Source organism: Pseudoalteromonas sp. BMB (assembly GCF_001709235.1).
Taxonomy (GTDB): domain Bacteria; phylum Pseudomonadota; class Gammaproteobacteria; order Enterobacterales; family Alteromonadaceae; genus Pseudoalteromonas; species Pseudoalteromonas maricaloris.
In genome coordinates this window covers 1-45,230 of sequence record NZ_MBQA01000208.1, presented here as the reverse complement: position 1 = coordinate 45,230, position 45,230 = coordinate 1, and the positions used below count along the sequence as shown (strand labels likewise).

Annotated in this window: 40 protein-coding genes and 1 pseudogene; 18 read left to right on the top strand and 23 right to left on the bottom strand. The window is 43.0% G+C overall.

The window, feature by feature from the left end; all coding sequences use genetic code 11:
* A pseudogene (locus tag BB427_RS24765) lies at window positions 1-203 on the top strand (hypothetical protein).
* 268 nt (window positions 204-471) lie between these two features.
* Here BB427_RS24765 and BB427_RS21750 read toward each other — a convergent pair.
* On the bottom strand, window positions 472-1,464 hold the full coding sequence (locus tag BB427_RS21750) for an LLM class flavin-dependent oxidoreductase (RefSeq protein WP_069023239.1): 993 nt from the start codon (window positions 1,462-1,464) through the stop codon (window positions 472-474).
* Between the two features lie 286 nt (window positions 1,465-1,750).
* Between BB427_RS21750 and BB427_RS21745 the strand changes: the two genes are divergently transcribed.
* Together BB427_RS21745 and BB427_RS21740 are read left to right on the top strand one after the other, a co-directional pair.
* On the top strand, window positions 1,751-2,215 hold the full coding sequence (locus BB427_RS21745; RefSeq protein WP_069023232.1) for a hypothetical protein: 465 nt from the start codon (window positions 1,751-1,753) through the stop codon (window positions 2,213-2,215).
* A gap of 27 nt (window positions 2,216-2,242) precedes the next feature.
* Window positions 2,243-3,106 carry a LysR family transcriptional regulator gene (locus BB427_RS21740; RefSeq protein ID WP_069023230.1) on the top strand — a complete coding sequence of 288 codons (864 nt, stop codon included), beginning with the start codon at window positions 2,243-2,245 and terminating at the stop codon, window positions 3,104-3,106.
* Window positions 3,107-3,138: 32 nt separating this feature from the next.
* Here the strand turns inward: BB427_RS21740 and BB427_RS21735 are convergent, their stop codons facing one another.
* A complete protein-coding gene (locus BB427_RS21735; RefSeq protein ID WP_069023229.1) occupies window positions 3,139-3,624 on the bottom strand; it encodes a GNAT family N-acetyltransferase in 486 nt (161 codons plus the stop codon).
* Window positions 3,625-3,899: 275 nt separating this feature from the next.
* Here BB427_RS21735 and BB427_RS21730 point away from each other — a divergent pair, with 275 nt between their 5' ends.
* Window positions 3,900-4,964 (top strand): linear amide C-N hydrolase, encoded by a 1,065-nt coding sequence (locus tag BB427_RS21730; protein WP_083229920.1) that lies wholly within the window; start codon window positions 3,900-3,902, stop codon window positions 4,962-4,964.
* A gap of 55 nt (window positions 4,965-5,019) precedes the next feature.
* Here the strand turns inward: BB427_RS21730 and BB427_RS21725 are convergent, their stop codons facing one another.
* Complete coding sequence (locus BB427_RS21725; RefSeq protein ID WP_045963740.1) at window positions 5,020-5,829, bottom strand: sulfite exporter TauE/SafE family protein; 810 nt, start codon at window positions 5,827-5,829, stop codon at window positions 5,020-5,022.
* 465 nt (window positions 5,830-6,294) lie between these two features.
* Between BB427_RS21725 and BB427_RS21720 the strand changes: the two genes are divergently transcribed.
* The 5 genes from BB427_RS21720 to BB427_RS21700 all read left to right on the top strand — a co-directional run bounded on the left by BB427_RS21720 (window position 6,295) and on the right by BB427_RS21700 (window position 13,138).
* On the top strand, window positions 6,295-7,272 hold the full coding sequence (locus tag BB427_RS21720; RefSeq protein ID WP_069023226.1) for a DUF1852 domain-containing protein: 978 nt from the start codon (window positions 6,295-6,297) through the stop codon (window positions 7,270-7,272).
* Window positions 7,273-7,300: 28 nt separating this feature from the next.
* A complete protein-coding gene (locus BB427_RS21715; protein WP_010370114.1) occupies window positions 7,301-8,341 on the top strand; it encodes a methionine synthase in 1,041 nt (346 codons plus the stop codon).
* Window positions 8,342-8,664: 323 nt separating this feature from the next.
* Window positions 8,665-10,698 (top strand): S9 family peptidase, encoded by a 2,034-nt coding sequence (locus BB427_RS21710; protein ID WP_069023224.1) that lies wholly within the window; start codon window positions 8,665-8,667, stop codon window positions 10,696-10,698.
* Window positions 10,699-11,034: 336 nt separating this feature from the next.
* Entirely contained in the window at window positions 11,035-12,129 is a 1,095-nt protein-coding gene (locus tag BB427_RS21705; RefSeq protein ID WP_069023222.1) for a 5-methyltetrahydropteroyltriglutamate--homocysteine methyltransferase, read from the top strand.
* Window positions 12,130-12,148: 19 nt separating this feature from the next.
* Entirely contained in the window at window positions 12,149-13,138 is a 990-nt protein-coding gene (locus BB427_RS21700) for a sensor domain-containing diguanylate cyclase (protein WP_069023221.1), read from the top strand.
* A 38-nt stretch (window positions 13,139-13,176) separates the two neighbouring features.
* On the opposite strand, the gene BB427_RS21695 is transcribed toward BB427_RS21700, so the two are convergent.
* The 3 genes from BB427_RS21695 to BB427_RS21685 form a co-directional block, all read right to left on the bottom strand.
* The gene (locus BB427_RS21695) at window positions 13,177-13,599 is read right to left on the bottom strand and encodes a hypothetical protein (RefSeq protein ID WP_039496426.1); all 423 of its coding nucleotides are present in this window, start codon (window positions 13,597-13,599) and stop codon (window positions 13,177-13,179) included.
* A 304-nt stretch (window positions 13,600-13,903) separates the two neighbouring features.
* Entirely contained in the window at window positions 13,904-15,940 is a 2,037-nt protein-coding gene (locus BB427_RS21690) for a serine hydrolase domain-containing protein (RefSeq protein WP_069023219.1), read from the bottom strand.
* 113 nt (window positions 15,941-16,053) lie between these two features.
* Window positions 16,054-16,599, bottom strand: coding sequence for a DUF4410 domain-containing protein (locus BB427_RS21685; protein WP_069023218.1), 546 nt, complete (start codon window positions 16,597-16,599; stop codon window positions 16,054-16,056).
* Window positions 16,600-17,059: 460 nt separating this feature from the next.
* Between BB427_RS21685 and BB427_RS21680 the strand changes: the two genes are divergently transcribed.
* On the top strand, window positions 17,060-18,259 hold the full coding sequence (locus BB427_RS21680; protein WP_083229919.1) for a POT-type proton-dependent oligopeptide transporter: 1,200 nt from the start codon (window positions 17,060-17,062) through the stop codon (window positions 18,257-18,259).
* 112 nt (window positions 18,260-18,371) lie between these two features.
* Here the strand turns inward: BB427_RS21680 and BB427_RS21675 are convergent, their stop codons facing one another.
* From BB427_RS21675 to BB427_RS21620, 14 genes are all read right to left on the bottom strand, one after another.
* A complete protein-coding gene (locus BB427_RS21675; protein WP_069023214.1) occupies window positions 18,372-19,421 on the bottom strand; it encodes a S41 family peptidase in 1,050 nt (349 codons plus the stop codon).
* 140 nt (window positions 19,422-19,561) lie between these two features.
* Complete coding sequence (locus BB427_RS21670; protein ID WP_069023213.1) at window positions 19,562-20,818, bottom strand: sensor histidine kinase; 1,257 nt, start codon at window positions 20,816-20,818, stop codon at window positions 19,562-19,564.
* Between the two features lie 13 nt (window positions 20,819-20,831).
* On the bottom strand, window positions 20,832-22,214 hold the full coding sequence (locus tag BB427_RS21665; RefSeq protein WP_069023211.1) for a sigma-54-dependent transcriptional regulator: 1,383 nt from the start codon (window positions 22,212-22,214) through the stop codon (window positions 20,832-20,834).
* 4 nt (window positions 22,215-22,218) lie between these two features.
* Complete coding sequence (locus tag BB427_RS21660) at window positions 22,219-24,615, bottom strand: ABC transporter permease (protein WP_069023209.1); 2,397 nt, start codon at window positions 24,613-24,615, stop codon at window positions 22,219-22,221.
* A 1-nt stretch (window position 24,616) separates the two neighbouring features.
* Window positions 24,617-25,333, bottom strand: a complete 717-nt coding sequence (locus tag BB427_RS21655) for an ABC transporter ATP-binding protein (protein WP_045990359.1) — start codon at window positions 25,331-25,333, stop codon at window positions 24,617-24,619.
* 12 nt (window positions 25,334-25,345) lie between these two features.
* The gene (locus tag BB427_RS21650) at window positions 25,346-26,596 is read right to left on the bottom strand and encodes an efflux RND transporter periplasmic adaptor subunit (protein ID WP_069023208.1); all 1,251 of its coding nucleotides are present in this window, start codon (window positions 26,594-26,596) and stop codon (window positions 25,346-25,348) included.
* 137 nt (window positions 26,597-26,733) lie between these two features.
* On the bottom strand, window positions 26,734-27,186 hold the full coding sequence (locus BB427_RS21645; RefSeq protein ID WP_069023206.1) for a hypothetical protein: 453 nt from the start codon (window positions 27,184-27,186) through the stop codon (window positions 26,734-26,736).
* Window positions 27,187-27,212: 26 nt separating this feature from the next.
* Window positions 27,213-27,797, bottom strand: a complete 585-nt coding sequence (locus BB427_RS21640; RefSeq protein WP_069023205.1) for a glutathione S-transferase N-terminal domain-containing protein — start codon at window positions 27,795-27,797, stop codon at window positions 27,213-27,215.
* Window positions 27,798-28,001 (bottom strand): DUF1289 domain-containing protein, encoded by a 204-nt coding sequence (locus tag BB427_RS24005; RefSeq protein ID WP_083229918.1) that lies wholly within the window; start codon window positions 27,999-28,001, stop codon window positions 27,798-27,800. It abuts the gene before it with no gap.
* Window positions 28,002-28,021: 20 nt separating this feature from the next.
* Window positions 28,022-28,306 carry a hypothetical protein gene (locus BB427_RS21635; RefSeq protein WP_069023203.1) on the bottom strand — a complete coding sequence of 95 codons (285 nt, stop codon included), beginning with the start codon at window positions 28,304-28,306 and terminating at the stop codon, window positions 28,022-28,024.
* Between the two features lie 71 nt (window positions 28,307-28,377).
* Window positions 28,378-28,545: an I78 family peptidase inhibitor gene (locus BB427_RS24000; RefSeq protein ID WP_010370159.1), complete on the bottom strand. Its 168-nt coding sequence runs from the start codon at window positions 28,543-28,545 to the stop codon at window positions 28,378-28,380.
* A gap of 24 nt (window positions 28,546-28,569) precedes the next feature.
* A complete protein-coding gene (locus tag BB427_RS21630; RefSeq protein ID WP_069023202.1) occupies window positions 28,570-29,016 on the bottom strand; it encodes a methyltransferase family protein in 447 nt (148 codons plus the stop codon).
* Window positions 29,017-29,086: 70 nt separating this feature from the next.
* On the bottom strand, window positions 29,087-29,686 hold the full coding sequence (locus BB427_RS21625) for a Crp/Fnr family transcriptional regulator (RefSeq protein WP_069023200.1): 600 nt from the start codon (window positions 29,684-29,686) through the stop codon (window positions 29,087-29,089).
* Window positions 29,686-30,129 (bottom strand): GNAT family N-acetyltransferase, encoded by a 444-nt coding sequence (locus BB427_RS21620; protein WP_069023198.1) that lies wholly within the window; start codon window positions 30,127-30,129, stop codon window positions 29,686-29,688. The genes BB427_RS21625 and BB427_RS21620 overlap by 1 nt, the downstream gene beginning before the upstream one ends.
* Window positions 30,130-30,692: 563 nt before the next feature.
* Here BB427_RS21620 and BB427_RS21615 point away from each other — a divergent pair.
* Window positions 30,693-34,196, top strand: coding sequence for a S8 family serine peptidase (locus BB427_RS21615; RefSeq protein WP_069023196.1), 3,504 nt, complete (start codon window positions 30,693-30,695; stop codon window positions 34,194-34,196).
* 304 nt (window positions 34,197-34,500) lie between these two features.
* On the opposite strand, the gene BB427_RS21610 is transcribed toward BB427_RS21615, so the two are convergent.
* Together BB427_RS21610 and BB427_RS21605 are read right to left on the bottom strand one after the other, a co-directional pair.
* Window positions 34,501-35,007: a GspH/FimT family pseudopilin gene (locus BB427_RS21610; protein WP_239652705.1), complete on the bottom strand. Its 507-nt coding sequence runs from the start codon at window positions 35,005-35,007 to the stop codon at window positions 34,501-34,503.
* Between the two features lie 99 nt (window positions 35,008-35,106).
* On the bottom strand, window positions 35,107-35,643 hold the full coding sequence (locus BB427_RS21605) for a GspH/FimT family pseudopilin (RefSeq protein ID WP_254663683.1): 537 nt from the start codon (window positions 35,641-35,643) through the stop codon (window positions 35,107-35,109).
* 137 nt (window positions 35,644-35,780) lie between these two features.
* Here BB427_RS21605 and glnB point away from each other — a divergent pair, with 137 nt between their 5' ends.
* Entirely contained in the window at window positions 35,781-36,119 is a 339-nt protein-coding gene (gene glnB, locus BB427_RS21600; protein ID WP_010371023.1) for a nitrogen regulatory protein P-II, read from the top strand.
* Between the two features lie 218 nt (window positions 36,120-36,337).
* Here the strand turns inward: glnB and BB427_RS21595 are convergent, their stop codons facing one another.
* Entirely contained in the window at window positions 36,338-37,102 is a 765-nt protein-coding gene (locus BB427_RS21595; protein ID WP_010371025.1) for an outer membrane protein assembly factor BamD, read from the bottom strand.
* A gap of 123 nt (window positions 37,103-37,225) precedes the next feature.
* Between BB427_RS21595 and rluD the strand changes: the two genes are divergently transcribed.
* The 6 genes from rluD (at window position 37,226) to BB427_RS21565 (ending at window position 45,093) form a co-directional block, all read left to right on the top strand.
* A complete protein-coding gene (gene rluD / locus BB427_RS21590) occupies window positions 37,226-38,203 on the top strand; it encodes a 23S rRNA pseudouridine(1911/1915/1917) synthase RluD (protein WP_010371027.1) in 978 nt (325 codons plus the stop codon).
* 1 nt (window position 38,204) lies between these two features.
* Window positions 38,205-38,921, top strand: coding sequence for a peptidoglycan editing factor PgeF (gene pgeF, locus BB427_RS21585; protein WP_069023193.1), 717 nt, complete (start codon window positions 38,205-38,207; stop codon window positions 38,919-38,921).
* Window positions 38,922-39,011: 90 nt separating this feature from the next.
* A complete protein-coding gene (clpB, locus tag BB427_RS21580; RefSeq protein ID WP_069023191.1) occupies window positions 39,012-41,585 on the top strand; it encodes an ATP-dependent chaperone ClpB in 2,574 nt (857 codons plus the stop codon).
* A gap of 127 nt (window positions 41,586-41,712) precedes the next feature.
* Complete coding sequence (locus tag BB427_RS21575; RefSeq protein WP_069023190.1) at window positions 41,713-42,648, top strand: NADP-dependent oxidoreductase; 936 nt, start codon at window positions 41,713-41,715, stop codon at window positions 42,646-42,648.
* 128 nt (window positions 42,649-42,776) lie between these two features.
* Entirely contained in the window at window positions 42,777-44,354 is a 1,578-nt protein-coding gene (gshA, locus tag BB427_RS21570; protein WP_069023188.1) for a glutamate--cysteine ligase, read from the top strand.
* A gap of 130 nt (window positions 44,355-44,484) precedes the next feature.
* Window positions 44,485-45,093: a transglycosylase SLT domain-containing protein gene (locus BB427_RS21565; protein ID WP_010606683.1), complete on the top strand. Its 609-nt coding sequence runs from the start codon at window positions 44,485-44,487 to the stop codon at window positions 45,091-45,093.
* Window positions 45,094-45,230: the final 137 nt, after the last annotated feature.

Sequence of the window (45,230 nt, the reverse complement as noted above, 5' to 3'; positions counted from 1 at the left end):
ATGCCAATCAAGCGCTGCCCTTTGGGTTCACCTGAGTGCGCTTTGTTCATTGTTGCTCAACTTTTGCCTAGATTACTAGGCAAAAGTCGAGCGTCGCGACCAAAACCCACTCAGGAGAACAAAAATCAAACAGCAAAGATCAACAGGCCCTAGTTGTTACTGCAAATATTGTCTCGCTGAACTTATTATTCAGGATGATTTAAACACCTCAAGCTCAGCAAGTTTAGCTTCTAGTACCTTAGTGTTTTCATTTTCATGACGGAGCGTCTTTTTTCGTACCTGACATCAACTCACTCCCCGGTAATGGGGCGTCATCAAAGGTCAGCGCTATTTCCTTCGCCCGACATAAAAGGCAGAATAAGTAGAGAAAGGATACACAACCACATCGTTTCCAACTTTCGTTCCTTATCAATTTTTAACTCGCAGTGTACCGCAAACCTTCACTTAAGTACTATCTTCACACTCCGACTTTTACGTTAAGCCCGCCAAGATCTCAAGTGCATGTTTTCTATCACTTAGCTCGTATAAATCGTTGGTAAAAATAAACTCATCGATCGCTAATTCACGTTTAATCATGCTGAGTTTATGGTGGACAGTCGCGTGGCTTCCAACCACAGAAAGGCCTAAAAAGCTGTCGACTTGCATTTGCTCCTGGGCATTCCATAGACCCTCCATCGAGTCAACGGGGGGTTTCAGCCATAACGCCTGACCTCGCATCAACGCTAGGATACGCTGTTTTGACGTGGTAGCTAAATACTGCGCTTGCTCGTCGGTATCGGCTGCAACTACCGGTAAGCCAAGCATTACATAAGGTTTATCTAACACCTTTGATGGTTGGAAATCGCGGCGATAAAGTGCGATAGCATCATGCACGAATCGTGGCGCAAAATGACCCGCAAATGCATAAGGTAAACCTCGCTTCGCGGCGAGCTGGGCACTATAAAGACTCGAGCCAAGCAACCAGATTGGTACCTTGGTGTTTTCACCCGGAATAGCACGCACCGAGGATTTACCATCATAAGGCCCGAGTAAGGTTTGTAATTCCGCGACTTCGTCATCAAATTGCTCCGCACGTCTGTCATCGCGACGCAGTGCTCTGCTGGTAATCGGATCGCTGCCAGGCGCGCGCCCTAATCCCAAATCAATACGCCCCGGATAGAGGCTTTCTAAAGTGCCAAACTGCTCAGCGACGACTAACGGTGGATGGTTTGGCAACATCACACCACCCGCCCCCACCCGAATATTGCGAGTGTGTCCGGCAATATGCCCTATCAATACGGAGGTTGCTGCGCAGACAATGCCACGCATATTATGATGCTCAGCCATCCAAAAGCGTTTAAAACCAAGTTCATCCGCTTTTTGCGCATAAGCCACGCTGTTAGCGAGGGTTTGTGAAACGGTATCTTGCTCTTTCATCGGACTTAATTCGAGCAAAGAAAATGGCATGTTAGCAAGTGAAGTCATAACAATCCTTAACGGTTTGAGTTACACCATAGAGTAAGGGTTGCAGCATCCATTTCAATCCGAAATCCCGCACTACATTGTTGCTGATTTTCGACTATCGTTATGTTGCAGATAACAAGCCTGCTTCATCTGTGATTTGCTGACTCGACAATTAGGCTAATCCTGTATTTGAAAAAATTGTTTAGTTTCGTGGTGCGTAAGCGCAACATAGCAAGCACATAATAATCCACATAAAACAAGCGCTTGCCTGCTAAACTCATAAAAAACTGACTTGGAGCAACATCTTATGAGAGCCGCTATCCTGTTTATTTTATTTACTTTTAGTAGCCAGTTATTGGCAGACACGGACACAGCTAAAATCAATAAACTGTTCGACAGCTACATGAGTAAATACAACCATTATCTGCAAACTGGTGATTTACCAACCAGTCCTCAACTGTACACAGATACGCTTATGTTAATGTCATCAAGTTCAAAGCCGAGCGTGATCACACAAACGCAAATGAATAAACAGGTGCAAGTATTCTTAACACGCCTGAAGGAAGAAGGTGTCAGTCACGTAAAGTGGAGCAAGGTCAGTATTCATTTTCTTGATAAAAATATTGCGTTAGTAAGCAACATTGCTGAGCGATACACCCAATCAGGCGCACTTTTTAATAAAGTAGGCGCAAGCTATTACGTCTATTTAGTTGATGGTGAATGGAAAATATCTGCGTTCGCTGTACATGATGCGAAAAACACTTTACTTTAATTGCATCTAAACTTTGGTGTTGTAGGCATGGAAAACTGGGATGACTTTCAATTACTGCTTGCATTAAAGCGTGCCAATACACTCAGAGGTGCGGCCAAAGTTCTAGGCGTAAACCACACGACGGTATCTCGTAGGCTACATGCTTTAAATCAACGCTTTAGTCTTGATATATGCATGCTTTCGCAAGGCAAAGTCTCGTTTTCTGAATTGGGACTACAGCTGCTCAGTGCCGCTGAAAACATGGAAGCCAGCCTTGCCCCTCACTTAAGCCAAATTAACACTTCGGTTAAGCAGTTAAAACAACAAATAAACTTATCTATCCCCCCAGCGATTTTGCAGTTTGTCTTGTTAGACGAATTACATGAATTTCAGCAAAACAATCCTTACCTCACGCTGTCGATTAATACTACCTATGCACTTTCCGATCTAGAGAAATCAGAAGCCGATGTCGTGATCCGAGCTTCTCACGTTCCGGATGAGCACTTAGTTGGTCACCGGTTATTTCCGATTTCACTTGGCTACTTCATGCATAAAGACTATCTCGATAAACGCACGAGTGAAAGCCTTTCTTGGATAACCGCCAGCGTAACAGAAAGGCCGACTTGGCTACTTGATACGCCCTATCCAACCGCCCCAATTTCTCTATCAATTGAAGATTTGGTGCTGCGTCATCAGGCTGCATCCGAAGGGCTTGGTATGATCAGAGGGGCGCACTATATTGCAAGGCACTTCCCTAATTTAATTGAATTTGCACCAGCGAGTGAACACTATGCAGATTTATGGATCTTGACCCATCCAACAAAAAAATCCATACCCAACGTCAAGCGGCTTATCAGCTTTTTACTTAAGACTATGCGCAGTAAACAAATACTGATCGACTGCGCAAAATAACATTCGCCATGTTAGTTTAGCGCCTGTCCATTTTAATCAGCTAACCATTTATACATAACATAGCTATCAACCAAGCCCAATTTCCCGTGTTTATATGCCTTGGGAATGGTGCCCACAATGGTAAAACCAAGCTTTTGCCATAGTTTAATCGCCAGTTCATTGGTCGATACCACACTATTAAATTGCATAGCTTCGAATCCCAGCGCTAATGCTTGCTGCTGGGAATGTTCGCACATCAACCGTGCAATTCCTCTACCACGAGCCAAACTCGACACCATGTAACCACAGTTACATATGTGGCTACTCGGACCCATCGCATTTTGTCGCAAATAATAGCTGCCAAGTACTTGCCCATTTTCAACATATGCAAAAGCTTTGAGCGGCGTTTCACACCAAAGTAAAAATGCCTGCTCCATACTCATATTTGAGTCAAATGCATACGTTTCTTGTGCTTGGATCACTTCTGAAAATGTTGGCCAAAATGACTCAAAATCATTCCGAGTTATCTCTCTTATCATCCCATTTCCTCTAAACGTCATACCTGATAGCAATTAACCCAATTCTTGAAAATATACTCATTCTACTAACCTCACACCACTTTTGTTTTAGGGAGCCTGAGACGAATACTTGTCGAATCGTTAGTTTTTCACGCTAATAGCTACTGACTTACCACTCCTGTAATGCACTGTAACTTTCTGTAATGTATTTAGCCTTTTTCAAAGCCTAGTATGAAACAGTATATTGATGAGAAACCACTCATCAAAAGGATATTTATCTTTCTTGTGAGGTTGTTATGTGTACTAGAGCTTTTAATAACTGGAATAGAGCATATTTAGCTACTGCCAGAAATATGGACTGGATGTTTATATTACCTACCAGCTTGTTTGTACTTGAAAAAGGACTAAAAAAATCGGGGCTTGAGCCTGTTTCGGAGCTAGAGGCAATAGCAAGTGAAAAAACTCGCAACCCACTTACGTGGACATCTTCCTATAGTAGTGTTGTCGCTATGGTTGGAGATGATTGCAGCGGCTGGGCAGCCTCCGATGGCATGAACTCTATGGGGCTTGTCGCAAATGTATTGTACGACTCAGGCGCGACGTACGGTAAATCAGCATGCAAAAGTAAAAAGCAGCTGAGCGTCCTGAGATGGTTGCAATATGTGTTAGACAAATTTGTACTCGTCAAGGAAGTCGTTGACGTATTCAGCAAACAAGAAATTCAGATCGTTGGTGCAGAAGTACCTAACAGCGAAGGTAAAACCGCAGCATTGCATTTAATAGTGTCGGATATCAGTGGCGATTCAGCCATTATCGAAGTTGAGAATGGGGTTTTTAAGATCCATCACAGCGCTGACTATCGCGTTGTTACCAATGAACCAAGTTATAAAGATCAGCTAAGGATTAATGATTATTGGCTGTGGCAATGGAGTGATAAAAACAGTCAGCCGAGCCATACGATCCCTGGCGGTCCATACTCAACCGATAGATTCGAGCGCGCTGCGTTTTATCTTAATCACTTAGATTTACCAAACGATGAGCATGATGCCCTTGCACAGGCTCGCTCGGTTGCTGCAAGTGCATCAGTACCCCTTGGCTATAATTTTACAAGCAGTGCCAGCCCAAATATATCTAATACCTTGTGGACAACCGTTGCAGCGCATAGGAGCCAAACCTATTACTTTTGCAATGCTCGCACGCCTCATGTTGCTTGGGTGGAATTGGCAAACTTTAACTTTGAATCGCCAGTCAGTGCCTTCACACTGATAAGCGAAGATCCATCTGGGGAGTACATCAATAGCACCAGAAATGGCAAGTTAAACAAACATTTTGAACCAACCGAAGATCCGTTCAAAAAGTAAGATTAGCAGAGCTTCTGAGCCAAACACGCTATAGTTCGTTTTGGCTCAAAAGCACTTAATTCACCGCCATATTCACAGCCATCACTAACAGCAGCACCGCAAATACCTTTTTAATCGTGGCAACAGGCAAGTGATGGGTGGCTTTAGCCCCCATTGGAGCGGTGAACCAAGACGTGCACACAATTCCTAACAGGGCTGGCAAATAAACAAATCCGGCGAAACCATCCGAAAGTGCAAAGTGCGCACTGCCCGAGCTAATGTAGCCAACGGAACCAAAGAGCGCGATAACAATGCCACATGCAGAAGCACATCCTATGGCCTTTTTCATATCAACAGAGAAAAACGTCAACAGCGGTACCAAAAGCGCTCCACCGCCAATGCCTATCATGGCAGATAAACCACCGGTGATCGTCGTTAATACCGTAAGTATGCCTTTATTTGGCAGCTGCCTTTGGGTTGTGCTCTCATTTTTGCTGCTATAAAACATTTTTATTGCTATCAATACCACACTTACTGCAAATACAATGCGCACTGCGTTTTCGGGTAATAGCGCTGCCAAAAAACCACTGATAAGCGCGCCTAGTGCAACGCCCGTCATTATCCACGGCGCTAAATCCCACGGTACATTGCCATTTTTATGATGCGCGATTGCCGATGAGGTAGAAGTAAATAAAATGGATGCCAGCGATGTCGCTACAGCGGCTATCACCACTTGCTCCGGTGGTAACACGTTAAAATACAGTAAAATACTGCTAAGCACCGGAACAATAACCAGCCCACCGCCAATACCTAACAACCCGGCTAAAAAGCCGACAACACTACCGAGTAGTGCACAATACACAAACAACAATATCAACTCACTCATTCCACTTATCTCTTCTTTTAATTGAGGCGCAATCACCTAAGTGAGCAATATGGCCGTTGCTTTTAGCCTTTGTGCCACCTAAGCGCTGGCGAGTATAACAACATAACGCTTTGCCATTGGTGCTTTTGACTTAGATAAGCCTTGAATATTCCTCACGTTTTACTTGAAACAAATGCAACTTAGACACTTAGCAGTCTAGACTTTCGGACCCCCAAAGAGTTTCGCTCTACAATTGCTCATATTTCCTGCACATGTGACTCAATAAGCGGCATCTATTTTTGTAACTCATGAATCAGACTCATGTTTTATGTGAAATAAAACCGTTTTTCTTCATCTTGTGATCCACGTATAAATCTCACATCACTTAATGTTCGGCACTCTCACTGCGTCCCCGTGGATATCTGTTTATCGCAGTGAAACGTAATTGCCGAGCGCGTCAGCATTAGAATTGGATACCTGAAGAACATGAATAACGAGTTTACTTTCACTATTAAGAGCATTCGTCTTGACGAGAATTACCATCCGTCAAACAGCACGCGGATCACCACTAACTTTGCTAACTTGGCAAGAGGCGAAAGCCGCCAGCAAAACTTACGCAATGCCTTAAAGATGATTGATAATCGCTTTAACGCATTGGCTAACTGGGATAACCCAAAAGGCGACCGTTATTCTGTTGAGCTTGAGATAGTCTCAGTTGATATGGATATTGCAGGCAGTGGACAAACTTTCCCGTCAATTGAGGTGTTAAAAACCAATATTGTTGACCACAAAACCAATGAACGCATTGAGGGAATTGTTGGTAACAACTTCTCATCTTACGTACGTGACTATGATTTTAGCGTGCTATTGCTTGATCATAATAAAGATCAACCTAAATTCAGCATCCCAGCTAACTTTGGCGACTTACACGGTAAGCTATTTAAATACTTTGTCGATTCAGAAGCTTACAAGAGTCACTTTAGTAAGCCACCGGTGATTTGCCTAAGTGTATCGGATAACAAAACCTATCACCGCACTGAAAATCAGCACCCGGTGCTTGGCTTTGAATATCAGCCAAATGAGTCATCATTAACTGAGCAATATTTTAAAAAGATGGGCTTACAGGTGCGCTACTTTATGCCACCAAATAGCGTTGCACCTTTGGCTTTTTACTTCTTTGGTGACTTACTGAATGACTACACCAATCTGGAGTTGATCAGCACCATCAGCACCATGGAAACATTCCAAAAGATCTACCGCCCTGAGATTTACAACGCCAATGCGGTTGCAGGCAAGTGCTATCAGCCAAACTTAAAAAACCTAGATCACTCATTAACACAGATTGTTTATGACCGCGAAGAGCGCAGCCTGTTGGCGATTGCACAAGGTCGATTTGCCGAAGAGCATTTTATCAAGCCTTACCAAAACGTGCTTGAACAGTGGTCTGCAAATTACGCTTTATAATCAACGGGAATATGGAACAGCATTTATTATGAAAACACTATTACCAACGTCTACTGCTGGCAGTTTACCTAAGCCCGCTTGGCTTGCTCAACCAGAAACCCTGTGGTCACCTTGGAAACTAGAGGGCGACGAGCTTATTGATGGCAAAAACGATGCGCTACGTATTGCTTTGCAAGAACAACAACTTGCAGGGATTGATATCGTGAGTGACGGTGAGCAAACCCGTCAACACTTTGTAACCACTTTTATTGAACACTTAAGCGGTGTGGACTTTGAGAAGCGTCAAACGGTAAAAATTCGCGACCGCTACGATGCCAGTGTTCCGACCGTGGTTGGCCCAGTATCTCGCCAAAAGCCAGTTTTTGTTGAAGATGCCAAATTTTTACGCAGCCAAACAGACAAACCTATCAAATGGGCATTGCCAGGTCCTATGACGATGATAGATACGCTGTATGATGACCACTACAAAAGCCGTGAAAAGCTAGCGTGGGAATTTGCGAAGATCCTTAACCAAGAAGCCAAAGAGCTTGAGGCAGCTGGAGTCGATATCATTCAATTCGACGAACCGGCGTTTAATGTCTTTTTTGATGAGGTCAACGATTGGGGCATTGCGGCGCTTGAACGTGCTATTGAAGGACTCAAATGCGAAACCGCTGTGCATATCTGCTACGGCTACGGTATTAAAGCCAACACCGATTGGAAAAAGACCTTAGGATCAGAATGGCGTCAATATGAAGAGGCGTTTCCTAAGCTACAAAAATCCAATATCGATATCATCTCTTTGGAGTGCCATAACTCTCACGTGCCAATCGACTTGTTAGCATTGATCCGTGGTAAAAAAGTGATGGTTGGTGCGATTGATGTTGCAACCAACACCATAGAAACGCCAGAAGAAGTTGCCAACACACTACGCAAAGCGCTTGAGTTTGTTGACGCCGACAAACTCTACCCATGCACTAACTGCGGTATGGCACCACTTTCTCGTGAAGTGGCAAGAGGTAAGCTTGCTGCATTGAGCGCAGGGGCAGAACTCGTGCGCCAAGAGCTATTAGCCAAAAAATCAGCTTAATCAAATTTGGTTAATCATAACGCTAGCAGCTAAATAAAACTTAAATTATGTGCCGCCTTCAAGGAATGATAGCGGCGCAGCTTTAGCGGCTTGCCATTATTGATGAACACTCATTTTTTCAGATAACTTACGCGCAGATAACTTACGGACACTCACTTCAAACATCCGCAACTTTCATCCGATTTCACACAAAAAACAGCCACTCATTCCCATTCTATTTGACACATCGAGTTTTTATTTCGTTCTATCGCGTATTAGGTGACATTGAATTGCACCTGAATAACTATGTAGCCCTGAATAAAAATTATATAGAGGGTGGCATTATGCCTTTTGGATTGAAACGGACGCTCATTTGCACTTTACTGGCTTGCGCTGCATTGCCAACAGTCGCACAGACTGAGGTGGGATTACAGGCTAAAGACATTTTTGAGCTGGAATATGCAAACGACCCGCAAATATCACCAGATGGTACTCAGGTGGTATATGTGCGTAACAGCAATGATGTAATGAAGGATGCTAAGCGACAAAACCTGTGGCTGGTCGATACTAAGTCAGGTGCACAATCGCCACTCTTCTCTGATGAAAACAATTACAGTCAACCTCGTTGGTCGCCAGATGGTAGCAAAATCGCCTTTGTGAGCAATGTATCCGGTAGCACACAAATTCATGTGCATTATCTTGCTCAAAACCGTACGGCACTACTTACACAGTTACAATCTGGGATCAGTGGCTTAACTTGGTCACCAGATGGCAAATGGCTGGCTTTTAGCCAAAAGGTTGCCGAAAAGCCAGCGGTCATTGCCAAAATGCCAGAAAAACCAAAAGGCGCGAAGTGGTCCGACTCTGCCATTGTTATCGACAAAGCTTACTACCAAGCAGATGGCCGAGGTCTTATCAAACCCGGCTATCGCCAGATCTTCGTGTTACCGAGTGAAGGCGGCACGCCACGCCAATTAACCTCAGGTAATTACCACCATAGTGGGAAACTCGCGTGGCGAGCAGACGCACAGGCGATTGTGTTTTCAGCAAACCGCATTGCAGACTGGGAATACAAGCGCCTAGAAGGCGACTTATTCGAAGTTGATTTTAACCGTAATATCACCCAGCTTACATCTGCTCCTGGTCGTGAGTACGCACCTAGCTTATCCGAAAATGGTAAACAGCTGGCTTACCTTAGTGCATCAAACGCACTAAACCCTTACCGTAATAGCAAACTGAATATTATGGATTGGCAGGACAAAACCTCCCACATGATTGCCAAAGACTTCGACCGCTCAATCCAAGACCCAACTTGGATTGGCAGTGATAGACTGGCGATGACTTACGATGACCACGGCAAGCGAAAGCTCGCGAGCATCACCACAAAAGGCAAAATTACCGACATCACAGATACACTCTCAGGCACAACCCTTGGTCGCCCTTATCTAAGCGGTGAATTTAGTGCTAACTTTGATGGGGAAATTGCCTTTACTCAAGGTTCGAGTGAGCGCCCTGCAGACATCGCTATCACAACAAGAAAAGGCAAAGTAACGCAATTAACTCGCCTTAACGAAGACCTACTTGCACATAAAACCCTTGGTAAAGTGCATGAGATAACGTATAGCTCGTCGTTCGACGGGGAGAAAATTCAGGGCTGGTATATTACGCCACCAAATTTTGACCCGAAAAAACAATATCCATTACTACTAGAAATTCACGGTGGCCCACACTTAGCCTACGGCCCCCATTTCTCAGCAGAATTACAGCGTTATGCCGCTGAAGGTTACGTGGTATTTTACGACAACCACAGAGGCAGCAGCTCTTACGGCGAGCGCTTTGCGATGTTGCTCAAGTACAAATACAGCTCGAAAGAAGACTTTGCCGATCATAACTCAGGGGTAGACGCTATGCTTGAGAAAGGCTTTATCGACAAAGATAATCTGTTTATTGCTGGCGGTTCTGCAGGTGGTATCGCAACAGCCTACGCGATTGGCTTAACGAACCGTTTTAACGCTGCTGTTGTCGTAAAGCCTGTGATCAACTGGCTGAGTAAAGTGCTTACCGCTGACAGTGGCCTTGGTCAAATTCCAACGCAATTCCCGGGTATGCCATGGGAGCATATGGAACACTATTGGCAGCGTTCACCGCTTTCGCTCGTTGGCAACGTAACCACACCAACCATGCTAATGACGGGTGAAGAAGACTTGCGCACGCCAATGGCCGAAACCGAACAGTTCTACCAAGCACTTAAGCTACGTAAAATTGACTCTGTACTGGTAAAGATTCCAGGTGCACCACATGGAATTGCAGGCCGTCCTTCTCGGATGATCAGCAAAATCGAGCACTCGCTCGCTTGGTTTGAAAAGTACAAGAAGTAAGGAAAAAGCCGCGTAAAGCGGCTTTTTTCATAAATCGACTCGTTTTTAATCTAAAATTTAGAAAAGTAGCGAACTCACTACTTTTAAAATTAGCATTTAAAGCTAGCTTTAAAACACCACCTCGCCTCGCTTGAAGCTTCCGCTAACGGTTATCTCACCGACTAAAATCCCATACAATCAAGGCGATTATATCTATTTGATCCTATACTCACATTGGCGCTTGTGCGGTTGTAAAACAGACAAAGTAACTGTGTTGGTATAAGCGCACATTTGTTTGATTATTTATGGCTTTTTATCGTTTTACTTAGAATAAGCAACTCGAGAAGGTAGACTACGATGGCGCGGTTCCAGATCCCCAGCGAACAAATCGGATCAATTCCTCGAAATCCCTGTTTAATAAGCGCTTACAGGGAGTATAAGCAAGGAAAGATAAGTTACGCGGTTTTAAACGAAATTGCAGAGCGCGAAACACAACAAGTGATAAAAGAGCTCGAAGCGATTGGCTGTCAGGTCGTCAGTGATGGCGAGCAAAGAAAGTTTGATGGTTTTGCTCACTATTGCTTACACGATTCACCTTGCTACTCAGATCAGGGCTTGCTCGTTGATTTTAACGATGGTCACTCTCGGGTCTTTGCGCCACACCTTAAAGTTCCGCCATTTCGCTATCAACATACGGCGGATGAATTTCTCGCTTTCGCACTCAAACACGCAACTGTGCCCGTCAAACAAGCCGTTATTTCTCCTTCAATGTTGAGCTTAGTTTATCCATCTCACGGGATTGAAAATTACGATCACGAAAGTTTTATCAGTGATTTGATAACTGAGCATGTTGGCGAAGTAAAACGCTGCTTAGCACTGGGTGCACACAAAGTACAAATTGACTTTACAGAAGCGAGGCTGTCTTTAAAACTAGACCCGTCAGGTCAGACCCTCAAGTCCTTTGTTGAGCTAATCAATAAATGTCTCGCCCAATTTAGTGATAGCGAAAGGCAACGAATTGGTATTCATACCTGTCCGGGTGCTGATATTGATGCAACCCATAGCGCCGACATTGACTATAAATATCTGCTGCCTACGCTTTTCGACATAAATGCAGGAAGCTTCTACGTTGCACTTAGAGGTGAAGAGAACCCCAAGAAAACCCTGAAGCTGATAGGCAGCATCCTCAAACCCTTCCAACGTGTATTTATTGGTGTGATTAACCCGAACAGTCGCGAAATTGAGAGCCCTGGATCCGTACGAGATCTCGTGTTACTGGCGAGTGAGTTTATTCCTATTCCACAGCTAGGCACTTGTGATGATTGCGGTTTTTCGCCATTCGCCGATGATAGTTCAACAACCAGAGAAATAGTATATGAAAAAATAAAATCGCGCCTAGTCGGCACACAAATGGCCGAAGAAGCACTCAATACACGTGCGCAGAAAAATTGAATTAGCCAATGGGTTATGCATGAGCGAAGTATTTCCACCTAAATCAGATGACGCAGATCTAATTGCTAAACTTGAAGATGAAATGCTGGCATTAGAAATAGAAAACCACAAGCTGCAACAAAGGTTACGTGAGAACGAATACGACAGAAAAGCTCTGCTGGATATTCAAAAGCTTGCTAATGTCGGTACGTGGCGGCTTAACCACCTAACCTACAGCGTCAAAATGAGCGATAAACTTGCTGCAATGCTCGGTATTGATGGCGAAGCCATTACACAGTGGGACGACTTTATCAATGCACTAGATCCAAGCGCCGAACTAGCAATAAAACAGCAGCTCCACAATGTTTTTGTTCACGGTGGAAGCACCACATTTGAACATGTTGTAACTAGAGCTAACGGCTCCACACTTTATGTAAGACACCACTGTGAAACGCTACTAAACGGCATTGGCCAGCCACTTAATTCAATTGGCCTGATGCTGGATGTCACACAAGATAAAGTCAAGGCCGCGCAATTGGAAGTGCTATCGAATAAGGATGAACTCACCAATTTATACAATCGTCGGAAAATGAATCAGGCACTACACAAGGAAACGACCGAGTGTTTAACTAACGGGCTCCCCCTCAGCACGATTATTCTAGACTTAGATCTGTTTAAGCAAGTGAATGATAGGTTTGGCCACCATATCGGCGATGAAGTGCTGGTGCGTGTGTCGCAGGAAATTCAAAATAGTCTAAGGTCAACGGACATCGCATCTCGTTGGGGCGGTGAAGAGTTTCTTATCCTATGCCCCAACACCAGTCTTAATGATGCACAGAAAGTAGCTGAGCGGATCCGTAAAGCGATTGAAGCCATTCAATTGTCCTGCCCACACAAGATCACTGCCAGTTTTGGCGTAGGCAGTTTACAAGATGGTCAAGACTTATCAGAGATGCTAAAGCGAGTTGACTCTGCCCTATACCAAGCGAAAAAAGCTGGTAGAAACTGCATACGCGTGGAGCCTGAATAACGCAAATACAGACTTAACATGCTATATATAGCATCATGTTATCGTTTTCTGTTAAAAACTTCCTTTGAACCCTTAACAGATGGAAGCAAGAGCTTATCGTTGATTACGCACACTTCATGCGTTTGGATATCTAAAGGTATTCTTGGATCCTCAAGTTGAAGTTTGTAGCATTGGCCACTGTCAGAAACAGAAATAATTGAATATGGAGTATGAGTTGGCGCTCTGCCGCGAATAAACCCTGAATATATATTTTCGGTTATGATTATTTCTGCTGGTTGTAATATTGATGAGAACTTGTTGACTTCGGCTTCTGTCATTGCTGAATTTTTAAAACTCTCAATCGTTTCATGTTTACTAAATATCCAATGCCCAATAAAGGCGTAATTCATATTTTGCTCTTGAGCGATGCATCCTAACGATGAAAAAGTGTAAGCTATGATCCCTAGAAAGAATCTTTTCATTAACTTTTACCTTAAATTATGATGAGCTGTAGAATTGCTCTTTTTTATATATTTTTCATTACATTACCGACCTTAGCCGAGTTCATGATTTGATTCAATTCTTGACTCTAAACATTACGGTCATTATTTTGCAGTGTTTTGTAAAACTATAAACTTGGTTTCTCTGGTTTTTTGTGTTTTGCAGCTTGCTCTACACAACTAAATCAGGCTATACACTGTCGCTTTTTATTCACAGATAATTGGTAATGCATTGTCTCCTAATTTGGCATTCGTTCAAGAAGAACATAAACACAAAAGCTGAAATCTAGCCAAAATAGTTAAATCCAACCGCATTCCAAATCCAAAATGCATAAATAAAACTCAAGCAACTCAGTGTAAAAATCAAATAGTGTATTTTATAAAACCAATGCAAATCACTCATGCGCAACATGACTGGAAGACTTAGCACTTTCAAAAAGGTCGTGAGAACGATTGCTATCACCAAAGACAGTAGCAGCTTTACCTCTATGGTGGGAAAGCTTGCGTGAAATTGATATTCATCGGACACAATATCGGCATTCATTAAAACAAAGCCCAGCACTGCTGCAAGTATCATACTTGAACTAAAAAATGCCAGCTTTTCAACTACGCCAAGCCTTTTGCTTTTACGAGCTCGAACAAAACTGAACAGCAAAGTGGATAGCGATAACAACGAAGATATCGCCAACGCCAAGTTGAAGAAAAGTGGGCTTTGTAAGAAGCTTACTCGTTCATAATCGCCAGACCACATACTCGCAGAAAAACGATTTACCTTCCCTGTCCCATCGCGATAAAAGTAAAAAATAGGCGCGTCTCGAGCTCCGGCTTGAAAGACGTCCGCTTCAAGGTGCTTCAGTTTTATTTTATTCCCTGCAACCATCATAACTAACCTATTTTGGTCATCAATGGCTATCTCAGCCGCCGCATCTAATGCGGCCAGTTTTTCCAGTTGAGTATACGAACGACGAGTACTCAGAAATGTTCCCGTATAATCTTCAAGGTTTGCTTGGCTAACTTGCTGTTTTAAAACCTGCGTGTAGATGTTTGCTTGGGAAGATGTGCTGAGCTGCGACGGCTTTACAAGACTTATCGGCTTGTTTCGATAAAATTTATTAAATATCGCAGTCGGTAAAGCCTCAACAAAGTGTGCCCCGCTTCCCATAACGTTAGTTGAAACAAAAATACCTAATTGAACTTCAGGAAAGATCCTCATGTTGGCGGCAAACGTATGTGTGGCACCAGAGTGATGACGCAGCTCATAACCCTTAAGCTTGCCATTAAACATGCCATGAGCAATCCCTGTCGCCAGCGGTCTATCGTCGTAAAGTCGATGTATCATTGTTTTTTGGGTAGTTGGCTGCACGAACAGGTTGTTATCACCCATCAGAGCTGACATATAAAGCGCCATGTCATGTGCAGTTGCAGAAATGGCCCCCGCACCACCTACATGCCCAATAAATTCAAAAGGTTTGGCGATATTATTGCCTTGTCTATCCCTAAAATACCCCGTTGCAAGCTGTTGTTGTAGCTCAGGTTTCATCGCAATTAAGGCTGCACTGGTTTTTACTGGCTCTCGTAATGTCGTGTTTTGCATACCCAGTACAGAAAAAATATGTTGCTCCATATAAGTCGCTAAATCCATACCCGACTGCAACTCGATGAGATAACCAAGCAAAGCAAAACCATAGTTAGAATAGGATACATTAACACCCGGTGGCCAAATTCTCTTGGGCATATGTGTTACGAGATATCGCTCTGTACTGAGCATTTCTGAGGCATTTTCAACGAACAAGTTACCGGCATCCGCTTCTTCAAAACCCGCCCGATGACTTAATAGGGCACGGATTGTAATAGGCGCTTCAAAGGTGTCAGGTATTTTAAATTCGCTCAGATATTCATTTATATCAGTATCTATAGATAGCTTACCTTGCTCCACCAGCTGCATCACTGCAAGTGCAGTCATTGTTTTGGTGATAGAACCGATGCGAAATAGTGTTTTATTCGGTTTAACCATAGCTTGGCTGTATACATCAGCAAATCCATAGCCTTTGAGTAATACAATTTCACCGTCTTTGACGATGGTAACCGCAACTCCTGGCAGATTATATTGCCCCCTTGCTTTTTTGACCCAGTCATCAACATAAGTCCGTAGTCCTTTTAAATCTGGATTTTCCAAGGGCGCTTGTACATCGCTAACTGCACTATCACGCAACAGCTGTGGGCTGTTATCACCCCACGCTTTCGCGTTAAAAAATATGCCGATCGCGACAGTTAACATCAAGGCTTTTAGAACAAGTGTAATATCAACAAACTTCGTTTTCATATTAGCTTCACGTCCCTTTGTTTGTAATGCGTATCAGTGGGGCTCAAAAAGGTATACAGGAGCCCCATCGTCAAAAACTAGGTTTCTTTGAGTATTTGGAATTTCAATATCGACTAAGAGTTAGCGGTATTATCAGTTTTACCTTCGCGCTTCACCGTGCCAATCATACTCACCACTTTCTTAGATACTGCTTCAAGCTGCCTAGAAGTAGTTGCACCAAAAATGCCTTCGATAAACTCAGATCGAGTATCTAGTATTGACTCACCAACCACCTCGTTAGTGTCGGTGTTTATTAGCTTTACATTGAGCTTCAGCTCGGCATCACCCGCCATTACACCTACCATAAAGCGGCCAAATCCAGACACATAACGAAAGTGCTCGATGGTGATCTCGACTGATAAAGGTGCTTGATCTGCACTTCCAGACTCAACAATACTGCCATTAAAGTCTTTGGCTATTAGCGCTTTTAGCTCATTAATGCTGTTAGAAAGTGACTTACTTTTAGAAACTGAGTGCGATGAAGTAATATCCAAAAATACATTTTGTGGCGTGTCCCCTACAGCTCTATTCGCTGTTTTACTTGTCTCTTGAATGTGGGCGGCGCAGCCACTGAAAATAAGCACTGCGATTATTACGGCAAATATTTTAAAATGTTTCATTAGGGGCAAATTTCCGACCTTCAATATATATTCGGTTAACGACATGCTAACCTTCGTTGGCAGCTATGGTATCAAATATTTTCCCGTAATGGGTAAGTAGTTGAATCACCTCTGCTCTTTGGCTTTGCATCTATTGTGATTTATTTGATAGGTTTAATAACCAAAGCCCGGGTTAACTAAGTTTCCTTGTGAAGAGTATGAAGCAAACTCCGAAGTGGATACATCAGCAATTTCGTTCAAGTTTTTTATTGATAGTTTGAATATATTGACTTGGTAGTTTTGCAAAAGTGCTCAAACAGAAGGAGGGAGGGGGGAGTGGCGCACGAACTTTAAAATCATTTTAATTATAAAAAAGCATATTAAAATTTATAGCAATTCTGGCCCAAGCCTCACAACTGGCAGGGGTTTGATTTACATACAAATAAAAGAAAAAAATTAAAAAGGATTAATATTGAAAGTCATGAAAAACGCTCCAATTAGTAAATCTGTTGAGTGGATACTATTAGCTAATTTTCTTGAACGGATAGCTTATTATGGAGTGAGAGCCTTCATTGTTCTATTTTTAATGGACCAAAATGGTGGAGCTGGCTGGGACCAATCTAAAACGCTTGATTTTTACGGTCAGTTCACTATGTACGTTTATCTGGCAACATTTATTGGAGGTCTTTTCTCAGATTTTTTGTTAGGAGCATTTAAATCTACCTTGCTAGGCATTTTATTAATGTTTTTTGGGTATTTAAGTTTAGGATTCGTAGACAACCAACACCTTTTATATTCGGCTGGATTAATTGCGTTAGGCTCTGGATTTTTCAATCCCAACATTCCAACATTAATAGCGCATCAGTTGAAAAAAATACCGAGCAAACTCGATAGCATTTTTACAGGACAATATCTAGTGATAAATCTGGGCGCATTTATAGGGCCCATGACAATAGGTATTTTGGTTGAAAACGTGAGTTGGTCAGCAGCCTTCGTAATGGCTGCGGCAGTTAGCGCGCTTGTATTTATCATCATGTATAGTCAGCGTTCAGTGGTGCCACAGCAAAGCCATAAAGCCAATGTGGCCACCCAAAATCATGACAGTAACTTTTTTAGTGGAGTTGGCTTAGTAGTTGTCATTTTCTTATTGTCGACTTTATTTTGGTCTTATTTTGAAATCGGTGGTGGAAATCTATATCAAGCATTTCCTCAGATAATGAGCGAGTTAGATTTTTCGATAAATGCTAAGACAGTTATTGCTACTTGTGTTTTATGTTTTACTTTGTGGTGGTTTTTTACAGTCAGCTCTTGGTATAAGGTCGCGATTGGTTTCCTTATATTTTCATTAAGTTGGTATCTACTTAATTACAGCATTAAAAAAAATTCAAATGTAAAAGACTTCATCATTTTTGTGATGATACTTCAAGCTATTGCGGAGGTATTTTGCTCGGCAATATTTATGTCAATTATTGCTAAACGTGGATTCAAGCCATTACTAAGTACAAGCTATGCCATGTTTTTCTTTGCTACTTCGCTAGCTAGTTACTTTGCAGGTCAATATAGTGATTCATACTCTACTTTTGCACCGTTTGGTTGGGTATGTTTGATTGTTGGAGGTATTTTGGTAACACTTCAATTATCATATAACAAATATGTGACTACACAGTCCCAAGTAGAATAATGAGCAGATAAAGACTGACACCCACGACAAACTTCAACCGTTTTTGGCTGTATCTTTGAGATGGGTGTCTTAATCTTCCCTCTATTCGTAATGATTATAACGGTCGCTATTATTACATGGTGCTTTGTGGCGTCTCTTTGAATGGTGTGGCATTCGATAACTCTTCAAGCTTGTCGTTAATTTCCTTGATTTGATGTTCATTGCTTACTGACTTTTTAACTTCATTAAGCGCTATTTTATACGCCACATCTAAGGCGTTAGTCTGCGATGTTTCAATATGAGGTTTAACGCCAATCGATTCCCAATTTGTTTTCGTTTTCGGATTAATAGCCTTCGCTATTGGAATACCAGCTCTAAAACCACTTCCTAGCTCATAAAACTGCCAAGGATTTGCTCCACCTTTCGTTGTTTCCCCCACTAAAGTAGCCCGTTCAAGGTGCTTTAAGTTATAAGCAAACTCCTCTGCCGCAGAGAACGTATCATTGCTCGTGAGTATGTATATGGGAGTGTCCAGATGAATTGAATCGCTAACATTATCAAAAGTACGGAATTCACGAGTAGAGTCAGTCGCTCGCCAATAAATGCTGTTTAAATGGGTGTTTGGCTTTAAAAAATAACTACTAATAAACTGCACCATTTCAGCACTGCCGCCCCCGTTATTACGAAGGTCAAATATAAGAGCATCTACATTAGATACAAATCCCATTACACTTTCTGCTATGTTTTTTGAGTTTTTCGATAATTCATCAAACCCCCAAAAGTCAACATAACCTATATTGCCATCAAGTACTTCAACACGATTAAAGCCTGAATTTTTCCGACTTAATTTGGTAAACCAAGATTCACGCTTTGTTTTATTATTCTGGCTTTCATTTGGGTTTCGCCATTGCACAGTAAAGTGCTTGTCAAACTTTTGCAATTCTGCGGTTAGTAGCGAGGCAAATTGTTCTTGTGACTGACTATTAGTAAATGCAGGACTTGCTTTGAGCTCTGTAAGAACGTCTGAAATTTTATCTATCTTTTTTACTTCAACATATTGTTGCTCAATGTTATTTGTAAGCGTATTCAATATATGAGTTTTATCAATATAACTGATATCAGCATGTGCCAACGGGGACAAAATAACAAAGCCCCACGTTATAATGCCATTCCTAAGTTTCATTTTTCTTCCTTTATTTACATGGTGATGTAAGCTTGCCTCAGCAGACTAAAGTTAACGACAAGAAACACAAGTCTATTTATACCAATTGAATTAATTCTCTAATCAATATACCTGTTGATAACACAAGGCAGGCACGGTACTCAACTCCCACCCCGCTCTACGCTAAAACTGACTTTTGCGCCACTGTCTGGGTTATTGCCTAGTTTGAGTTGTCCACCGTGGTTTTCAATAATGATGCGAGAGAGCATCAGGCCTATGCCGTTGCCATCAGCTTTGGTGGTGTAAAATGCTTCAGCGGCTTCGTTTAGGTTAGAGAAACCGGGGCCAGTGTCTGTGACCGAAAACACTAATTTGTCAGCATCTGGGGTGATGTTGAGTGTAACTTCTGGCGAAGGTGTGCACGCTTCTTGAGCATTATTAATGAGGTGGCAAAGCACCTGTTTGATTTGGCTCGTATCAAAAAAGCCGAGCAGATCGGCTGTGCTTACTATCTTTAGTTGCGGGTAGATACTTTGTAGCTGAGCGCAAAACTCATTGAGCGCGACAATTTGCTTGTGCGCAGGAGGCAGTTTGGCAAGGGAGGCATAGTTGCCCATAAAAGATTTAAGGTAATTGGCGCGCTCGTTGATGAGTGACAGTCCACTGTTAAACCTTTCTATATCTAACTCACCGTTTAGGCGCTTGGTAAGGCTGCGCGCTACTGTGCCGATCGGCGCTAAAGTGTTATTGATCTCGTGACTTAAAATACGAACAAAACGCTGTAAGGCGTCTTTTTCTTGTTGATATAAAATGCTATCGAGCTGTTTTAAAACCAGTAAAGTGTGAGGTTTATTGGCAATGTAGCAGCTGTCGTGTTCAAGCAAAAAAGCATGCTCAGTCCCCTCTAGCATCACCGAAACCTTTCTTTGTTTTTGCTGAGCTTGTAATGACTGAAACCAGCACCAAGCATCGTCTTTGTAACAGTCAAAAAAGGTGCGCTCAGCGTAGCTGTTGGCAAATGCAACGCTTTGGCTGTCAAACACGATAAGTGCACAATCAAGCTTTTCAATGATTTGCTTTAGCAGATCGCTTTGCTCGGCCAGCGCTCGCTGATCGGCTTGCATGGTTTGCGCAAGCGCATTTAAGTGCTCCACCGTTGAACGTAATTGTGCGTCTTTGCCGTGTACCGCTCTTAGGGCATAATCGCCTTGGCGAAGTGATATCAACAAGGTATCAATGAGATTAATGGTGTTTTGTCTAGTCGAACCATATTTATAAGCGAGCAAAGCAAAACATAGTGCAAATACTAAGTCTATCAACATAATAAGTGTTGCTGGATAGTCGTGCACAAGGAGTAAAACATTAGTAATTACAAGTAGTAATGCACTTAACAGCCAGTGTCCAAATCGATAAAACAAGTTTGCTTATCTCCTACTCATATTTGTCCATTTTGCGATACCACGCACTGCGCGATAGTCCCAAGCTCTTCGCCGCTTTTGATACGTTACCACCGTGAAATTCCAATCTTTTAAAGAGTGCTTGCTCAATAATTTCATCCAGCGTTAAATCATGATTTTCTGATGCACTCGCAGTAGCAGTATTCATCGATTGCAACGCTGAGTACGGTGTAGTATTGAGCGCCAAATCACTGGCAAATACCTGAGCATTTGAACAAGTAAACACCGCGCGCTCCATCATATGCTTAAGCTCTCTCACATTACCTGGAAAATCGTATACACTCAGTGCCTTAACAGCACAAGGCATAATGCTCGGTGTTGGCTTTTTGTAATCTTGACTAAAGCGCATTAAAAAGCGCTCAGCTAATGGCAAGATATCCTCTGAACACGCTCTTAAAGGCGGTATTTCTACTTCTACCGTATTTAATCGATAATATAAGTCTTGGCGAAACTGATTATTGGCAATCGCTTCATTGAGTTGGCAGTTAGTAGCAGAAATAATCCTCGCAGTATTGTCCAAGACTTTGTGACTGCCAACCGCCACGTACTTTCGCTCTTCTAACACTTGAAGCAATTTTGCTTGAGACTGCAAAGATAAATTGGCAATTTCATCTAAAAACAACGAGCCATCACTGGCGAGTGTAAATGCACCCACTCGATCTGCTTTCGCATCAGTAAATGCCCCCTTTTTATGGCCAAATAACTCAGAGTTAAATAGCTCGTCACTCACCGCCCCCATGTTAATTGAGATAAAACTGCCACGAGCACGGCTAGAGTGCTCGTGTACATACTGAGCGTAATAGCTCTTTCCTGTGCCATTTTCACCGGTCAGCAAGATGTTCATATCGCTTTGTGCCAGCTGGGTGAGCTGTGTCAGCACACGCTGCTTTTTCTCACTTTGCGTAACAAAATCTACCGTTTGATGGGGCTTTTTAAGGTGTTCGTTTTCAGCAGATAGCCGCGCTAAATGTTGTCTGTCAGCTCGCTTCTCGATTTGTACTTTGATGCTATGAGCAAGACGCTCATCATCCCATGGCTTTGCAATGAAATCGGCCGCTCCTTGCTTTAGGGCAGCTACGGCAAGGTCTAGCGTCGCCCAGCCTGTCATTACCACAATGGGTAGGAGCGGATCGATTTGAATGAGCTTAGCAATCGCCATCAGCCCTTCTTTGCCACTGGTAGTGTCTTGGGTAAAGTTCATATCCAATAGCACCAAGTCCACTTCCTGTGTACTGACATAATCAAATGCTGCCTCTGGTGTCACCACACCGTGACAAGCGTAGCCTTCATCCTCAAGTAAAAACTTCAGACTCGCTTGAATATCAAGCGAGTCGTCTACTATTAGCACCTTTTTCAAATTATTATTCCATTCTTAAGCTAACCGCAGGTTGGACTTTTATGCTGCGTTTCACCGGGATATAAAGCGCAAGGCATACCGCAGCAAATACCAGTAATAGAGTGATACTACCTGCACCAAACATAACACTAAACGGCACAATACCGCGGAAAAAGTCTACAGCAAGATAACATAAGATATAGAAAATTAATGCAGAAATAGTCAGTCCTGTAACGGTATGGGTTAGATTTTTCTTGATAAATAACAACATGATCTGACGATCTTTGGAGCCAAGCGCACGGCGAATGCCTATTTCATAGCTAGATTTGTTGATATTACTCAGGCCCATGGCATAAATACCAATTAAAGAAAGCGTCAAGGCAAATCCACCCACAATCAAAAACACATAAATGATACTGGTGAACGCCCCCATCATAGAGCGATGGTTGTCGTAGTGATCAAAAATATAGCTGGTTTCGAGCTTGCTTGAGAGCCTACCTAACACGCGATAAAAGGCTTCGTAACTTTGGCTTGGCGGCAACTCAGTAATGAACTTAACCGCCATTGTATTTTCCTTTGGCGCATATTGACGAAAACTAAAATAGACTTCATGACGACGATCGCTAGCAACAACGCTCATCTCATCCACTGCAATACCAACTATTTTAGCGCTTGGCCATTTTGCATCACGTAACATCAGTGAGCGCCCCAATACTTCCTCACTGCCAAACAGCGCGTGTGCGAGAGACTGGCTAATGATCACTACGGGCGCCGCTTCTGTGTTGTCTTGTGCCGTGAAGTTCCTACCACTTTGCAATTCGCGCTTAAAAAGATGGGATACCGCTTCAATATTTATGATTTTATCGGTATAAACTTCGCCCTCGCTTGTTAGCACATCAAGCTCCATCTCCCGTTGATACACGCGCCCTTCTTTAAAGGCAGAATCCAATGCCATTCCCACGACCAATGCGCTTGCCATGTCGACCGCTTTATCACTCGAAAACTCGCTTTCAGATTGAAATTGCAGCTCAGTTGAGTACACCCCTTTGAGGGTCTCGCCGTCAATATTTCCCGCCATAGAATACATCACATAGCCTATGGTGCTCGACGCCATCAGCATAAAGCTCACTAAGGTCACCTGCAAAGACAGTAGGCGTTTTGACATCAATCCCGCTTGTTTTCCGGTTGCACCACGCGTGCCGTCTCGCAGTACATCATTGATGTTAAAGTTAGCGGTTTTCACCGCAGGTAACAGCACAGCAATAGCAAATACCAAGCTTATCAGCAGTAGTGACACCAAGATGGTGACTATATTTAGCTGCCAATACCACCAGTACGGCATTTTGCCACCAAACATCATATTCATAAAAAAGTTCAGCGCTCGCAAACCAAGATCCGTTAGCAATAGCGCCACCACCCAACTGCTAACGCAGTAGACCAAGCCCTCACAAGCATGCTGCTGAACCACCCTTAATTTTTTCGCGCCAATCGCGGCGCGAATAGCCGACTCTTTTTGTCTCTCAATGATTTTGGCAAAAAGTAAGTTACCAATATTGATTGAGGAAATAAGCAAAATAAGTACGATACCAGCCATAAACAGGGTAAATATAAATACCGCTTCACCGTCGGTGTTATATTCCACCAAGGTCATGGATTCAACCCGAACGGTTTTATCTACCTCAAGTGCTGACTGACTAACACGCTGCGTTGCATAATCAGTGAAGAATAAACTTAAACGCTGCTCAAGCCTTGCCTCTACTATCTCATTTGGCATCTTATAAATAATATCGATGGCATCAGTAGGTGCTGTGTTATTGCCTTTAAGTGGCAGCCAAAGTTTAGAAAATATCGGGAAGTTATTGTGTTTGGGCATCACACCGATTATCTCGTAAGACTTTTGGTCAACGACCATCGTGCGCCCTATGACGTCTTTGCTACCTTGAAATAGATGCAACCAGAGATAGTCTGAAATCACGACTACATTTTGGGCAGCTCCCACAAAGTCCTCAGCAGTATAAAATCGCCCAAGTGCAGGTTTAATGTCCAGAAACTGAAAAAAGCGTTCATCAACATAGGAGCCTCGATAATGATTGCCTCGCTCAGCGTCACTTACCCAAACACTCGCTGGCGCAATATAAAGCCACTCCTCAAGTTGTTTAACTTCATCAAGTTCTCGTAGTTGTGGCAGCATGCTGTATTCAAAGCGATTTTGCATGCTGATAGGGTTACGAACCTTAAAGATCCTGATTTCTGGGCTGCCACTACCCACTTGGCTATGTGAAAATGCCACCGTATAAATATAGTTAAAACCAATCAAAGATATGGTCAAACTGCCAACCATGATAAACATCATCAATAACGTAAAGCGCATTGATTTGGCGATGTTTCTCAGTGCGTAACGAAAGTCTAAAAGCAATCCCATACTAAGCTCCAACGACTTTGCTTGCGCGCTCAAGCTGCTTTTTGTCTCTTAAAATTGTGCCATCTAGCATAGAGATAACACGGCTAGCGTAAGTCGTAGATTCGATATCATGCGTTACCATACAAATCGTTTTTCCAGCAGCATGAAGCTCGCTTAACAACCCTAGCACTTGCTGGGCATTATTTGAGTCCAAATTACCGGTCGGCTCATCGGCAAGGATGAGATCTGGGGAGTTAATCAAGGCTCTTGCAACTGCAGCGCGCTGCTGCTGACCGCCTGAAAGCTGAGAAGGAAAATGATTGATGCGGTTTTCTAATCCCACCATCGCCAGCGCGTCTTTGGCTTTTTGCTCCATTTCTTTTTGGCTCATGCCGCCGATATAAGTCAGCGGTAACATGACATTTTCGAGCACGTTTAAATCACTGATAAGATTAAAGGCCTGAAAAATAAAACCGATATGATTAGCGCGAATATGAGCACGCTCGTCCGAGCTTAAATTAAATGCTTGGTTACCACTGATAAAGTACTCACCGTTACTTGGTTCATCAATCAAGCCCAAAATTGACAGTAACGTTGACTTGCCGCACCCTGACGGTCCCGTGATAGCCACAAACTCGCCGGGCTCTACTACGAGATTAATGCCGTCTAGCGCTTGAGTTGCAATTTCGTCCGTCTGAAACCGCTTTTCGATATTATTAAGTTGAATAACTGAGTTCATAATGATGTCCTGTTAACGCACTAGCACTTGGCTATCTTGAGTATACTTTTCCATATCGGAAATAATGATAGTTTGATTTTTATCAAGCCCTTCAAGCACTTCGATGTAGTTTACCGAACGCTGACCAAATTTAACCGTTTTTTTCGTGGCGAGATGTTCATCAACAACAAACACGCTCGCTTGATTATTTGCAACAGCATTGGCTGGCATTGCGACGAATATCGCCTCGGCCTTATGGCTCGTTACAATAACCCCTTCAATGTTGAGTTTATCTCTAGCTTCTCTTGGCAAAGAGCCTTCAATGCTCAGCTCTACTTCAACTTGGCTATTGGTGACTTTTGGGGAAACGCGTTTTACAATGGCGTTAAAACGTGAAGTGTAAGTATCGATTGTAGCCGACTGCCCAACTTGTACATGCGGCGCATCTAGTTCTGCGATGTTTATCTTAGCAACCAGCAAACGCGGATCTGCCACCTCTGCAACCGAGCTGGTATTAGACAATTGCATGCCCACTTCAATCAGCACATCCTGAATTTGTCCAGTAATTGGCGAGCGCACATCAAGTGCTGCAATATTCTCTTCAAGTAGCTTTATTTCGGAACGTAGACTTGCTTGCTCAGCCAGCTGCGCTTTGGCTTTTGCTTGTTGCACTTCTTGCTGAGTGGCAACCCTAGCTTGCTGTAACTCCACTTGCTTTTGACTACGCTGCATTGCAAACTCGCTGCGTTGATGATCAAGCATAGAGATAGTGCTATTGCCCTTTTCTATTAAGGTTTTTTGCGCCTGCCACTGAATTTTGTCGGCTTTATAAGCCAGCAAAGCATCATGATGTGCGGTGTGGGCCTCTTGCACTTTGGCCTTTAATTCTGCAAGTTCAGCCTCATGTTGTGCTGAAATTTTGGTAAGTTGGCTATGTTTTTGAATGAGCGCTTCGCGCAGTGATGGGTTTTCAAGCCGGGCAAGTAGCGTACCTTGAGTGACCATTTCACCCGGTTTAACCAACACTTCAACTACTTTTCCGCCACTACTACTGGTAACCAAATGGCGTTTTTCCAATGCAAGACTGCCAAGTCCCTTAACACTGAGTTCAAACTCGCCCTGTTGGACTTTAGCAACGATTAACTCTTCTTGGAAAACCACGTTTGATGCACTTTGGGTATATGCTTTAGCAAAAAATACCAAACCGACCACAAGTAGCACAATAACAAGCAATGCGAGCTTCTTAAGCGGCATGCGCTTTGTTTTCGCCAGTTTTATATCCATACTCTGTACTCCACTTTGAGAATACAGATGATGAATCAAATTTCAGGCCAAATATTTTTTATATTAAAATCAATACAATACAATAAATTTAAGTTCATACTCGATAAAACATGTGTCGAAATCGAGACACTTACAACTTAATAACTGTGTCGAAAGCGAAACATTTGTATTTGCTGATAATCGTAGAGCGAAATTCCATATTTTTTTAATGGAAACATCACCGTAGTATTCAAGCCTGAACTCTGTACGTGCAACGCTGTTTGGTCGTCGCTCAATGTCAGCTCACGCACGCCGAGCCAGTTGCAAAAGGTTTCACCAGAGACAGGACCGCCAAAGGTAATACCTTGGTTATCAAACCGGACAAACTGTTGCTCCGCCACACCAATAATAATGCTATAAACCAATGCAATAGCTGGCCCCATCCCCACGGCAGCCATGAGTTTCCCAGCACCATTAATGTTTGCTTGGAGTAAGTCAGGCAGGTAGACAAAACCAAGTGCAGTGGCTGGTAATAACACACTATTAAGCAGTATTACTTTGCGTAACTTGGCACTTCGACTTTTGCTTAGTTCTTTAAATTCAAGACTCATACGGTACTTTCGCATTCACTATAAAACTACGGATGCACTAAGTGCAATACGCTATGAGCTTCAAGCCATGCAACCAATTCATTCTGATACCCCGCTGCGGGCTGCGCCAATTGAATACCGTAGCTAAATAAACGATAAGCAAGCACAGCATAAAATGCATCGACCATAGTTGGCTTTGCAAACATAAATGGGGAGTGAGCCGCAGCAAAAAGAGTCTCTACCCTTTTTAGCTCGCGCTTTGCCGCATCCGACAAATTTATTGACGTATTTGGCGTGAAAGAAAAAGGTAATTCACAGCGTAGCGCAGTGAAGCCAGCGTGCATCTCAGCGACAAGACTACGTGCCTGTGCACGCTCATAAGGGTCTTGAGGTAGTAAACCGCCTCCACTAAGGTCGTTGAAAAACTCTGCAATCGCGAGTGAATCAGCAATGACATGACCTTCCACGAGCAAAACTGGTACTTGTTTAGTCGGCGATACATTGGCCAACTTTGCTTTGTCATCACAAGAGGTCAAATCGATAAGTTCAATGTCTAACTTAATATCTAAGATAGACGCACATAACAGCGTTCTTAATGACCAAGTTGATTCAGTCCCAATCACCAATTTCATTTAATTTCCTTTATATTTCTGAGCATGTTGCTGTTTGCGCCTCGTACAGTACGCCAAAACTTTGAGCTTTTCATCTTCGCTGTAACTTGTCCAACTGGTGATTTCATTCAACGTTCTAAAGCAACCTAAGCACACATCTTTATCATCCAAACAACACTTTCTGATGCAAGGGGATTGGACTAAATTACAACTTGAGTGTGACATCGCAGCTCCTTTAAATAGATTTACTCAAAATAACTTGCCGGAAAACAAGACTGTCTCTTTTTGCCTTTAAAATGATGGCAGACCTCTCCCGTCTCATTATTAATCAAAAAAGAGTGGTCAATATCCTTAAAGTAAAACCACATAAATTCCATACCTTCTTCTGAGAAGTACTGTTCAAAAGTGGGCTCATCAAAATGCGCCGCTAGCGCATCAATATCTGTAATTTCATCGTAGCTAACGGCATAAACAGCTAGGCTCGTGAACGTAGCTACAACAAAAAATACTTTAACGAGGTCAATGTGCATCTTAATACCTTTAATGATTTGATTAGACGAAATACACCATCTTCATCAATCAATATACAAACTGGATGGGGCTATCCCCACCACATACGCACGACCTGTTGCGCGTCGTTTAACTCAATATTGAGTCGCTGAGGTTGGTGATCTTGGGTAAGCATATCTCCAGATTGGTAAACTCTAACCACCTTACCAACGATTGTTTGTAGGGATTTTGAATAATCAATATCTTGCACCATTTTCATTTTATCCTCATTTATGCTTGGAATTTAAAGCCAACGACGCACTCTCCTTTGATAGCGTAAATAGGCATCTCCAAAAGTTTGTTCCATCATCTTTTCTTCAAACCGAATGTACCATCTGTCTGTAATAAGTAAAAAAGCAATCACAAATAAAAATGACACGAGTGCACCACCGATTAATACAGCATAGCCCAGTAATGCAATGACAAAGCCTAGGTACATGGGATTACGAGTATATTGAAATACCCCAGCCTCCACTAACTTATCAGGCTTATTGAAAGTCATAATATTGGTTTCTTCCTTCGCGAATATTGTGCTGCCCGACTTGGCCAGTGCAAGCACCAAAGCAATCGGTACTAACCCTAAAAGATTGAAAGGGTAATAAATTAAATGTGGTGTAGCAGCCAACCAACACACCACAGGCATCAATATGACAAATAAAAATAGTAAAATAGGAGGCAGTAGCTTTTTCATGATGTTATTCCTTACCATTAAGACAAAATGTAGAGATAAGGTAAATCGAATTTTGTTGCTGCGCCTTAACCTATGTTAAGCCAAGCTCTTTTCTAATTCTCGACAGCGATACATCCGTGATCCCGAGATACATCGCGATATGGCGCAATGCAACCGAGCGACATAATGCTTGATTTTCTATGGTAAAGCGTAAGTATCTTTCCTTTGCACTTAACTGAAGTAACGCCGCTTCGCGTTTCTCTTTTTTAAGCGCCAACTGTTCATACATTTTGCGTACAAACCGCCCCCAATTGAGGTTTTGCTCAGATGCAGTGACTAAGTCAGCATAGCGAATTTCGGCAATCACACAGTCTGTTAGCGCTTGCGTTGAAAATGGACTTGGCTGATCTTCCAGATAACAAGATAAACGAGAGAATGCCCCGCCCTTTTGTAGCAGAGATTTATTCCGTTCACTACCCTTTTCATCTAGGTAGAAATAGCGTCCATAACCATCTAATAAAAAGTAAACACTAGAGATTTTCTCGCCTTGCGCGAATAGTATCGTATCGGCTGTGATATGACCGATTTTTATATGTGGAGCCATAAGTAGCCAGTCATCGTGTGAGAAGTCAACTAACCGCCCATATACAGCTAACCATTTTTGATAATTTTCGTTACTTGATTTAGCCATTAGTGTAAGTGCTTTTCGAATAGTAACAGGATTCTATTATCGTAAGGCATCGTATCGAACTGCTGATATCCAAGCTTTTGGTATATGTATTGCGCTCGAGTATTGTCTGCAAAAACATCTAGCCAAATGCGCGTTATATACAACTCCTCTAACACGTATTTTTCCATCGGTTTTATCGCTTCTTGCCCTATTCCCAATCCCTTTTTAGCAACCACAATACGGCGAAATTCAACATTTTTCAGTTCTGGTTCAACGGCTAAAATAATAAAGCCAACTATTTCACTATCTGAGTGGATTGTTAAGTAGCGTAAATTGGTATCAGCGTACTGAGATTGGTGTGTCGAAAGCGGGCTGCTTATTATAAATTGGTTGTTATCTGCAGCACTTTCCATAGTAACAAACCTGCTAAGGTGTACGCCTTCGCTTGCTGTGAGTTTAAGCATGCAGTTCCTTAATTTAACATTTGACGCTCCCTATCTTAGGCCAATTAATTTGATTCTCAAATCACGAGGTGATATGCAGCGCAATTAATGCACCATTCGCAACAACAAAAATTCAAGGCTAACGTCATACTTACTGTAACTAAATCGAGTAGTAAAATAATAACGGATTGGGTTCAATGCGCACCAACGAATCTATATAACTTATACCGAAGATATGAAAAACGGCTCTTCAAGGACTAATATAGGCTGTGAAACAGTACTTGTTTGCACGATACTTTGGCGACATAAAAAGGTTAATGTGAACAAAACATATCCAAAAAAACCAAAACAGTTTGTTTTAATCAACATTTCACTCTCAGCAAGAATGAACAGCTATATCACTGAAACCTATTAAGAAATGCAATAACAGTTAACCTCTACGTAAAAACAACTACAAATTAAATTCCGTTTTTCGTAACAAAAAGTTGAAATGCCACCCAAAAAGGAACTATATTTGTTCAAATCCTGAAATGGGATGTAAATAAAACAATTAAAAACCATAACAAGTATGATGGGGAAATCCGATGTCAACTCTAAATAAGTCAGCACTCACCATCGCTGTAGTGACTGCTTTATCGTCTTCTACAGTTGCTGCTGCGACGTACAATCAATATAACTTTGAAAATAAACCATCTCTAAAAAGTCAATATCCAGAATTAAAGAATAAACAGACAAGGAAATCTACACAGAACGTTGTAACATGGTTAGTTAAATTAACAACTCCCTCAGTGGCTGAACAAAGTCTCGCTGGCATTAGTTCCAAAAATGCAACATCAAGTATTCAGCAAACTCAACAAAGTGTAGAGGCTACAATTGCTAACACTAGTCCAACACTTCAAGTTGTGGCGAAGACATCTAAGCTAACCAACGCAATTATCGTCAATGGCGAAGAAGCAGAGGTTAACAAGCTGCTGAACAACCCATTAGTACATTCAGTGTTACCTGTATTTGATTATAAATTGAATGTGGCTGACAGTGCCGATTACATAAAAGCAACGCCTTTAGTTTCAACAGGTGAAGTTACAGGTGCAGGAATTCGTGTTGCAGTACTTGATACTGGTATTGATTACACTCACCAAGCATTTGGTGGCGCTGGTACAGCCGAAGCGTATGAAGCTGCAGCAAGTAACCCTTCAGACACTCCAGCTTGGCCACAAGGCAAAGTGCTAGGCGGTTATGACTTTATTAATAACGATCCAGACCCAATTGACGTAGGTACTAACCACGGTACTCACGTATCTCATTCAGTAACCGGTATCGCACCGAATGTTGAGCTATTTGTCTACTCCGTCTGTGCTGAAAGCTGTCCAGGCTTGGCACAGCTATTAGCACTAGAGTCTGCCATGGATCCAAATGGAGACGGTGATATTTCCGACCGCGTAGATGTTATAAATATGTCACTAGGCGGAGACTTTGGTGATAACCGTGCAGGGGCGGTACAAGAACTTATTGATAAAGCCGTGATGCTAGGTACTAACGTTGTTATCTCAGCAGGTAATGATGGCCCTACACCATTTATTGTTGGTGGCCCTAGTACAACCGATAATGCACTTTCAGTCGGTGCGATGGAGCACTCTGTCATTAAAGGTCAGCACATTTTAGCAACCTTGATGGGTGAAACGGCTGAAGCAGGTGCGGCAGGTTTTAACCCAGAGGGCTTTGAAGAGTTTGAGTTTAGTAGTGACACAACCCCGCTAGCATTTGTTGAGACTGAAAAGAATGACCGAGGAGATGCCACATCTATCGCTTGCGAACCTTTTGCAGACGACGTCGACTTTACAGGCAAAGCGGTCCTTGTTGACCGAGGCGGCTGTAACTTCACTCAAAAAGTGCTAAACGCCCAAGCGAAAGGCGCTAAGTTGGTGATGATCGCCAATAATGTTGAAGGTGGTGGTCCAACTGAACCAGGTGGCAGTGCTCCAGGTATTGAGATCCCGACAATTGGTTTGAGCTATAGCCAAGGTAAAGCACTTAAACAACAGTTACTAGCAGGAAACAATGTTGCCTATAATGTGAGTGCCACAATCATTCTAAAAGAAGGCATGATCGCGTCATTCACCTCTCGCGGACCTTCTATCAGCGGAAGATTAAAACCTGAAATCACAGCGCCAGGTGTTAGCATTATGACTGCACATCCAGGCCTTGGTGATGGACTTACTCCAGCAAGTGGAACTTCATTCTCTGGCCCTATTACAGCTGGTGCCATGAGTATGCTTAAAGAAGCACTACCAAATCGCAATGGTTTTGAGCTAAAAGCAACATTAATGAATGCGGCTAACTTAGATGTTACCATGGAACCTCGCTCGCAAAACCCAAATGCAGCGCTTGCACCAATCAGCTTTATTGGTTCAGGTCTTGTAGATGTTGAAAAAGCGGCAAACCTTCCGGTTGCAGCATGGGCTGAAGATACGATGCAAGCGGCGCTATCATTTGGCTTGGTTTCACTATCTGAAACTTCATCTATCACCAAAAAGGTAGTCGTTAAAAACTTCTCGAACCAAGAACAGACCTATACATTGGCATATGAGCAGCGATTTGCTGACGACGCTGAGCGTGGCGCACTTAGTATGGCCTTTCCTGAGTCGATCACCGTTCCTGCAGGGCAAACCATTTCGTTTGACGTTACAGCAACTATAGATCCAACTAAACTCCCTGAATGGACATTAACTTCTGCCAACATGGCATTCTTGGATGCAACACACGACCTTACAACATTAGAGCTTGATGGTGCATTGAACTTTATGTCTGGCGACGAAAAAGCACTGCACTTGGTTTATCATGTGCTACCAAAAGCTGCTGCTAACGCGAAAGTTATGCCTGTTGTTGATGACCAAGGTGCTAGACACGTATTAACCAATACTGGCGCTGCGACTTTAAAGCCATTTTTTGCTTCAACGGTTGCAAAAGATGAAGCAGGTGATAGCGAACGTTTAGATATAATCGGTGCTGCTGTAGAAACAACTTCAGTCTCAACTGACGTGTGTGATACCGGTTACATGCTATTGACGACCATGGTTACTAATCAACCTATTATCCACACTTATCAAGGTGGCTTTATGGCTGATTTCGATTTGCCAGCTGAAGGTGGAACGTCGCCAGATGGCACTTATGATGTAACTGTTCAAAACGGCAAGCAAGAATGGTTTGGCAATTTCCTATCTGGTAGCGCTATCTCATTTACTCATGGTTATGGTTCAGGAAGCGGTTTTATTACTAATATTCAATTTGCATCTGGTAATAATTTCGTCACCATGAGTAGTTGTGCCGATGCATTTGGACTTACAGCCGAGCAGGTCGCAACCGGAGTGGAAGCCAAGATTCGCTTCCGCACTGAAGAAGAGACTTGGATGCCGATCCCATCAAATTCTCTAGACGAAATGTTCGCTGATAGTTTCATGATAAAAGCACCAGCAATGGAAGTAGCTACAACTGAAGCAGAAGGCTTAGCTATGCTCGTTGATGATGCTGGTAATGAAGTAACAGAGCTTGCACCTGGTGAGTCAGCAAACCTAACTTTCTCCGACAATGATTTCATGATTCTATCAAGTAACGGCGCGGTACCAGTTATTGTTTCTCCGTCAGAAGAATCAGCGAAAGCGCCAATCATCACTGCTGATCAGTCATTCTCAGTCGAGGAAAATACAGCGGTAGATACCGTTATTGGCCAGCTAGAGGTTGAATACGCATCTGACTTTGCGAACCCAGTTTCTGAGTTTATTGTTATTGCTTCAACTTCATCAGCTATCACGGTTAATTCATCAGGACAGGTCATTGTCGCCAACAGCGAGCAACTAGACTTCGACTCAGGACTAGAAAGCGTTGAGCTTGAAGTCGTGGCGACTGATACCGGTGGCAATGTATCTGAGCCTGCGAAAATTATGGTCGAGGTAACAAACTTAATGGATGAAGAGTCAGAACAGCCGACTCCAGATCCAACGCCTACGCCAACACCATCAAAATCTTCAAGTGGTTCATTATTTTGGTTACTACTAGCAGCACCACTTGCGCTGCTACGTAGAAGAAAATAACACCCTACTTTTTGTAATTAAGTAATGAAATGGCGAGCATTGTGCTCGCCATTTTTATTTAACCTGAGGTTTGGATAAGGAATGTTCCAACTCATTGTTGCTAAAGCACAACTTAGTTTTTCCTTGTCTAGCCAGCAAGTTTTAGGGAAAACACCGCTTCCGCGTCCTGCTCTCGCTAAGGTACCTACATCCTGTAGGCAAGGCGAATTTACGTACCAATAGCGGGCTATTGGAAGTGAATTCAACGCTGTTAGCGCAAAAACTGGCTGCTAGACAGGCATTAATTATCCGAAGCTTAGGTTATTTACTTTTGACACTCATCAGTATCTTTTAGAGTGCTTCTCCCTGTGTAGCTAACTGACAACGACAATCCCACGGTAGAACTTGCATTACAATAGACAAAAGTACCGTTATAGAGTCCCGCGAGATGGCCAAAGCGGCGAAATATAATGGCGTTTCTTGGGTAGGTGAGCTTGTCACCTGAGTCTACTGAGTCCACAACCGCTAATTTATAATCATCGCCTGAAAACTCACCTTGAGGGTGGTAGTCGATAAAAACCGTTAACTGAGTGTGCCATTCTTTGTCGTCGCAGCGATTGTTTTTCAGTGGGCATAAAGTAACGGTTGCACCACTTGCAACGGCCTGAATGCGAGCAAAATTAATGGCTCGTCGCAACGCTTCTAGTTTTATTTTTGGTTTATCAAACTGAAATAAAGCCGTAAGACTGGGAAGAGAGAATAAGCTGACGGTAGTGATAATCGCCAAACACACTAAAGATTCCAATAGGGAAAATCCCATATGACGATGCATATCCTTTGCCTCGTTTTATATTTTCTTTAAGCCTAGTCGTTTATATATTAAAGGCAAGATTGAAACTTTGAGATATTTTGCGCATCAGTACTTTTGTGGTTATCCACAGGTATCTGTTGTATTTCCTCGATATAATGCTGTGCCAGCGGTTGAAACACTCAACTGCTGATTGTTGTCGTTACTACCAGGACAATAGGTAAAATTGCCAGCGTTTGAACCACTTAAGAGTCCACTTGAATCAAACCTTAGACGATTGTCACCAGAAAATACCATAGTGTCGTTATCGTCTACGACCTCCATCGTTCTATGGATAGTATCACCATTACTAAATGTGCCATTTTTATCACTATCAACAAACACGCTAATTCTGTTCGTTGCCCAATTATCTTGGCAAGTAAATGCAGTCCTAGCTTGAATATTGGCTGGGGGAGCTGGGCAGAGAATGACAATTTCGTCTGCGGCGGTTGCTTTTACACGAGCAAAAGCGATGTTACGTTGTAATTCTTGTAAGAAGGACTCTGCTCGGTTGCGTTGCAGCAGGTTGCCATCAAAGCTAAATGAAATGGCCAATACGATAGCCAATATAGCGATGGTTATCATCAGTTCTAGTAGATTGAATCCTGCTGATTGTTTCATTACCGCCTCACAACCAAAAAGTAATAATTTATGATTAATATTATTGCGTGAAATCACTTCAACTTTCAATGTCTTTGTTTGCCTTGGGCAAGCGGATTGTCTAAAATCGACGCTATACCAAAGGAATCGAGATAGTCATGAAGAAAATAGAAGCAATAATTAAACCGTTTAAACTTGATGATGTCCGAGAAGCGCTTTCGGATGTGGGGATAACAGGTATGACGGTATGTGAAGTAAAAGGTTTTGGTCGTCAGAAAGGTCATACTGAGTTATATCGCGGTGCTGAATATATGGTAGATTTCTTGCCTAAAGTAAAGCTTGATATTGTCACCGCAGATGAAGACGTTGACAGAGCCATTGAAGTTATCCTAAAAACCGCGCAAACAGGCAAAATCGGTGACGGTAAAATCTTTGTGACCGATGTTGAGCGTGTGGTTCGGATCCGTACAGGTGAAGAGGACGAAGAAGCGATTTAATACGCTGTTAAGTCAAATGCTTACCTTTTAAGGCTGCTTACCTTCTATTATGGGCAGCCTAACTCCTTCCTTATTACAACTACAATCAAATAAAATACGCTGACGGCTGATGTCTATGTACAGAAAACAAGTATTTTTTACTGCTGTAGAATACTTGAAGGCGAGTACTGCTTGGAGAGAAGTCACGACATCGGTGATATCGTGACTTAGCACTCTATTTATTTGTTACGTGCGTTAACCGATTTGGCTTTTTTCACGTTATCTGCAAGGTCTGGTAGGCCGAGTTTGCGGTAGCTTTTTTCCATAATGTCAAAAGCTTGGGTCAGATAACTACTTTGAGAGTAGTGCTCTACTACATATTTACCACGGTTTGCTGCGGCAAGATATGCTTCACGCTCGAAGTAATATTCAGCGACTCTCAGTTCGTAACGAGCCATTTTGTTTAGTAACCATACTAAGCGTTTTTTAGCCTCTGGTGCATACGGACTGTTTGGATAGTTTTTAACTAACGTGGTTAAATCCTGAAAAGCAACGCGGGTGCGATTGGCATCGCGGTCGGCTCTGTCGACACCAAAATATTCTTGGAATGCGTTTTCGTCGGCTTTAATACTTACCAAGCCTCGCATGTAGTACATGTAGTCTAGGTCTTTATGGTTTGGATTTAAGCGAATAAAACGATCAATAGTGGCAAGTGCTTGGTCAGTGTTACCTGTTTGATAATATGCATAGACTAAGTCCATTTGAACTTGTCTTGCATAAGGGCCAAACGGGTAACGAGCATTAATCGCACCCAATAATTCAATAGCGCGGGCATATAAACCGGAATCTAATGTTTGTTTAGCATCTTCATAAAGTGCTTGGGCGGATTTGTTTGGTACGCGTTCAATATCTTCTTGTTCTGGTGCGGATGAACAGGCTGCCAAACCCAAAACAGACGCGGCTAACGCCAGCCTAAAGGCGTGTGTCCTTAAGTTTTTAATCATTTTATTTTACTACCTTTGTTTTCTTCGGCTAGGCCAACTCGGCAAAACCGAGTAAACTATGCATTAATACGATTCTAACCCAGTCGAGCACGGCTTGCACTGGTAAATTAGGTAAAGTTTCAGATGTCAGAGCAAATTTCCCTCCAAGCGGAGGTTCCAGTCGAACTCGGTGGTAAACGTCTAGACCAAATATTGGCGCAATTGTTCCCGGATTTTTCTCGTTCAAGAATAAAAACTTGGATCCTTGAAGATAAAGTCACCGTAGATGGTGAAGTATTCAACACCCCTCGTGAAAAGTTACTTGGTGGTGAAAGTGTTGCTATCGAGACGGTTATCGAAGCACAACGTGAATACGAAGCGCAAGATATAGAGTTAGACATTGTTTATGAAGATGATGACATTCTTGTGATAAACAAGCCGATGGGGCTGGTGGTTCACCCCGGTGCCGGTAACCCAGATGGCACTGTGTTAAATGCTCTGCTGCACCATCACCCAGAAATCATTAACGTGCCTCGTGCTGGTATCGTACACCGTCTAGACAAAGACACGACGGGTCTAATGGTCGTGGCGAAAACTATTCAAGCACAAACGCACTTGGTGAAGAATCTACAAGCGCGTGAAAACTTCACACGTGAATATGAAGCTGTCTGTAATGGCACGATGACGGCAGGTGGCATGATTGAAAAGCCAATCGGTCGTCACGCAACCAAGCGTACACATATGGCAGTACATGAGATGGGCAAGCCAGCTATCACTCATTACCGTGTTGCTGAAAAGTTTCGAGCACACACGCGCTTGCGCCTGCGCCTAGAAACCGGTAGAACGCACCAAATTCGTGTACATATGGCGTATTTGAATCACCCACTAATTGGCGATCAGCTCTATGGCGGCCGTCCTCGTCCACCAAGAAATGCGACTCAAGGGTTAACCGAGCAATTAAGAGAGTTTAAACGTCAGGCATTGCATGCTATAAAACTGAGTATCGCACACCCTATTACTGGCGAAAAGATGACATGGGAAGCGCCTGTGCCTGAAGATATGATTAAGTTGGTGGCAGCGCTCAGAGAAGATACCAAAGAAAACCCGGATTTAACGTTATAAGATGCAACTTGCTCAGTGGCCATTAACCCAATTCGTTGGGACATTATCAACAACGCGCAAGGGCGGTGTTTCAGCACCGCCGTATGATAGCTTTAACCTAGCCTTTCATGTTAGTGATAATGCTGAACATGTAGCCGAAAATCGCCGAACTTTACACGGCTATGTGGCCAACCCGATAGTATGGCTTGAGCAAGTGCATGGCGCAGAAGTGGCGGTGGTCGACGCGCAGTTTGAAATCGCGCAGGTCCATCAAGCCGATGCCTTATACACTCGCTTGCGTCAAACACCACTGGCTATCATGACAGCAGACTGCTTACCCATTCTGCTTGCATCAAAAGATGGTAAAGAGGTAGCCGCTATCCATGGTGGTTGGAAACCTCTTGCTGCTGGAATTATCTCGCAAACACTGGCTAAGTTTAACTGTGCACCTGAAGAGATCTGTGTATGGTTTGGCCCTGCGATTGGGCCTAGCGCCTTCGAGGTGGGTGAAGACGTAGTACAGGCTTTTGAGGCGCAACGAAATACGGCATTTGTTGCTAAAAAAGACGGTAAATATCTTGCGGATATTTTCAAGCTTGCACAATCGTTATTACGCGAGCAAGGTGTAAAGGATTTTTACGGCGATAAACACTGTACAGTAACTATGTCCGAGCAGTATTTTTCCTATCGTAGAGACAAAACAACGGGCCGTATGGCAACTTTGATTTGGCGCAAATAATCAGGGTAAATTATTACTTTTACGCTTGATCTTCGTTCAGTTAATACCCATAAATAAGGTAATTCGATATTTTATATGGGTAAATAAATCATGCGTTTAGATAGATTTACAAGCAAATTCCAAGCTGCGCTTTCCGATGCGCAGTCATTAGCGCTTGGGCGCGATCACCAATTTATTGAACCTGTTCATTTAATGTATGCTTTGCTCCAACAGAGCGGTTCGAGTGTGCGCGCATTATTAGCACAAGCAGGTGTGAGCGCCGACGAGCTTAATACTAAGTTGTCACAAGCCATTGAAAAGCTATTTAAAGTAGAAGGTGTAGGTGGTGATGTACAGCTTTCAAATAACCTTATTTCACTGATCAATCTGTGTGATAAATATGCACAAAAACGTAAAGATAAATATATCTCCAGCGAGTTATTTGTTTTTGCTGCGTGCGAAGATAAAGGCCCATTAGGCGAGATTTTCAAAGCGCTTAACATCACCCAGCCAAAGATCGAGCAAGCCATTAAGGCTATTCGAGGGGGTCAAAAAGTGGATGACCCTAATGCCGAAGACACTCGCCAAGCTCTTGAGAAATTTACCATCGATCTCACTGAGCGTGCTGAGCAAGGCAAGCTTGATCCGGTTATTGGCCGTGACGACGAAATCCGCCGCACTATTCAAGTACTACAGCGCCGTACTAAAAACAACCCTGTACTTATCGGTGAACCGGGCGTTGGTAAAACCGCCATCGTTGAGGGGCTCGCGCAGCGTATTATCAACGGTGAAGTTCCTGAAGGCTTGAAAAGTAAGCGTGTACTATCGCTAGATATGGGAGCATTGGTGGCAGGAGCCAAATACCGTGGTGAGTTTGAAGAGCGCCTGAAGTCGGTATTAAATGAACTGGCTAAAGAAGAAGGCCAAGTTATACTCTTTATTGATGAAATCCATACTATGGTGGGGGCGGGCAAAACCGACGGTGCAATGGATGCTGGCAACATGCTAAAACCCGCACTCGCACGTGGTGAGCTTCACTGTGTGGGGGCGACCACGCTTGATGAATATCGTCAGTATATTGAAAAGGACGCGGCACTTGAGCGTCGTTTCCAAAAAGTATTTGTTGCAGAGCCAACCGTAGAGGACACCATCGCGATTCTGCGTGGCTTAAAAGAGCGTTACGAATTGCACCACTCGGTGGATATTACCGATCCTGCGATTGTCGCTGCGGCTAATTTATCACATCGTTATATCTCAGACCGGCAGCTTCCAGATAAAGCTATCGATTTGATAGACGAAGCCGGGTCTTCAATTCGGCTGCAAATTGACTCAAAACCGGAGCAATTAGACAGACTAGAGCGCCGTATTATCCAACTAAAATTGGAAGATAACGCGCTGGCAAAAGAGAAAGATGAAGCGAGTCAAAAGCGTCGCACTGAGATGCAAACGCTCATCAATGAATTAGAATCTGAGTATCGAGAGCTTGATGAAGTGTGGAATGCCGAAAAAGCCTCACTACAAGGCACACAAGTGATTAAGGCTGAGCTTGAGCAAGCGCGTTTAGATCTAGAAGTCGCGCGTCGAGCAAGTGATTTGCAACGTATGTCCGAACTACAATACGGTCGGATCCCTGAGCTTGAGCGAAAACTAGACCTTGCTTCTCAGGCTGAAATGCAGGAAATGAGCCTTTTAAAAAATCAGGTCGGTGAAGATGAAATTGCAGAAATTCTATCGCGCTGGACTGGGATCCCGGTCGCAAAAATGCTTCAAGGTGAGCGTGAAAAGTTACTGCAAATGGAAGACGAGCTTCATAAAAAAGTGATTGGTCAAGACGAAGCCGTTAATGCGGTTGCCAACGCTATCCGTCGCTCACGAGCCGGGCTTGCAGACCCAAACCGCCCAATTGGTTCGTTCTTGTTCTTAGGTCCAACAGGGGTGGGTAAAACGGAGCTGACCAAAGCGTTAGCCAACTTTATGTTTGATACGGAAGATGCCATGGTGCGCATTGATATGTCCGAGTTTATGGAAAAACACTCAGTTGCGCGCTTGGTTGGTGCACCTCCTGGCTATGTTGGCTATGAAGAAGGTGGCTATTTGACAGAAGCGGTAAGGCGTCGTCCTTATTCTGTGATTTTGCTTGATGAAGTGGAAAAAGCGCATCCAGATGTATTTAACATCTTATTGCAGGTCTTGGACGATGGTCGCTTGACCGATGGTCAAGGTCGCACGGTTGATTTTAAAAATGCGGTGATCATCATGACCTCGAACTTAGGGTCGGATGTCATTCAAGAGCAGGCAGGAAACAACGACTACGCAACACTCAAGGAGCGTGTTATGGGCGTGCTCGCTAGTCAGTTTAGACCTGAGTTTATTAACCGTATTGATGAAACTGTGGTGTTCCACCCGCTTATCAATGAACATATTAAAGAAATTGCGAGTATCCAATTAGACAGATTGAGTAAACGCTTAACTGAAAAAGGCTTTGCGCTTGAGCTCAGTGACGCCGCGCTTGATAAAATCGCTGCAAGCGGGTTTGATCCAGTATATGGTGCTCGTCCTCTAAAACGAGCAGTGCAACAATATATCGAAAACCCGTTGGCTCAGGACTTGTTACAAGGTAAGTTTGTGACTGGCGATACCATTAAAGTCGGGGTTGTCGACGACCAGATAGTGTTCAATCACTAATATAGCTAAACGCTCTTACAGTCATACTGTAAGAGCGTTTTTCCTTCCCATACTGTAAATTTCTTCAAACTCCTTACCCTTTCGCGTATTCTACAAAGATAACAAACTGTCTTTAAGAAAGCCGCATATGATAAATAAGTCAACCACTTACGGTATCTACGAATTTGGTGATAGCAATCAGCTGTGTAGTACCACCATTTCTTTGCCAGCACTTACTTCAGGCCAAGTGCGCATAAAAGTAAACAGTACCAGCGTTAATCCTATTGAAGTGAAAACCAGGCAAGGTCTTGGTTATGTTGCGGCGCAAAAAGGCGCAGGTGCCTTTTTGCCGCTCGGATATGATCTGTATGGTGAGGTGGTTGAGGTTTATGGCCCAGATAACCAATTTAAAGTAGGCGACCTTGTCATCGGTATGATTGGATTTGCAAGTAACCCCGGAACTTATAGTGATTATGTAGTGGCGCCTGAGGCTGAGCTCATCAAGGTTTCTTTGCAAGAAAATCCAGATATTGCAGGTCTTTGTCTTGCGGGTCTTACGGCAAAACAAGCGCTAGATAAATTTTCGAATCATAATCGTCCACTATATGTATTGGCACCAACCGGTGGCGTGGGGCATTTAGCAATTCAACTAGCACAGCTCCAAGGGCGAAAAGTCATCGCTGTCTCGACCCGCCCTGAGCACGAATTGTTGTCGAAGCTCAAGGTAACGGCAATAAGTTATGACGAATTTTATCAGCACCAAGTTGAATGCGATTTACTGGACTTAATTGGTGGCGATATTGCATTACAGTGTGTCGACTCGATGAAGCCGGATTCGCACCTAGTGACTATTCCCAGCGTCACCAAAGAAATCGTCTGTGAGCGAGCCACGACAAGGGGTGTAAAGGCTGAGGGGATGTTGGTTGCGAGTAATTTAGGCGATCTTAAATATTTGTATCAGGCGTACCAAGCTGGCAAAATCAGCATCAACGTAAGTCATTACTTTGCGATGGCGGATATTGCGCTGGCTCATCACTGTATGGAAAGTGGTAAGCATGTTGGCAAAGTTATTATTAAGGCCTAAGTGTACTAAAAGTAGCCATATTTAAATTGATTGCTCGGTTTAAATCACTCATTTAATGAATACACTTGGTATAATTTGGTTTCGACCCCATAAACTTGAAATTGGCCTGTAGGTTCGAGGAAGAATTTTTGAAACAATTAGACTTAAACACTAAGCTGGACTTATTGTCTGACGGCGCGCATCGCGGCGTTTTCAAAGGTATCAAAAGAGGTATCGAACGTGAGGCATTGCGGATCCAAGGGTCGGGAAAAATAGCGAAAACACCGCATCCAGAAAAGACGGGCCACGCACTGACCAATGGTCATATCACCACTGATTTTTCTGAGTCGCTACTCGAATTTATCACCCCTGTGAGTGAAGACCCACAAGAGACATTAGCGCAACTTTCTGATCTACAGAAGTTTACTTTGGCGAATATGGGTGATGAGTTACTGTGGCCTTTGTCGATGCCATGCTTTATTGAGGACGAAGAAGATATCGTCCTAGCGCAGTTTGGCACCTCTAATATCGGCAAAATGAAAACGCTATATCGTGAAGGGCTAAAAAACCGTTATGGCAGCATGATGCAGGCCATTGCGGGTGTGCACTTCAATATTTCGTTTCCAGAGTCCGTTTGGCAAAGTCTGCAAGTGATGTCTGAAGATGATAACCCTCAACAATCATTTATCTCCCAGCAGTATTTAGGCCTAATTCGTAATTTCAAGCGTGAAATGTGGCTGATCAGCTACCTGTTTGGCGCATCTCCTGCGCTTTGTCCGTCATTTTTGCAAGGCAAAAAGAGCGACTTGCCATTTAGTAAGCTAGAAAATGGCTCCATCTACCTTGAATATGGCACGGCGCTTAGACTGGGTGATTTAGGTTATACCAATAGCGCACAAAGCTCGCTTAAGGTGATGTACAACGATCTGGATGAGTATATTGCGGGCTTGCGACAAGCCATTCGTTGTCGCTCCGACTTATATCATGAAATTCCAGACTATCGAGCAGCAGAGCCAAAACAGCTGAATCGCAACATTTTACAAATTGAAAATGAGTTCTACTCGCCAATTAGACCAAAGCGCAATGCCAAGTCTGGTGAAACGCCGACTCAGGCACTTGAACGTGGTGGTATCGAATATATCGAAATTCGTGCGCTGGATGTTAACCCATTCGAGCATACTGGTGTCAGTCTTGAGCAAATCCACTTCCTCGATGTGTTCTTAACCTATTGTTTGTTAAAGCCAAGCCCTGAGCTTTCGTTTGAAGCGCAGAAGCTCGCTGGTAAGAATTTACATCAGGTGGTTAACCAAGGTCGCTGCACAGCACTTGAACTGAGTAAAGCGGGTGAGCCTGTGAGTGTGAAGCAGTGGGGCACAGAGATTTTTACAGACTTACTCAAAGTCGCAAAAATGTTAGATGCGAGTACCGAAAAATTAGTCTACGTGGCAACAGTGGAAAAATTAATGTTGTCAATTGAAACACCTGCACTTACTTTTTCTGGGCAGTTGCTATCTCAACTGAAGAGTCGTACCTTAGAACAAGGCTCAATGGGCATTGAACTTGCGAAAAAATATAAGCAACTTCATCAAGATATCAAATACGGCTATTACGATGAAGATACGCTGAAGTCATTTGCACGTCAGTCTTTCGAAGATGAGGCTGCGGTTAGAGCTGCGGATACGGTAGACTTCACGGCTTTCCTTGACGATTATTTTTCAAGGGCATAATGCACAAGGCATAAAAAAGCGCAGCCATAAGGCTGCGCAAATAAATTTCAGGGATGAAACAATGCTAAACTGCTGCATTCATAAGTTCAGACCAATGCAAATTGTAAAAGTTCATTAGGTTTCGAAAAAAATGCAAAAAAAATTAATTTTAATTAGCCTCGTCGCTGTTTTATCCGGATGTGCTACTGCACCACCTAAACAACCTCATGATATTTGTAAGATTTTTGAGGAAAAAGAAGATTGGTACTATGACGCTCGTGATGCTCAAGAAAAGTGGGGCTCACCAAAGCATGTACTGATGAGCATGATGTATCAAGAAAGTTCTTTTCGGCATGATGCGGCTCCGCCTATGGAGTATTTCCTGTGGTTTATTCCTGTTGGCAGAGTGAGCTCTGCTTATGGCTACTCTCAAGCCAAAACTCCGACCTGGTCTGATTATATTCGTGAAACTGGAAACTCAGGTGCAGATCGCGATGACTTTGAAGACGCCATCGACTTTATGGCTTGGTTCGTATACAAAACTCACAAGGTAAACGGCGTGTCTAAATGGGACGCTTACGCACAATACCTCAATTATCATGAAGGCTGGGGCGGTTATCGTCGTGGTACTTATAAAAATAAGAAATGGTTAATGCAAGTCGCAAATAAGGTAAAGCATCGTGCTGCGCGCTATGCCGTTCAACTTAAACGCTGTGAAGATGATTTAGATAAGAACTGGTTCGAGAGAATTTTTTCTTGAGTAAATTGCGGTGTTACTTTCAACACCGCAATTGAGTTTAGTTTTACTTACTTAAGAGTTATACCAATTAGACTTAATGCTTGCTCAATTTGAAGGATCAAATCTGACGCTAACTGCGCTGTCTCTTATACACATCT

Excerpts from the sequence above, each read along its gene's own strand:
- BB427_RS21750 (WP_069023239.1), bottom strand. The coding sequence starts at position 1,464 with ATGACTTCACTTGCTAACATGCCATTTTCTTTGCTCGAATTAAGTCCG.
- BB427_RS21745 (WP_069023232.1), top strand. The coding sequence starts at position 1,751 with ATGAGAGCCGCTATCCTGTTTATTTTATTTACTTTTAGTAGCCAGTTA.
- BB427_RS21740 (WP_069023230.1), top strand. The coding sequence starts at position 2,243 with ATGGAAAACTGGGATGACTTTCAATTACTGCTTGCATTAAAGCGTGCC.
- BB427_RS21735 (WP_069023229.1), bottom strand. The coding sequence starts at position 3,624 with ATGATAAGAGAGATAACTCGGAATGATTTTGAGTCATTTTGGCCAACA.
- BB427_RS21730 (WP_083229920.1), top strand. The coding sequence starts at position 3,900 with ATGTGTACTAGAGCTTTTAATAACTGGAATAGAGCATATTTAGCTACT.
- BB427_RS21725 (WP_045963740.1), bottom strand. The coding sequence starts at position 5,829 with ATGAGTGAGTTGATATTGTTGTTTGTGTATTGTGCACTACTCGGTAGT.
- BB427_RS21720 (WP_069023226.1), top strand. The coding sequence starts at position 6,295 with ATGAATAACGAGTTTACTTTCACTATTAAGAGCATTCGTCTTGACGAG.
- BB427_RS21715 (WP_010370114.1), top strand. The coding sequence starts at position 7,301 with ATGAAAACACTATTACCAACGTCTACTGCTGGCAGTTTACCTAAGCCC.
- BB427_RS21710 (WP_069023224.1), top strand. The coding sequence starts at position 8,665 with ATGCCTTTTGGATTGAAACGGACGCTCATTTGCACTTTACTGGCTTGC.
- BB427_RS21705 (WP_069023222.1), top strand. The coding sequence starts at position 11,035 with ATGGCGCGGTTCCAGATCCCCAGCGAACAAATCGGATCAATTCCTCGA.
- BB427_RS21700 (WP_069023221.1), top strand. The coding sequence starts at position 12,149 with ATGAGCGAAGTATTTCCACCTAAATCAGATGACGCAGATCTAATTGCT.
- BB427_RS21695 (WP_039496426.1), bottom strand. The coding sequence starts at position 13,599 with ATGAAAAGATTCTTTCTAGGGATCATAGCTTACACTTTTTCATCGTTA.
- BB427_RS21690 (WP_069023219.1), bottom strand. The coding sequence starts at position 15,940 with ATGAAAACGAAGTTTGTTGATATTACACTTGTTCTAAAAGCCTTGATG.
- BB427_RS21685 (WP_069023218.1), bottom strand. The coding sequence starts at position 16,599 with ATGAAACATTTTAAAATATTTGCCGTAATAATCGCAGTGCTTATTTTC.
- BB427_RS21680 (WP_083229919.1), top strand. The coding sequence starts at position 17,060 with ATGAAAAACGCTCCAATTAGTAAATCTGTTGAGTGGATACTATTAGCT.
- BB427_RS21675 (WP_069023214.1), bottom strand. The coding sequence starts at position 19,421 with ATGAAACTTAGGAATGGCATTATAACGTGGGGCTTTGTTATTTTGTCC.
- BB427_RS21660 (WP_069023209.1), bottom strand. The coding sequence starts at position 24,615 with ATGGGATTGCTTTTAGACTTTCGTTACGCACTGAGAAACATCGCCAAA.
- BB427_RS21655 (WP_045990359.1), bottom strand. The coding sequence starts at position 25,333 with ATGAACTCAGTTATTCAACTTAATAATATCGAAAAGCGGTTTCAGACG.
- BB427_RS21650 (WP_069023208.1), bottom strand. The coding sequence starts at position 26,596 with ATGGATATAAAACTGGCGAAAACAAAGCGCATGCCGCTTAAGAAGCTC.
- BB427_RS21645 (WP_069023206.1), bottom strand. The coding sequence starts at position 27,186 with ATGAGTCTTGAATTTAAAGAACTAAGCAAAAGTCGAAGTGCCAAGTTA.
- BB427_RS21640 (WP_069023205.1), bottom strand. The coding sequence starts at position 27,797 with ATGAAATTGGTGATTGGGACTGAATCAACTTGGTCATTAAGAACGCTG.
- BB427_RS24005 (WP_083229918.1), bottom strand. The coding sequence starts at position 28,001 with ATGTCACACTCAAGTTGTAATTTAGTCCAATCCCCTTGCATCAGAAAG.
- BB427_RS21635 (WP_069023203.1), bottom strand. The coding sequence starts at position 28,306 with ATGCACATTGACCTCGTTAAAGTATTTTTTGTTGTAGCTACGTTCACG.
- BB427_RS24000 (WP_010370159.1), bottom strand. The coding sequence starts at position 28,545 with ATGAAAATGGTGCAAGATATTGATTATTCAAAATCCCTACAAACAATC.
- BB427_RS21630 (WP_069023202.1), bottom strand. The coding sequence starts at position 29,016 with ATGAAAAAGCTACTGCCTCCTATTTTACTATTTTTATTTGTCATATTG.
- BB427_RS21625 (WP_069023200.1), bottom strand. The coding sequence starts at position 29,686 with ATGGCTAAATCAAGTAACGAAAATTATCAAAAATGGTTAGCTGTATAT.
- BB427_RS21620 (WP_069023198.1), bottom strand. The coding sequence starts at position 30,129 with ATGCTTAAACTCACAGCAAGCGAAGGCGTACACCTTAGCAGGTTTGTT.
- BB427_RS21615 (WP_069023196.1), top strand. The coding sequence starts at position 30,693 with ATGTCAACTCTAAATAAGTCAGCACTCACCATCGCTGTAGTGACTGCT.
- BB427_RS21610 (WP_239652705.1), bottom strand. The coding sequence starts at position 35,007 with ATGCATCGTCATATGGGATTTTCCCTATTGGAATCTTTAGTGTGTTTG.
- BB427_RS21605 (WP_254663683.1), bottom strand. The coding sequence starts at position 35,643 with ATGAAACAATCAGCAGGATTCAATCTACTAGAACTGATGATAACCATC.
- glnB (WP_010371023.1), top strand. The coding sequence starts at position 35,781 with ATGAAGAAAATAGAAGCAATAATTAAACCGTTTAAACTTGATGATGTC.
- BB427_RS21595 (WP_010371025.1), bottom strand. The coding sequence starts at position 37,102 with ATGATTAAAAACTTAAGGACACACGCCTTTAGGCTGGCGTTAGCCGCG.
- rluD (WP_010371027.1), top strand. The coding sequence starts at position 37,226 with ATGTCAGAGCAAATTTCCCTCCAAGCGGAGGTTCCAGTCGAACTCGGT.
- pgeF (WP_069023193.1), top strand. The coding sequence starts at position 38,205 with ATGCAACTTGCTCAGTGGCCATTAACCCAATTCGTTGGGACATTATCA.
- clpB (WP_069023191.1), top strand. The coding sequence starts at position 39,012 with ATGCGTTTAGATAGATTTACAAGCAAATTCCAAGCTGCGCTTTCCGAT.
- BB427_RS21575 (WP_069023190.1), top strand. The coding sequence starts at position 41,713 with ATGATAAATAAGTCAACCACTTACGGTATCTACGAATTTGGTGATAGC.
- BB427_RS21565 (WP_010606683.1), top strand. The coding sequence starts at position 44,485 with ATGCAAAAAAAATTAATTTTAATTAGCCTCGTCGCTGTTTTATCCGGA.